This window comes from Selenomonas ruminantium subsp. ruminantium ATCC 12561 (genome assembly GCF_000424065.1).
GTDB lineage: Bacteria > Bacillota > Negativicutes > Selenomonadales > Selenomonadaceae > Selenomonas_A > Selenomonas_A ruminantium.
Genome location: NZ_AUJE01000025.1, coordinates 1 through 57,671, shown reverse-complemented (window position 1 = coordinate 57,671; position 57,671 = coordinate 1). Strand labels below are relative to the sequence as shown.

The 57,671-nt window shown below is 50.8% G+C and carries 52 protein-coding genes and 1 tRNA gene (1 of these 53 running past the window's edge); 49 read left to right on the top strand and 4 right to left on the bottom strand.

Annotation, left to right across the window (positions count from 1 at the left end):
- From G598_RS0110210 to rsmH, 4 genes are all read left to right on the top strand, one after another.
- Positions 1 to 279, top strand: the final stretch of a protein-coding gene (locus G598_RS0110210) for a multidrug effflux MFS transporter (protein ID WP_026766887.1). It extends 909 nt beyond the left edge of the window; only the last 279 of its 1,188 coding nucleotides appear in the window; the start codon falls outside the window, past its left edge; it ends in the stop codon at positions 277 to 279.
- 88 nt (positions 280 to 367) lie between these two features.
- Positions 368 to 1,180: a Cof-type HAD-IIB family hydrolase gene (locus G598_RS0110205; RefSeq protein ID WP_026766886.1), complete on the top strand. Its 813-nt coding sequence runs from the start codon at positions 368 to 370 to the stop codon at positions 1,178 to 1,180.
- A gap of 124 nt (positions 1,181 to 1,304) precedes the next feature.
- A complete protein-coding gene (locus G598_RS0110200; RefSeq protein WP_211221554.1) occupies positions 1,305 to 3,266 on the top strand; it encodes an alkyl/aryl-sulfatase in 1,962 nt (653 codons plus the stop codon).
- 302 nt (positions 3,267 to 3,568) lie between these two features.
- Positions 3,569 to 4,651 carry a 16S rRNA (cytosine(1402)-N(4))-methyltransferase RsmH gene (rsmH, locus tag G598_RS0110195; protein ID WP_211221552.1) on the top strand — a complete coding sequence of 361 codons (1,083 nt, stop codon included), beginning with the start codon at positions 3,569 to 3,571 and terminating at the stop codon, positions 4,649 to 4,651.
- Here the strand turns inward: rsmH and G598_RS0110190 are convergent.
- Positions 4,648 to 5,487: a menaquinone biosynthetic enzyme MqnA/MqnD family protein gene (locus G598_RS0110190; protein ID WP_026766883.1), complete on the bottom strand. Its 840-nt coding sequence runs from the start codon at positions 5,485 to 5,487 to the stop codon at positions 4,648 to 4,650. The two genes, rsmH and G598_RS0110190, sit on opposite strands and share 4 nt — an antisense overlap.
- Before the next feature lie 251 nt (positions 5,488 to 5,738).
- Here G598_RS0110190 and G598_RS0110185 point away from each other — a divergent pair, with 251 nt between their 5' ends.
- The 3 genes from G598_RS0110185 to G598_RS0110175 are packed head-to-tail and all read left to right on the top strand — an operon-like array spanning position 5,739 to position 10,322.
- Positions 5,739 to 6,221 (top strand): MarR family winged helix-turn-helix transcriptional regulator, encoded by a 483-nt coding sequence (locus tag G598_RS0110185; RefSeq protein WP_026766882.1) that lies wholly within the window; start codon positions 5,739 to 5,741, stop codon positions 6,219 to 6,221.
- Positions 6,208 to 7,278 (top strand): efflux RND transporter periplasmic adaptor subunit, encoded by a 1,071-nt coding sequence (locus G598_RS0110180; protein ID WP_026766881.1) that lies wholly within the window; start codon positions 6,208 to 6,210, stop codon positions 7,276 to 7,278. The genes G598_RS0110185 and G598_RS0110180 overlap by 14 nt, the downstream gene beginning before the upstream one ends.
- On the top strand, positions 7,278 to 10,322 hold the full coding sequence (locus G598_RS0110175; protein WP_026766880.1) for an efflux RND transporter permease subunit: 3,045 nt from the start codon (positions 7,278 to 7,280) through the stop codon (positions 10,320 to 10,322). The genes G598_RS0110180 and G598_RS0110175 overlap by 1 nt, the downstream gene beginning before the upstream one ends.
- A gap of 140 nt (positions 10,323 to 10,462) precedes the next feature.
- Here G598_RS0110175 and G598_RS17670 read toward each other — a convergent pair whose 3' ends face one another.
- Positions 10,463 to 11,527, bottom strand: a complete 1,065-nt coding sequence (locus G598_RS17670; RefSeq protein ID WP_051180184.1) for a DHH family phosphoesterase — start codon at positions 11,525 to 11,527, stop codon at positions 10,463 to 10,465.
- Positions 11,528 to 11,905: 378 nt separating this feature from the next.
- Here G598_RS17670 and G598_RS0110165 point away from each other — a divergent pair, with 378 nt between their 5' ends.
- The 5 genes from G598_RS0110165 to G598_RS18670 all read left to right on the top strand — a co-directional run bounded on the left by G598_RS0110165 (position 11,906) and on the right by G598_RS18670 (position 15,776).
- Positions 11,906 to 12,115: a hypothetical protein gene (locus tag G598_RS0110165; RefSeq protein ID WP_014423389.1), complete on the top strand. Its 210-nt coding sequence runs from the start codon at positions 11,906 to 11,908 to the stop codon at positions 12,113 to 12,115.
- Positions 12,116 to 12,198: 83 nt separating this feature from the next.
- Positions 12,199 to 12,498, top strand: a complete 300-nt coding sequence (locus tag G598_RS0110160; protein ID WP_026759543.1) for an HMA2 domain-containing protein — start codon at positions 12,199 to 12,201, stop codon at positions 12,496 to 12,498.
- A gap of 3 nt (positions 12,499 to 12,501) precedes the next feature.
- Complete coding sequence (locus G598_RS0110155; protein WP_026766879.1) at positions 12,502 to 13,161, top strand: HMA2 domain-containing protein; 660 nt, start codon at positions 12,502 to 12,504, stop codon at positions 13,159 to 13,161.
- On the top strand, positions 13,158 to 15,272 hold the full coding sequence (locus G598_RS0110150) for a heavy metal translocating P-type ATPase (protein ID WP_026766878.1): 2,115 nt from the start codon (positions 13,158 to 13,160) through the stop codon (positions 15,270 to 15,272). Before G598_RS0110155 ends, G598_RS0110150 begins: the two co-directional genes overlap by 4 nt.
- A 21-nt stretch (positions 15,273 to 15,293) precedes the next feature.
- Positions 15,294 to 15,776 carry an HMA2 domain-containing protein gene (locus G598_RS18670; protein ID WP_051180182.1) on the top strand — a complete coding sequence of 161 codons (483 nt, stop codon included), beginning with the start codon at positions 15,294 to 15,296 and terminating at the stop codon, positions 15,774 to 15,776.
- A gap of 85 nt (positions 15,777 to 15,861) precedes the next feature.
- On the opposite strand, the gene G598_RS17660 is transcribed toward G598_RS18670, so the two are convergent.
- Positions 15,862 to 17,139 carry a dicarboxylate/amino acid:cation symporter gene (locus tag G598_RS17660; protein ID WP_037363894.1) on the bottom strand — a complete coding sequence of 426 codons (1,278 nt, stop codon included), beginning with the start codon at positions 17,137 to 17,139 and terminating at the stop codon, positions 15,862 to 15,864.
- A gap of 391 nt (positions 17,140 to 17,530) precedes the next feature.
- Between G598_RS17660 and G598_RS0110135 the strand changes: the two genes are divergently transcribed.
- The 36 genes from G598_RS0110135 (at position 17,531) to G598_RS0109960 (ending at position 56,034) form a co-directional block, all read left to right on the top strand.
- Complete coding sequence (locus tag G598_RS0110135; RefSeq protein WP_026766877.1) at positions 17,531 to 18,295, top strand: MlaE family ABC transporter permease; 765 nt, start codon at positions 17,531 to 17,533, stop codon at positions 18,293 to 18,295.
- A 24-nt stretch (positions 18,296 to 18,319) separates the two neighbouring features.
- On the top strand, positions 18,320 to 19,078 hold the full coding sequence (locus G598_RS0110130) for an ABC transporter ATP-binding protein (protein WP_026766876.1): 759 nt from the start codon (positions 18,320 to 18,322) through the stop codon (positions 19,076 to 19,078).
- Positions 19,075 to 20,358, top strand: a complete 1,284-nt coding sequence (locus G598_RS0110125) for an MlaD family protein (protein WP_026766875.1) — start codon at positions 19,075 to 19,077, stop codon at positions 20,356 to 20,358. The genes G598_RS0110130 and G598_RS0110125 overlap by 4 nt, the downstream gene beginning before the upstream one ends.
- Positions 20,359 to 20,484: 126 nt before the next feature.
- Positions 20,485 to 22,041 carry a TolC family protein gene (locus G598_RS0110120; protein WP_080657009.1) on the top strand — a complete coding sequence of 519 codons (1,557 nt, stop codon included), beginning with the start codon at positions 20,485 to 20,487 and terminating at the stop codon, positions 22,039 to 22,041.
- Between the two features lie 42 nt (positions 22,042 to 22,083).
- The gene (locus G598_RS0110115) at positions 22,084 to 26,430 is read left to right on the top strand and encodes a translocation/assembly module TamB domain-containing protein (RefSeq protein ID WP_245582793.1); all 4,347 of its coding nucleotides are present in this window, start codon (positions 22,084 to 22,086) and stop codon (positions 26,428 to 26,430) included.
- A gap of 30 nt (positions 26,431 to 26,460) precedes the next feature.
- Positions 26,461 to 27,093 (top strand): sigma-70 family RNA polymerase sigma factor, encoded by a 633-nt coding sequence (locus tag G598_RS0110110; protein ID WP_026766872.1) that lies wholly within the window; start codon positions 26,461 to 26,463, stop codon positions 27,091 to 27,093.
- 165 nt (positions 27,094 to 27,258) lie between these two features.
- Positions 27,259 to 27,789 carry a hypothetical protein gene (locus G598_RS18665; RefSeq protein WP_051180181.1) on the top strand — a complete coding sequence of 177 codons (531 nt, stop codon included), beginning with the start codon at positions 27,259 to 27,261 and terminating at the stop codon, positions 27,787 to 27,789.
- A gap of 25 nt (positions 27,790 to 27,814) precedes the next feature.
- A complete protein-coding gene (locus G598_RS0110100) occupies positions 27,815 to 29,860 on the top strand; it encodes a BamA/OMP85 family outer membrane protein (RefSeq protein WP_026766871.1) in 2,046 nt (681 codons plus the stop codon).
- On the top strand, positions 29,861 to 31,174 hold the full coding sequence (locus G598_RS0110095) for an acylphosphatase (protein WP_071837968.1): 1,314 nt from the start codon (positions 29,861 to 29,863) through the stop codon (positions 31,172 to 31,174).
- A 99-nt stretch (positions 31,175 to 31,273) separates the two neighbouring features.
- Positions 31,274 to 31,738 (top strand): OmpH/Skp family outer membrane protein, encoded by a 465-nt coding sequence (locus G598_RS0110090; RefSeq protein WP_026766869.1) that lies wholly within the window; start codon positions 31,274 to 31,276, stop codon positions 31,736 to 31,738.
- Between the two features lie 23 nt (positions 31,739 to 31,761).
- On the top strand, positions 31,762 to 32,916 hold the full coding sequence (locus G598_RS17650) for a hypothetical protein (RefSeq protein ID WP_211221550.1): 1,155 nt from the start codon (positions 31,762 to 31,764) through the stop codon (positions 32,914 to 32,916).
- A gap of 18 nt (positions 32,917 to 32,934) precedes the next feature.
- Positions 32,935 to 33,384, top strand: a complete 450-nt coding sequence (locus G598_RS0110080; RefSeq protein ID WP_026766868.1) for an OmpH family outer membrane protein — start codon at positions 32,935 to 32,937, stop codon at positions 33,382 to 33,384.
- Positions 33,385 to 33,399: 15 nt separating this feature from the next.
- A complete protein-coding gene (gene lpxD / locus G598_RS0110075; RefSeq protein WP_026766867.1) occupies positions 33,400 to 34,416 on the top strand; it encodes a UDP-3-O-(3-hydroxymyristoyl)glucosamine N-acyltransferase in 1,017 nt (338 codons plus the stop codon).
- Between the two features lie 4 nt (positions 34,417 to 34,420).
- Positions 34,421 to 35,314: a lysophospholipid acyltransferase family protein gene (locus tag G598_RS0110070; protein ID WP_026766866.1), complete on the top strand. Its 894-nt coding sequence runs from the start codon at positions 34,421 to 34,423 to the stop codon at positions 35,312 to 35,314.
- Positions 35,311 to 36,162 (top strand): UDP-3-O-acyl-N-acetylglucosamine deacetylase, encoded by an 852-nt coding sequence (gene lpxC / locus G598_RS0110065; RefSeq protein ID WP_037363891.1) that lies wholly within the window; start codon positions 35,311 to 35,313, stop codon positions 36,160 to 36,162. Before G598_RS0110070 ends, lpxC begins: the two co-directional genes overlap by 4 nt.
- Positions 36,163 to 36,192: 30 nt before the next feature.
- Positions 36,193 to 36,633, top strand: coding sequence for a 3-hydroxyacyl-ACP dehydratase FabZ (fabZ, locus tag G598_RS0110060; RefSeq protein WP_026766864.1), 441 nt, complete (start codon positions 36,193 to 36,195; stop codon positions 36,631 to 36,633).
- A 174-nt stretch (positions 36,634 to 36,807) separates the two neighbouring features.
- Entirely contained in the window at positions 36,808 to 37,626 is an 819-nt protein-coding gene (lpxA, locus tag G598_RS0110055) for an acyl-ACP--UDP-N-acetylglucosamine O-acyltransferase (protein WP_026766863.1), read from the top strand.
- Positions 37,627 to 37,652: 26 nt separating this feature from the next.
- Complete coding sequence (locus tag G598_RS0110050) at positions 37,653 to 38,456, top strand: LpxI family protein (protein WP_026766862.1); 804 nt, start codon at positions 37,653 to 37,655, stop codon at positions 38,454 to 38,456.
- A gap of 108 nt (positions 38,457 to 38,564) precedes the next feature.
- Complete coding sequence (gene lpxB, locus G598_RS0110045; protein WP_026766861.1) at positions 38,565 to 39,707, top strand: lipid-A-disaccharide synthase; 1,143 nt, start codon at positions 38,565 to 38,567, stop codon at positions 39,705 to 39,707.
- Between the two features lie 16 nt (positions 39,708 to 39,723).
- On the top strand, positions 39,724 to 41,466 hold the full coding sequence (gene msbA / locus G598_RS0110040; RefSeq protein ID WP_026766860.1) for a lipid A export permease/ATP-binding protein MsbA: 1,743 nt from the start codon (positions 39,724 to 39,726) through the stop codon (positions 41,464 to 41,466).
- A 5-nt stretch (positions 41,467 to 41,471) separates the two neighbouring features.
- On the top strand, positions 41,472 to 43,958 hold the full coding sequence (gene lpxK, locus G598_RS0110035) for a tetraacyldisaccharide 4'-kinase (protein ID WP_026766859.1): 2,487 nt from the start codon (positions 41,472 to 41,474) through the stop codon (positions 43,956 to 43,958).
- Positions 43,959 to 43,979: 21 nt separating this feature from the next.
- Positions 43,980 to 44,708: a 3-deoxy-manno-octulosonate cytidylyltransferase gene (gene kdsB, locus G598_RS0110030; protein WP_026766858.1), complete on the top strand. Its 729-nt coding sequence runs from the start codon at positions 43,980 to 43,982 to the stop codon at positions 44,706 to 44,708.
- Positions 44,709 to 44,858: 150 nt separating this feature from the next.
- Positions 44,859 to 45,686: a 3-deoxy-8-phosphooctulonate synthase gene (gene kdsA / locus G598_RS0110025; RefSeq protein ID WP_026766857.1), complete on the top strand. Its 828-nt coding sequence runs from the start codon at positions 44,859 to 44,861 to the stop codon at positions 45,684 to 45,686.
- Between the two features lie 40 nt (positions 45,687 to 45,726).
- Positions 45,727 to 46,704 carry a KpsF/GutQ family sugar-phosphate isomerase gene (locus tag G598_RS0110020; RefSeq protein WP_026766856.1) on the top strand — a complete coding sequence of 326 codons (978 nt, stop codon included), beginning with the start codon at positions 45,727 to 45,729 and terminating at the stop codon, positions 46,702 to 46,704.
- Positions 46,704 to 47,273, top strand: coding sequence for a KdsC family phosphatase (locus G598_RS0110015; protein ID WP_026766855.1), 570 nt, complete (start codon positions 46,704 to 46,706; stop codon positions 47,271 to 47,273). Before G598_RS0110020 ends, G598_RS0110015 begins: the two co-directional genes overlap by 1 nt.
- A gap of 21 nt (positions 47,274 to 47,294) precedes the next feature.
- Positions 47,295 to 48,209, top strand: coding sequence for a lysophospholipid acyltransferase family protein (locus G598_RS0110010; RefSeq protein WP_026766854.1), 915 nt, complete (start codon positions 47,295 to 47,297; stop codon positions 48,207 to 48,209).
- Complete coding sequence (gene lptC, locus G598_RS0110005; RefSeq protein WP_026766853.1) at positions 48,206 to 48,760, top strand: LPS export ABC transporter periplasmic protein LptC; 555 nt, start codon at positions 48,206 to 48,208, stop codon at positions 48,758 to 48,760. The genes G598_RS0110010 and lptC overlap by 4 nt, the downstream gene beginning before the upstream one ends.
- Positions 48,757 to 49,440, top strand: a complete 684-nt coding sequence (locus G598_RS0110000; protein ID WP_026766852.1) for an LptA/OstA family protein — start codon at positions 48,757 to 48,759, stop codon at positions 49,438 to 49,440. The genes lptC and G598_RS0110000 overlap by 4 nt, the downstream gene beginning before the upstream one ends.
- Positions 49,441 to 49,466: 26 nt before the next feature.
- Positions 49,467 to 50,186 carry an LPS export ABC transporter ATP-binding protein gene (gene lptB / locus G598_RS0109995; protein WP_026766851.1) on the top strand — a complete coding sequence of 240 codons (720 nt, stop codon included), beginning with the start codon at positions 49,467 to 49,469 and terminating at the stop codon, positions 50,184 to 50,186.
- Between the two features lie 12 nt (positions 50,187 to 50,198).
- A complete protein-coding gene (locus G598_RS0109990) occupies positions 50,199 to 51,299 on the top strand; it encodes an LptF/LptG family permease (protein WP_026766850.1) in 1,101 nt (366 codons plus the stop codon).
- A gap of 25 nt (positions 51,300 to 51,324) precedes the next feature.
- Positions 51,325 to 52,536: a DUF3084 domain-containing protein gene (locus tag G598_RS0109985; protein ID WP_026766849.1), complete on the top strand. Its 1,212-nt coding sequence runs from the start codon at positions 51,325 to 51,327 to the stop codon at positions 52,534 to 52,536.
- Positions 52,533 to 52,961: a RuvC family protein gene (locus tag G598_RS0109980; protein ID WP_026766848.1), complete on the top strand. Its 429-nt coding sequence runs from the start codon at positions 52,533 to 52,535 to the stop codon at positions 52,959 to 52,961. Before G598_RS0109985 ends, G598_RS0109980 begins: the two co-directional genes overlap by 4 nt.
- Complete coding sequence (locus tag G598_RS0109975; protein WP_037363886.1) at positions 52,948 to 53,415, top strand: deoxycytidylate deaminase; 468 nt, start codon at positions 52,948 to 52,950, stop codon at positions 53,413 to 53,415. Before G598_RS0109980 ends, G598_RS0109975 begins: the two co-directional genes overlap by 14 nt.
- A gap of 108 nt (positions 53,416 to 53,523) precedes the next feature.
- Positions 53,524 to 54,576, top strand: coding sequence for an MraY family glycosyltransferase (locus G598_RS0109970; RefSeq protein WP_026766846.1), 1,053 nt, complete (start codon positions 53,524 to 53,526; stop codon positions 54,574 to 54,576).
- A 62-nt stretch (positions 54,577 to 54,638) separates the two neighbouring features.
- The gene (gene wecB, locus G598_RS0109965) at positions 54,639 to 55,802 is read left to right on the top strand and encodes a non-hydrolyzing UDP-N-acetylglucosamine 2-epimerase (RefSeq protein ID WP_026766845.1); all 1,164 of its coding nucleotides are present in this window, start codon (positions 54,639 to 54,641) and stop codon (positions 55,800 to 55,802) included.
- A 1-nt stretch (position 55,803) separates the two neighbouring features.
- Positions 55,804 to 56,034: an AtpZ/AtpI family protein gene (locus G598_RS0109960; RefSeq protein WP_026766844.1), complete on the top strand. Its 231-nt coding sequence runs from the start codon at positions 55,804 to 55,806 to the stop codon at positions 56,032 to 56,034.
- An 81-nt stretch (positions 56,035 to 56,115) separates the two neighbouring features.
- Here G598_RS0109960 and G598_RS0109955 read toward each other — a convergent pair.
- Positions 56,116 to 56,189 (bottom strand) — tRNA-Gly (locus tag G598_RS0109955).
- Positions 56,190 to 56,307: 118 nt separating this feature from the next.
- Between G598_RS0109955 and G598_RS0109950 the strand changes: the two genes are divergently transcribed.
- Complete coding sequence (locus G598_RS0109950) at positions 56,308 to 57,603, top strand: SPFH domain-containing protein (protein ID WP_026766843.1); 1,296 nt, start codon at positions 56,308 to 56,310, stop codon at positions 57,601 to 57,603.
- Positions 57,604 to 57,671 lie beyond the last annotated feature (68 nt).

Here is a 57,671-nt window from a genome sequence, read left to right as displayed (position 1 = left end):
ATGGTGGTTATTCTGCCGGTGCTGTTCTTGACCATTGTGCCGCTGTCGGTGCTGGGGGCAGCCAGCTTTTCACTGGCGCTCTCCCGTCAGGGGAAAAATGCCGGTAGTGCCAGTGCATTGATTGGCTTTTTTTCCATGATATTGGGCGGTTGCATGATGCCTTTGGTAGGGATTGCCGGGGAAAATACCGCGATTCCCATGTGCGTGATTATGTTAAGCGGTTATGGCTTGGGGTATGTGGTCTTTCGTATGATGATAGCGCCGGAACATCGAGACTAAAAATAAAGCCTGTCAGCATATTGAACTGCTGATGGGCTTTATGTTATATTGATGGTGTTGTTTTTGATTGAGGAAAGGATAGTTTCGCATGGAATATAAGATGATTGCTTTGGATTTGGATGGTACGCTCAATAATGATGAAAAAGTCATTACGCCGCGTACGCGTGATGCCTTGATGGCTGTGCAGGAGCAGGGCGTTATTGTGGCACTGGTATCTGGTCGTCAGGCACCGGGATTGCAGCGGGAGGCAGATGCTCTGCATTTGGAAGATTATCATGGTCTGCGGATTTCCTATAATGGCGGCCGGATTCAGGATGCAACTACGGGAAAAATCCTCTTTGACAGTGCCATTGATAATGCAACGGCAGTGGATTTCCTGCGTCATTTGGAGCAATGGCCGGAGCTTTCCCCGATTGTGGATGATGGCGAGTTTATCTACACTACAGATGCCAGCCGTCACAAGGTTATGGACGAGAGCCGCAACAACAATCTGCAAGTCAAAATCGTGGACAATATTGCTGATGCGGTGGATTTTGCGCCGGTCAAGATTCTGACGGCGGCACCGAATGAAATCCTTGTACCGCATCTTGCCGATATTCGCCGCGGCTTTGAGGATAGACTGTCCTTCGTGCAGTCGGCGCCGTGGTTCTATGAGGGTACGGTCAAGGGCGTCAGCAAGAACAGTGCCTTAGACCAGGCATGCAAGCGTCTGGGCATTGCGCCGGCGGAAGTCATGGCCTTTGGCGATGCGCAGAACGATATGAGCATGCTGGATTTTGCTGGTTATGGCGTGGCCATGGGCAATGCCTGCGATGAGCTCAAAGCTATGGCCGATGAGATTACGGCAACGAATAATGAAGACGGCATTGCCGTAACATTGGCCAGACATTTTGATATTTGATGACGAAAAGCCTTCCCGGTGCGGAAGGTTTTTTTTATGTTTATTTGGCAGGATTTTTAGGGGTTAGAGCGAAAGTTGTCGACAGATGTGTTTGATAATCTTTTAGAGAAAAGAGGTTGGAACGATGAAAAAAATGATTAGCAGGAGTTGTGCACGCAGGACAGCGGCTGCTTTAGCTGCGGCGATAGCGGTCAGTCTGGCGCCGGCTGGCTGGTGTGCGGCTGCGCCGGCTTCTTCCTACACGGCCGCGGCGAATCAGCGGGTTTACCACCAGTTGGACTTCTCCGATGAACAGGAACGAAAGTTTGCCGAGAAGGGCCTGATTGAAGCACTGCAAGCGCTGGAAATCAAAGATGCCAATGGCAGAGTAGTATGGAGTCAGGCCGCTTATGATTTTTTGAAAAATAAAGCGCCGGATACGGCCAATCCCAGCTTGTGGCGCAATGCACAGAACAATCATGTCTGCGGGCTCTTTGAAGTTATGGATGGCATCTATCAGGTACGCGGTTATGATATGTCCAATATCACTTTTGTCCGGGGAGATACCGGCTGGATAGTCTTTGATCCGCTGATGACGGTGGAGTGCAGTCAGGCTGCTAAAGCGCTGGTGGAAAAGCACTTTGGCAAGCGTCCGGTGAAAGCGGTCATCTACAGTCATTCGCATGTGGACCACTACGGCGGAGTGCGGGGCGTTGTTTCGGAGGCGGACAAAGTACCCATTATTGCGCCGGAAGGCTTTGAGGAGCATGCCGTCAGTGAAAATGTCTATGCCGGAGCCGCTATGGGCCGCCGGGCTTCTTATCAATATGGGACGCTGCTGGACCCGGGGCCTGAGGGGCGGCTGTCCATTGGCATCGGCATGGGGCAGTCCGTCGGCCAGATTTCCTATCTTTCGCCGACTGTAAACATTAAGCGCACAGGCGAAAAGCTCAAGATTGATGGTGTGGAGATGGAATTTCAGCTGACACCGGGCACTGAGGCTCCTGCCGAAATGAATACCTGGTTCCCGCAAAAGAACGCGCTGTGGATGGCGGAAAACTGTACGGGCACACTGCACAATCTCTATACCCTGAGGGGCGCAGAGGTGCGCGATGGCAACAAGTGGTCGCATTATTTGATGGAATCCCTAAGCCGCTATGGCGACAAGGCACAGGTGGTCTTTCAGGCGCATAACTGGCCTCATTGGGGAAATGCGTATATTAAGGAGTACATCACGAATACGGCGCTGATTTATCAGTTTATCCATGACCAGTCCCTGCTCTATCTGAATCGGGGTATGACGGAAAATGAAATTGCCCATGCTATCCATTTGCCGCCAGCGCTGGAAAAGGTCTGGTATACCCGTCAGTATTATGGTACGGTTCCCCATAATGCCAAGGCCGTGTATGAAAAGTACATGGGCTGGTATGATGCCAATCCGGTGAATCTGAATGCCTTGCCGCCTGCGGTAAGTGCGAAGAAATATGCAGAGTATCTGGGTGATCCGCAGGCTGTGCTGGAAAAAGCACGGCAGGATTTTGCCAAAGGAGAGTATCAGTGGGTGGCAGAAATTACCAATCAGCTGGTCTTTGCTGACCCCAAGAATCAGGAGGCGCGCAATCTCTGCGCGGATGCATTGGAACAGCTGGCCTATCAGGCGGAATCCGGCACCTGGCGCAATGTGTATTTGTCAGGCGCCAAGGAATTGCGGGAGGGCAGTAAGTTCGACCCCAACCGCACGCCGCCGCCAAGCCCGGATATCCGCCGCAAAATGGATTCGTCCATGATGCTGGACGATTTGGGGATTATGCTGGATACGGATAAGGCGCATGATTTGAATTTTGATGTAAATCTTCATCTGACGGATACAGGGGAAAAATATCTGCTGAAGATTCGTTCAGGGGTTCTGCTCTATCAGAAAGGTGAGGAAACAAAGAATCCGGATGCAGTCTGGCGGATGCCGAAGGATGGATTGTTTACCCTGCTCAGTAAGGATAAGGAAAAACAGGCGAAATTGATTCGGCAGGAAGGGGATAAGAGTCTGCTCAATCGGTTCTCGGATGCGATTACGGTGACGAAGGCATTCTTTAATATCATTGAACCTTAGTGCGTGCGATGTGGCGAGCGGGACTTTATTTGCTGGCCTGCGCTAAATGGCGCCTTCGTCTATGCCGTTAACTTAGCGGGATGCTCCGGTTACCACGTCGCGGCTTGCAGCGTGGTGTCCGGGGCTTTTCGTTTTGGCGCCAGCCTGCGGCAATCGCTCCGGGCAGCAAATAAAGCCCCGCTCGCCCTTGGGAGGGCATTGCGGCTCGACTGTAGGCAAAGTGAAAAAAGATTGTTCTGTATGCGTGGCTGTGATATATTAGTTACACAAATAATTGAATGGATTTAGATAGAGGAACGATAATGGAAGAACAGAAACATAAGCGCCGTATACATTACAGCGGCAAGTATCCCCGGCACTTTGCGGAGAAGTATAAGGAACTTAACCCGGAAAAGTATGGGGCGGAAGTGGCGCATGTTATCGCTAAGGGCAACACACCGGCGGGCATGCATATTCCCATTATGGTGGAGGAGATTCTGGATGTGCTGGCCATTCAGCCCGGTGAGCAGGGCTTTGATGGCACATTGGGCTATGGCGGGCATACGCTGGCCATGCTGGAAAAACTTGCCGGGCAGGGGCGGCTTTACAGCGGGGATATTGACCCGATTGAGTCGAAGAAAACGGAAGCCCGCATCCGCGAGAAAGGATTTGGTGAGGAAATCTGGCAGCTGCGGAATATGAATTTCTGTCAGATTGATGAACTGGCGCAGGAAGTCGGCGGTTTTGATTTCGTGCTGGCGGATTTGGGCGTGTCCTCCATGCAGATTGATAACCCCGAGCGGGGGTTTACCTTCAAGAGTGATGGGCCGCTCGATTTGCGGCTGAATCCTGAAGCGGGGATTACGGCTGCAGAAAGGCTGGCGGATATTTCCAAGGAAGAACTTATGGGCATGTTGCAGGAAAATGCAGATGAACCTTATGCGGCCGAGATTGCCCGGCAGATTACCCGCCGCCGCTGGCCAATCAAGACCACGCGGGAGCTTTATGACGAGGTGGCCAAGGCTTTGGCGAAGGTGGAACTGCCCTCTGAGATGAAGGAGCGGGCAGGCTACAGCACGAAGAAACAGGCACTTGCGCGGGAAGAACTTATCAAAAAAAGCAGCGCCCGGGTGTTCCAGGCACTGCGCATCGATATCAATCACGAGTATGAAGTTCTCTATGAATTTATGGAAAAACTGCCGCAGGCGTTAAAGTCTGGCGGCAGGGCGGCTATTCTGACCTTCCATTCCGGCGAGGACAGGATTGTGAAGAAAGCCTTTAAGAATTTCTTCCAGCAGGGCATCTACCGCGAGATTTCGCAGGAAGTTATCCGTCCGTCCAAGGAGGAATGCTACCGCAACAGCCGGGCACATTCCACGAAAATCAGGTGGGCAATAAAGGCTTAATTTTTACGGACCTTGGCGAAATGCAGTTCAGGGATATGTTCAATTAAATTCATATTATGGGCTAGAGCATAGAATGTCTCCAGCCCTTTTTTGTATTCCTCGGTTAAATCCCATTTGATGGTGTTGTAAAGGTAGCTGTCCAATTGTTCATAGGTGAAGGGCTTGTCATCCAGCACCGAGCTGATGATTTTGTCCTTTTGTTCGGGATATCTGCGGAAGGCCTTGGTTACACGGTCGTAGATAAGTTGCAGCATTTCCGGATTATTTTCGGCAAAGTCCCGGTTTACGACCCAAAGAGCATAGACCATCTTCTGGCCGGTGAGTTCCTGCCATTCCTGGCCTAAATCGTAGTAGTAAAGGCCTTCTTCGCGGTGATGATAGCACCAAAGGGCATCATCGCCGATTAAAAGGGAGGCTGTGGCATCGTCGGGTATGGGCTTATCCGGGCCGACATGGCGCACATAGTAGTTGGGAATGGCACCGTAACTGCGTAGGATGATTTTTAAGAGGCAATGCGAGGTCGCACTCTTGGCTGTGAGGATGATTTTATCATCCTTAAGGCTTTCGATGGGCTTTTTGGAAATCAGCAGGATGCTCTGCACAGGACCATCGGTGCTGATGCAGACATCGGGAAGAATCACTAATTTTTCGCTGTGGCGGGCGAAGATGATGGACGAGGTGTTGCTCATGTCCAGGCGCCCGTTGATGATGTCATTGTTCAGCACGGCAGGTACGCCGCGCGTTATGGAAAGCCCCTGGGCGGCGCCATGATTATAGCTGTAGGAAAGGGGCAGAACGTTCAAAAAATCAATATGCCCAACGCGGGGACAGGTCATAGATGTTCCTCCTAAATGCAAAGACTTCCTTTTCATTATAACGCCGTTGTTCTAGTTTTGCTATAGGCAAAACTTCCTCTTGGCGTTTCCCTAAAGGACTAGCTTCGCTTCGCAACGAGGCGGGAAATATGTTTGCTGTCTGTTTTGATATTCTTGCCTCGTTATAACGCCGTTTGCGATTGACTTCTAGCATTTTTGGGGGTAAAATTAATTGATAGAATCAACTTAGTATTTTAAGGGGGATTTATAAAATGGATGAATACGTAAACTGGGGGCGTTGGTTCTCCATTCTGCACCGCCGTTCACAGCTCTTTGTTGTAGAGGCCTGCCAGCAGTTTGGCCTGACCTTTTCGGAGTATAGTATGCTGATTCGCCTTTACGATAAGGAAGGCGCCAAGCAGGATGATTTGGCAGCCATGCTCTATCTCGATAAAGCAGTGGTGACCCGTACCATCAATCTGTTGGTCAAGAAAGGCTTTATCTATCGTGAGGCGGATACGGTAGACCGGCGTATCCGTCATATCTATCTCACCGAGTATGGCCGTCAGCAGCATGATTATCTGCGCAATGTCATTCAGGGTTGGATTGATTATTTGGTGGAAGATATGGATAAGGATGAGGCCAAGGAACTGTTCAATGGTTTCCATAAGCTGGTGGACAGGGCTTGTGATGCAGATTTGGTAGAGTTGGCCAAAAAATTACCGACAGGGGGCGCTGTGCGTGAAAAACTTTAAGTTTTTAGCGGCGCTTCTGCTGTCCGGTGTGGTTTTGGTAAGTGGCTGCGGCCATAAGGAGGCGATTACGGATAAACCGGTGCTGGTGAAAACACAGCAGGCCGGCATCGGGAGCAGTGAGCAAAGCGGCAACTATTCCGGTATCGTCAAGGGCCGTTATGAAACCAATATGGCCTTTCAGGTAGGCGGACAGATTATCTCCCGCAATGTGCAGGCGGGCAGCCGCGTGCGGGCTGGCGATGTGCTGATGGTCATTGATGCCCGTGATGTCCTGCAGCAATCCAATCAGGGCGATGCGCAGGTGGCATCGGCTAGAGCGCAGCTGGAACTGGCTGAAAAGAATCTCGAACGCTATACCCAGCTGTTTGAGGAAAATGCGGTATCCCGAGCAACCCTTGACCAGTATCAGACCAACTACGATGCGGCCTTCGCGGCTTATCGCAGCGCTTATGCCCAGCAAAAGCAGGGGCATAATGCCTTGGGCTACACCAACCTTGTGGCAGGGGCTAATGGCGTGGTTTCGGCGATTTCGGCGGAAGAAGGTCAAGTGGTCGCTGCCGGACAAACGGTGTTGACCCTGGTGCAGAATGGCGAAATGGAAGTGGAAATCGCTGTGCCGGAAAATAAGGTCAGCGAGCTGTCCCTGGGCATGCCTGTATCGGTGAATTTCTGGGCGTTGAAGGGACGGGCAGACGGCACCATTCGGGAGATTTCGCCGATGGCAGACAGTACAACCCGTACCTATAAGGTGCGCGTTTCTCTGCCGGAACCGCCGGCAGGTATGCAGCTGGGCATGACCGCCAGTGTGGACATCAAGGGAGATGGTAATGAAGCGGGCGGCGCTGTGCTGCCATTGTCGGCCATTTTCCAGGATGGCGATACGCCACAGGTCTGGGTCGTAGGCGATGATAACACGTTGACCGCTAAAGCCGTTGCCGTGGAAAATCTTGGCGATGACAAGGTGCAGGTAACAGGACTTAATGTGGGCGACTTGGTGGTTACGGCCGGCGTTCATAAGCTCCATGAGGGGCAGACGGTACGGACGGAGGCGGACTGATGCGGAATCTTACAGAAGTCAGTCTCAAGAACCGGACGCTGGTCTGGTATTTTATCATCATAACGGCCATTGGCGGTATCTTGTCTTATTTCCAGCTGGGGCGCATGGAAGACCCGCAGTTCACCATCCGGCAGATGGTCGTGACGGCGGCCTGGCCGGGCGCTACGGCGGAGGAAATGCAGGAGCAGGTCACGGACAAGCTGGAAAAACGCCTGCAGGATACGCCGCATCTGAAAGCAATCAAAAGCGAAAATCGTCCGGGGCAGACGGTAATCTATGTGGAACTGGACGATACCATTGCCAAGGCAGATATTCGTCCGACCTGGCGTGATGTGCGCAATTTCTGCGAGGATATCAAACGCAATCTGCCGGAGGGTGTATACGGCCCTTATTACAATGACCGCTTTGATGATGTATACGGCACGATTTATGCCGTGACCGGCGATGGCTATAACTACGAGGAATTGCGGCAGTATGCGGAAAAGACCCGCCGCTTGCTCTTGAGTGTTCCCAGTGTGCAAAAAGTAGAGCTTATCGGGGAGCAGAAGGAAAAAATCTATGTGGAACTCGATACCATGAAACTTTCGGAGCTGGGTATCAGTCCACAGGTGATTTCTAATGCCTTAAAGACGCAGAATGAAATGACGGCAGCGGCGATGGTGGATACGGATTCTTCCAATGTCTACCTGCGCCTCACTGGTCAGTTTGCTGATGTAAAAGCCGTGGAGGAAATGCCCATCAGCGTGAATGGCCGCAACTTCCGTCTGGGCGATATTGCCAAAGTCAGCCGTAAGTTCAGCGACCCGGCCGATAATAAGATGTTCTTTGATGGCGAACCGGCTGTGGGCATTGCCGTATCCATGGAAGATGGGGGCAATATCCTTGACCTCGGCGAAAACTTAAAAAAACAGGTTGCAGCTGTACAGGCCGAAGTTCCCGCAGGTGTAGAAATCCGTCAGGTGGCCAATCAGTCGGAAGTGGTCAAATCCTCCATCAACGAGTTTATCAAGACGCTGATGGAAGCGATTGTGATTGTGTTGGCGGTTAGCTTCTTGTCCTTGGGCGTTCGCACCGGTATGGTGGTGGCCTGCTGTATCCCGTTGGTGCTCTGTGGTGTGTTTATCTCCATGTATTTGTTGGGGATTGATTTGCACAAGGTATCCTTGGGTGCGCTGATTATTGCTTTGGGCCTGCTCGTTGATGATGCCATTATCGCCGTGGAGATGATGAGTGTAAAACTTGAGGCGGGGCTCTCACGCTTTGAGGCGGCGTGCTTTGCCTTTAAGGCTACCGCCAAGCCCATGCTGACGGGGACGCTTATCACCTGCGCGGGCTTTATTCCCGTGGCGTTTTCCAAGGGCATGGCCAGTGAGTTCTGTAATGCCTTGTTCCCCGTTATTGGCATTGCGCTGGTGCTCTCGTGGGTGGTGTCGGTCATGGTTGCCCCGCTTTTGGGCACCTATATGATTCGCGTAAAGCCGAAAACCGATGCCCAAGGGGAAATCAATCCCTATCAGAGCCGCTTTTATGTGGAGTTCCGCAAGGTTTTGCGTTGGTTTTTGAGCCATCGGCAGGCCGTGCTGTTGGGGACCGTCGCGCTCTTTGTGGTGTCGCTGCTGATGATGCCGCATATCCGTCAGGAATTTTTCCCCACGTCCACCAGACCGGAAGTGCTGATGGAACTCAAACTGCCGGAAGGTTCGTCCAAGGCGGCTTCGCAGGAAGTGGCTGCCCGTATGTCCGCATTTTTGCAGGAACGGCAGGATTTACTCGAAAACTATGCCTATTATGTAGGCCGTTATACACCTCGCTTTGTGCTGACCGTTGACCCGAAGGCCGAGACGGATAATGTCACCCATTTTGTACTGGTGGCCAAGGATGTGCAGGCACGCGAAAAGCTGGCCGCCGAACTGCAAACGGCCTTTAACGAGGAATTTTCCGATGTGCGGGCAAAAATCCAGTATATCCAGACCGGCCCGCCGGCGGATTATCCGGTGATGCTCCGTGTGACGGGCTACAGCACCGAGCAGACTAAGGAATTGGCGCACAGAGTAGCTGACATTGTGGCGGCTGACAGCAACAACTACAATGTGAATCTGGATTGGAATGAAAAGAGCAAGGTCGTCAAGCTGGAACTTGACCAGGACAAGCTGCGAGCCATGGGGCTTAGTGCACAGGCGGTAAAGCAGATGATTTACACGGAGGTCACCGGCGCAACGGCGGCGCAGTTCTACACCGGCGACCGGACGCTCGATATCACCCTGCGTCTGGCGGTAGCCGACCGAGAGGATTTAGGCAAGCTCGGCAGCCTGCCCATTTATCTGGGCAATGCCGGTTATGTGCCCTTGGAGCAGATTGCCAAAATTTCCTATGGTGCTGAAGATGGTTTGATCAAGCGGCGCAATTTGATGCCCACCATTACGGTGCAGGCCGATATCCATAGCGGTACGGCCAATGATGCAACGCAGAAGGCGTATGAGGCAACGAAGCAACTGCGGGAAGATTTGCCCTTGGGTTGTAATATCGAACCGGCAGGGGCACTGGAGAACAGCAATAATTCGCTGGGGTATCTGTTGATTCCGATTCCTGCGATGCTTTTTGTCATCATGACCCTGCTGATGTTCCAGCTCGACAGCGGCAAGCAGATGTTATTGACCCTGCTCACGGCGCCGCTAGGCCTTATCGGCGTGGTCTGGGGCATGCTGATTACCGATTCGGCCATGGGCTTTGTGGCGGAACTGGGGATACTGGCGCTCTTTGGCATGATTATCCGCAACTCGGTTATCCTTATCGACCAGATAAAGAAGCATATCGCAGACGGCGAAAGCCCCTATGATGCCGTGGTGGATTCGGCTGTTTTGCGCTTCCGTCCCATTATGCTGACCGCGGCAGCGGCCATCCTCGGCATGATTCCGCTGATGGCAAGCTCCTTCTGGGGGCCGATGGCGGTGGCGATTTCCAGCGGACTGCTGGTAGCTACTGTGTTGACACTCTTGGTGCTGCCTACCATGTATGCGGTGGCTTATAAGGTTGAGAATAAATAATTACATAGTTGTAAAGAAGTACTAAGACGCCCGGCGGCTGATAATACTTTTCCTTCGCCATAGACAGGCTTGTCAAAAGCTATGGAAAAGCATCATCAGCCGCCGGGCTTAGTGTTTGCATTGTAAGTCTTGATTGGTGGTTATGCGGCTTTGTTTTTAGCTTTGTTGGCTGCCCAATTGGCTACTTGTGGTTGAAGGAGACGGACTACCTTTTTCCGGGACATATTCTTATCAAGGGAAATTCGGTTTGCTTCTGCTTTGCCGAATGCGTGGGTGGCACATTCTAAAGCGCCGTCACCATAGCAGGATAGCGTTGCGGCGTAGGTTTCCAGGTCGTGAATTTTTAAGAAAAGCATATCCATTTTTTGCGATGCATAATTTTTCGCTATCCATTCGCTAAGCCGTTTCTCTAAGGCAATCCTTTTTTCAGGGGTCAGGGCAACGACCGTAGCACAGCCGTAGGAGATGCCGTTTATGGTGAATTCCTTGTAGTCGGAATAGAAAATTTCCTGGTCCGACATATCCTTATAGGCGGCCAATTCTTCTTCCATTGCGAGGAAATAGGCATTTCTGTTCTTAATGCCCGCTTTTTTTTCTAAATCGGCAACAGCCTGTCTGTCCAAATCCGTGGTCGTGGAGCTTTGCAGATTATCGGTATCGGATAGTATCGCGGAGAGCATCATGCCGGCAATCTCTCTGGTTATGGGAACATTGGCTTCCTGATATTCAAGCCAAATAATGGTGGAGGTGCAGCCGACAGGCATATTGCGGTAATAAACGGGGGCCGAAGTTTTTACATCACCAATCAGATTGTGATGGTCGATGATTTCCAGTACATTGGCTTTCTCCATGCCTTTGACCGCCTGGGCAAAACTATTATGGTCTACCAGGATAATGTTTTTGCCGGAGGCATCGTCAAGCAGCAACGGTTCCCTGATGCCGAAATAATTTAGGGCGTAGGTCGTTTCTGCATTGGGCAAACTAGCAATCCGTGCCTCTGCGTTTACTCCTAACTGTCGTTTTAGGCTGGCATAAGCAATGGCTGTGCATACGCTGTCGGAGTCAGGAGGATTATGCCCCACTACATAGGTTACGCCTTTGCCATAGTCAATGCCCTGCATAAAAGAAGGATAGTTGATGTTAGACTGGCGATTGTTAGCTCCTGCAACCGGAGCAGAGCAAAGAAGCAAGCCGATAAAAAACATAGCGCAACCCCATAAAACGGAATAATTTTTCTTTCGCATAGAGATGTTCCTTTCTTTTGTGTTAGACAGGTGAAATGATTTATTTTACATTTCGCGGGACCGCCAGGATTCACCTGCTTTTGTGAGTAATAATTATTCTTGATTTTGCTAAATATATTGACAATTTAACAATTGATTGCCTATAATATTAATTGGTAAAGGGTATTTTCATTGACAAAAGTCCTTGATTTTGCTAAGATTAGGAATGAAATTGATAATATTTCTACATTATCGATTTTGTTCTCCAATGGCAGAATGGGGAAACAGGATGCCCAAGAAAGAAATAGGCGGGGATAGCCCCTGTTTATATGTTGTTTTATGTTAAGGAGGATGGATTCGATGTTCCAGAAAACTGATTTTTGGATTGGTCTGGCTGTAGGTGCCGTTGCTGGTATCTTTGGTTATCGTTTCATGCAGGAGCGTGAAGCTCAGCTGGCTGCTATGCAGCAGGCTGCTCCCGCTGCTGAACTTCCGGTTGCTGAACTGCAGCGCCAGAAGGAAGAGCTCGAAGATTTAATCGCAGCTCAGGAAGCTAAAAAGGCTAAATAATATAATTCGTTTTTGACGAGAAAGGAGACTGCCGCTCTTGACTTTAGCGGCAGTCTTTTCTTGTCAGCAGGGAGGAAATTGTTTTGAGTTTGCTGGGAAACATCCAAATCCCCACCAATAAGCTGGATTTATTTATCCGTTCTGTGGATATCTCGTCCTATCTGCCCGGACGGGTGCGCCTGTATAGCAATAATCTCATTGGCAATGCCGGTCTGGCTGCGGAAGTCGAAAGCCAGCTGCTGGCTTTTGGTGAGATTGACAGCGTGCAGACCAACACCACATCGGGTTCCATATTAATCCTTTATGAGCCGGAAAGACTCCGCCGCAACGCAGAATTGCGCAAGGTGGAAGAGTATATTATGACGCATGCAAGGAGGAAATAACGAATGTCTTATGTATCTGGATTTATGATGGGGGCGGCTATCGGCAAGAGCATTCGCCAGATGGTAGCAGGTGGCGGTGCACCAAAGATGGGCGGCACGGCTGCTATGCCTTTACGCAAAGTACAGCGCACAGTGGCCGCAGCAGTCTGCCTGGCGCCGTCCTTTAAGCTGGTGTCGAGCCTGCCCGGACGCCGCCGTTATCGCGTGAGCAAGCTTTCGCCGGAACTATCTAAGCTGCTCGAAGAACAGCTCATTAAGCTCAGCTATGTGCAGAGCGTGCAGGCAAATCCCGTCAGCGGCAGCATTTTGCTGGTGTTCGATGAAGCCTATGAGGCGGATGTGGAGCAGCTGGCGCAGTGGCTGGAACGCAAGTTCTTTGGTGGCGTGGCAGACAAAATCAGCCGCGGCTTTGGCAAGATGGCGGCTATGGCCAGCAGTGAAGCCCATGCCGGCAGCATCACGCGCAGCATTCGCAATACGGCACGGGCGTTCAGCCAGTGGATTAAGGACCATACCTGTGGCTGGTTCGATATGAGCTCTTTGGCTTCGCTGTTGTTCCTGCTTCGTGGTCTTAGAAAGATGATGCTTACCAAGCAGTACCCGTCAGGCTCGCAGATGCTCTGGTGGGCCGTGACCTTAATGAGAGGGTGGCGTACCGTATGATGTACGGAAATTGTTATTTTCACCTGCAGGCGGCACTGAACCGTGAAGAACGGGCCAAGCTTGCCGCCAAAATCCGCCGCAACCGCAATATCATCGCGGTGACGGTGGATGAACGCAAGGTGCATATCTGGTATAAACGACAGATGACGGCTTATCAGCTGCAGGAAATCCAAAAAATGCTGATTGAAACCGTAAAGCGTCTGCAGGAAGCGGCCATTACGCCATCTGAACGGCTGGCCGAATACCGCCGGGATGCCGTGATTTCCCTGGCGGGCTTTGCGGCGATGGAAGTCTTAAAGCGCACTTCGCCGCAGCTCTTTGTTGGCAGCAAGATTTTGCGCAGCCTGCTGGTGCTGGGTATTGCCCGGAAGTTTATCCAAAACGGCGTGAGCGGCGTGGTCAAAGACCATCAGCCCAATGCCGATACCCTGACGGCTACGGCCGTTATCGCCTCGGTGCTGGCGGGCAAGCCCGAATCCAGTCTGACGCTGTTGGCGCTGTCCAATGGTGCAGAAATGCTCACAAGCTATGCCGCCGAAAAGGCCCGCACCCATATCTCAGGGCTTTTATCTCTTGACCAGCGTTATGTATGGCTGGTCGAAGGCGAGGTCGAGCGCAAAGTACCCGTGGAACAGGTCAAGGTCGGCGATACCATTGCGGCTCATACCGGTGAAAAAATCGTCGTGGACGGCCGGGTAATCAGTGGTGATGCCGCGGTTAATCAGGCCTCCATTACCGGTGAATCCAATCCGGCCATGAAGCATACGGATTCGCCTGTTTATGCCGGCAGTGTGGTTGAGGCCGGTGAACTGATTATCAAGGTCGAAAAGGTTGGTAAGGACACGAGCCTTGCCCATATCGTCCATTTGGTGGAAGAAGCCCAAAACCGCAAGGCACCGGTGCAGAACTTTGCCGACAAGATGGCTAATTTCCTCGTGCCGGTTTCCTTTATCGGTGCAGGTATCGTCTATGGTGCTACCCGCGATTGGCAGCGCGTACTGAACCTCCTGTTTATCGACTTCTCCTGCGGGCTCAAGCTGTCCACGGCTACGGCGATGTCGGCGGCCATCGGTGCGGCGGCCAAGCGCGGTATTCTCGTCAAGGGCGGCAACTATATCGAAGCCCTGGCCGAAACCGATACGGTCGTGCTCGATAAGACCGGCACGCTCACGGTAGGCATTCCACAGATTGCCTTTGTCAAAACCGCTAAGGGCGTAGAGGAAAAGGAAATGATTCTCTTGGCATCTTCCGCCGAGCAGCATTCCGTTCATCCGCTGGCGGTAGCCATTCAGAAATATGTGGAGGCGCAGGAATGGACGTCTCCTCAGCATACATCTTCCAAGACCATTGTGGCGCGTGGCATGCAGGCCAAGGTGCCTGACTTTGAAGGGTATAAGGGCGGCCTGATTCGTGTCGGCAGCCTGAAATTCCTGCGGGAAAACGGTATTGAGGATACCCAGGGGCTGGCTGACGGTCTGGCCTTCAAGAATCTGCTCTATGTAGCCCGCGATAAGGAACTCGTTGGTGTCATCGGCATCGAAGACCCCATCCGTCCGAAGATGAAAAAGACGCTGAATCAGATGCGCCGTCATGGTGTAGATGAAATTGTCATGCTCACGGGTGACAGCAAGGAAGTAGCTGCCGAAGTGGCCCATAACATGGATATCGACTCCTATCATGCAGAAATCCTGCCGGAGGACAAGAGCCATTATGTCAACAAGCTCAAGCAGCGTGGTACGGTCATGATGGTCGGCGATGGCATCAACGATGCGCCGGCACTGGCCTTCTCCGATGTGGGCGTGTCCTTAGGCGGGCGGCAGACGGATATCGCCGCCGAATCCTCGGCTGTGACCATTCACTCCGAAGACCCGGAACGTCTGATTGAAACCCTGCAGCTCGGACGCCGTACGATGGAATTGGTGCATCAGAACTTCATGGCCACCATTCTGGTCAATTCCTCGGCCATGCTTTTAGGCGCTTTGGGCAAAATCAGCCCGCTTTGGGCGGCCGTGATTCATAATACGGCTACACTGGCTGTTGTGCTTAACAGCTGCCGGATATTGAACAGCAGCAAGCAAGGTTTCTTTGCTCGCAATCGCCGGGCAGCATAACGCTGGAAAAGAGGGATTAATATGCAGTGTGATTTGAAGAATTTACCTTTAGGTCTGCCACTTACCGTGGCATCTGTGGGAACCATTGCGACCTTGTGGGCGGGGAAAAATCTTCATGCCGGCTTCGGCATTGCCTGGGCGGCATTGACGTTCTTCCACGGCTGGCAGCATCATAAGAAGATGAAAGCCGATGCGTGCAGACTCTTTGGCTGTAAGTCCAATGCCGAGAAAAAAGCTGCTGAGCCATTGCAGGAACTGGTGGACAGCTTTCAGGTAGACGCCTATGTGCCCGGCAGGGTGCGCCTGCGCAGCAGTCTGCTGGCGGCCAATCCGCAGTGGCAGCAGCCATTGGAGGAATACATCAAGTCTTTTTCAGGCGTAAAATCTGCCTGTATAAATGTTGTGACTGGTTCATTGCTTATCCTTTATGATGGGGATAAGCTGAAACCAAAACTTGCAGCGATTGAACAGCAGCTGGCTGAACAGGCGGCAAAACGAATTTAACTGCATAACGAAAAAATCCCCTTGACAGTTGAATGGCAGGATTGCCGCTTAGCTGTGAGGGGATTTTTGTTTATGGGGTAATGAATTAATGCTCGGCTGTAGGAGCTAAGGATTCATCTTTTGCAGAGGGGGCGCTAGGTTCACGGAATCTGTCCACGATAGTGGCACAGGCGGCATCACCGGTGATATTGACTGCGGTGCGCAGCATATCAAAGATGCGGTCTACGCCAAAGAGGATAGGCAGAGCCTCGATGGGGATGCCGGCAGAAACCAGTACGGCAACGACGAGCAGGGTTGGACCAGGAACGCCTGCCTGGCCAACAGCACCCAAAGTGCTCGTGATGATGATGGCAATGTACTGGGGCAGGGAAAGTTCCATGCCATACATCTGCGCGATAAAGGTTGCGGCCATCGCATAATAGGCGGCATTGCCGTTCATGTTGATGGTGGCGCCCAGCGGCAGAGCAAAGGAAGTGGTTTCCTTGGATACCCCTAGTTCTGTGGTGGCCGTGTTCATATTCAGCGGCAGGGTAGCAATGGAGGAGGCTGTAGAGAAGGCAAAAATCTGGACTTTCCACATGCTCTTAAAGAACTGCTTATAAGTGGTGCAGCGAGAGAACAGTGCTACGGAACCGCCAATCATGCCATAGGTAACGATGGCCAGTACTATTGCGTAGAGGAGAATCAGATAGAGAATCTTGGTGAGCATTGCATAACCAAAGGTGCCGGTGGCATCGGCCATCAGACAGAATACGCCGATGGGGGCTGCATACATGATACCCATCATGACCTTGATGAATAATTCCGTCAGGTAGTTAAAGAAGTTCAGCACATAGGTTTTCTTGTGTTCTTCCAGATAAGTGGCGGCAAAGCCCATAAACAGGGCGAAGGTGATAATCTGCAGGATATTGCCTTCTACGAGTGCCTGGAAGGGATTGGCAGGTACAAATCCCGTTACCGTTTCCCAAAAACCGGGAATCTGTGTGCTTTCCTCGATATGGTCTACCTGAATGGCGGCATCCGACAGAGCGGCCATTTCAATGCCGCGGCCCGGCTGGAAGAATTCACTGGCAGCAAGGCCGAGTGCCACAGCCACGGCCGTAGTGATTCCATAGTAGCCAAATGTCAAGAGTCCGATTTTTCCCGCACTGCCGGATCTGCCCAGAGAGGCAGCACCGCCAATCAGCGAAAAGAAAACTAAGGGAACAACAATCATCTTGATTAGCTGCATAAAAAGATTGCCCAAAGGTGCGAACATCTGCGCGTCTTTCCCCAGAATCAGGCCGGTGACAGCACCCAGAACGGTGGCGCCGAGAATCCATAGACCCAGCCTGTCGAGGCTGCTGTGTTTGTTTTCTGACATAAATAATCCTCCCATATCATTTGTTCAAACCGTTTACTGACACAGAAAGCCGCATGCATAACCTCAGGGGATATGACATGCGGCTTCGTTGCGCGATTTATGATGTTTACATTGTAACATTCTTTGGTGTACATGTCTACTACTGGTGGAGAAAAAATGTCAAAAATGGCTGGGAGCGTTGAAACACTAAAAGGAAAAAGGTATTTCTCATCGGGATATATGTTGATTATTGTGGAGATCTGAGCGGTGCTGAGACAGTCAGTAACTGTTTCAAAATGGGTTGAAATTTTGAAAAAAAAATAGTACACTTATATTTACTAATTGTCTTTTGCCTGTTACAATCAAAGAGTGGCGAAATGGCGATAAATGCAGGTGAAGGGGGGCATATGGAATGCGATTTTTGGAATGGCTGGGCGCTTGGGTAATTGCACGCCTATCTGAATTTGGCACCATTGTGCTTCTTTACCGTGAAACCATATTGGAGTTGTTCACTAAACCCAGAGTAAAGCATATATTGGCGCAGATGTCCCATTTAGGCGTGGACTCCTTGTTGATTGTGAGTCTGACCCTGCTCTTTACGGGGGCGGTGTTTGCCTTGCAGACGGCTGATATATTGATTCGTTTTGGAGCCCAGAGCACTGTTGGCGGGATCATTTCCATTGCCATTGGACGCGAACTGGGGCCGGTACTGGTGGGGGTGGTCTGTGCCGGACGAGTGGGGGCTGCGATTACCGCAGAGATTTCCACGATGAAGGTTACAGAGCAGATTGATGCCCTGCGGGTCATGGCGGTAAGTCCGGTCAATTACCTGATTGTGCCACGGATGCTGGCCTGTATGATGGTCGTGCCGATATTAACCGTGTTTGGGGATGTAATCGGCGTGTTGGGCGGATATCTGGTGGCGGTGTATTATTCCGGCATCAGTTCCTATAGTTATATCAATTCCATTCATACCTTTGCTGAGGTTTTTGACCTTACAGGAGGCATGATTAAGGCCATCTTCTTTGGCAATGTCATTGCCGTGCTGGGCTGTTATTATGGCCTGCATTGTCCTGCCGGAGCCGAGGGGGTTGGTAAAGCCACCACGCGTACAGTGGTGACTTCGATTATTGTAATTTTTATCTTGAATGCCGTGCTGACCTTTATTTTGTATTAAAATAAAGACTGGCAGGAGGATAATATGATACGATTGGCGAATGTATGTAAGGTCTACGATGGCAAATATGCCCTGCATGATGTGAGTCTCACCATAAAAAAAGGGGAAACGCTTGCGGTGATCGGCGGTTCTGGTTCCGGCAAGAGCACGCTTTTGCAGCTGCTGGTGGGGCTTATCCGTCCTGATAGCGGAGAAATTTATATTGGTGGGCAGGAAACCACGCATCTTTCGGAGAAAGAATTAGACCGGGTGCGCCTCAATATGGGCATGGTGTTTCAGTATTCAGCCCTTTTTGATTCCATGACTGTGGGGGAGAATGTGGCCTTTGGCCTGCGTGAGCACAAGAATTTGTCGGAAGATGAGGTGCAGCGGATTATTCGGGAAAAGCTGGCTTTGGTGGGACTTCCTGGTGTTGAGAACAAGATGCCCGGGGAGCTTTCCGGTGGCATGAAGAAACGCGTGGGATTGGCCAGAGCCATTGCCATAGAGCCGGAAATCATTTTTTATGATGAACCCAGCTCTGGTCTTGACCCGATTACTACGGCCAAGATTGACGAGCTTATCGTGGATATGCAAAAAAAGCTGGGGGTTACCTCGGTGGTCGTAACGCATGATATGGCCAGTGCCTGCCGCATTGCCGACAGGATTGCCATGGTTTACGAAGGGGAACTTATCGCTGTAGATACGGTGACAAGATTTCAACGGATAGAGGACGAACGGGTGCAGGCATTTTTCAGGACATTGCGCCCGGAGACAGCGGAAAGGGATGATCAGCAGGTATGAGTGTAGAAGCAAAGGTGGGAGCTTTTACTTTAGCGGGATTGGCACTTTTAGCTGCCGTCGTCATCATGTTGAGTGGTTTTAAGTTAGGCGGGGATAAAGGCTACACCCTTTATGCCGGCTTTCATCAGGTTGTGGGAATTGAACCACAATCTTTGGTCAGATTGTCCGGCGTGCCTGTAGGCAAGGTGACTTCCATTGATAATGATGGCCGGGGAGTTACCGTAGGGATGCTGATAAACGATGGTGTACAGATTCCAAAGGGCTCCAGGGTGAGTATCGGAGCCAGCGGGGTTATGGGCGATAAATTTATCAATATCACACCGGGCGCTGGCGAGAACGGTTATTTGGCAGAAGGTGATTATCTGCTGGGAACTGATGAAGAAGGCATGGACGAGATGTTCCGCAACATCAGCAAAGTGGTGCTGCAAGCACAGGACTTGCTGGCCAGTATGAATAATATCGTGGGCAATGAGGCATTTCAGACGTCCATTGTGCAGATGGTGGTGAACCTGCGGGACACCACAGCACATATCAATGGTATGCTCGGAGCTATGGAAAATATGGTCAATGCCAATCAGGGCAATATCAATCAGACTTTGGCCAATGTAAATCTGATGACGGCCAGTTTGAACCGCACGATGAATTCTGTGGAGGCGATGATGGCCAATCTGGCTACCGTAGGAGCAGACCCGCAGACGGCAGAAAATCTGCGGATTACGCTGGATAATATCACGCAGACCAGTGAAAAAATCCGCGTTATATCCGAAGGGATTGCCAAGGTGGCCGGTGATGAGAAGACCATCGAAGATGTGAAGGCGACGATACATAATGCCCGGGAGCTTACGGAGAAAGCCAAGAATGTCAAGAAACAGCTCGATTCCATTGAAACCCATGCGGAGGTGTCAGCTTTGTACAGCGGGCAAAAACGCGACTGGGATGCCAATATGGGCTTTACAGTAGGCATGGAACAGGGGCCGTTTCTCAACCTGGGCGTTGAGGATATAGGCGATACCAACAAGGTGGACTTTCAGCTGGGTAAGCGGCAGGGCAACTTCGGTGTCCGGGTCGGGGCAATTCGCGGCGAAGCCGGGTTAGGTCTTGATGCTTATGCGGGCAAGAATTTTAAGTTTTCAGCAGATGCGTATAATGTCAATGATTTTTCCCTGCGCTTAGGTGCGGAACTGAAGCTTGTGGATGATACCTGGCTTATGGGCCAGTGGCAAAATGTCAACAAGCATGATAAGCGGGCAGCTTATGTTGGTCTTAAACAATATTTCTGATGAGGATAATCTCGGCCGCGGGGCGGCTTTTTCATATAGTTATAGTACAATCCATTTAAGGGGGTAATTATCTTGAGTAAAAAATATTTTTATAAAAAACTGACGGCTTTGGTTTTGGGGGGCTTGATGACTTTGTCAGCAGGTTCTGTTTCGGCGGCCAATACCGTACAGCTGAATCTTGAAGATGCCGTACAGATGGCACTAGAGAATAATCGCAGCATTAAGAGCGCTTTGGCTGACGTGGATGCGGCCAAGTGGAATCTGTCGAAGTACCGCCGCCAGACAGGGGTGACGCTTTCACTGTCTTCTTCGGCTAACCGTGGTAATGAAATGGGGTTTGCGCAACAGTATGTAAATAAGGTTACTGGTCGTCCGGACAGAACGAATTATAGCAATAGCGCTACAGCCTCGATTCCCCTATATAATTTCTCTTTGCGCAGTGGCATTGAAGCGGCTGGTTATGGCCTGAATTCAGCTGATGTTACGCTGGAAAATACCAAGCAGGCTGTCCGTTATCAGGCAACAGCGGATTACTATAATATCCTGAACTACAAGAACCTGATTAAAGTGCAGGAAGATACCGTGCGGGCTTATCAGGAACATTTGGACAATGTTAACGCCCAGTATCGTGTGGGCACGGTTGCTAAGTCCGATGTACTGTCCTCGCAGGTAAACTTAGCCAATGCTCAGCAGGCCTTGACTACGGCACAGAACAATTACGATATCGCCGTGGCAACGATGAACAATGTCATTGGTCTGCCTACGGATACGGTACTGGAAATTGATGATGAATTAAAACATCCGGCCTATAACCTCAATCTGGAAGATTGCACGGCTTATGCACTGAACAACCGCGCCGATGGAGCTGCTGCCTATTATGCGGTAAAACAGGCTGAAGCTGGCATCAACACGGCTAAAGCTGGCCGGTATCCGACGGTTACGGCTTCTGCGACCAAGGCAATTAACGGTAAAAACGAGTTTAAGACAGATCACTCCAATTCGTGGTATTTTGGTGCTGCGGCTAATTGGAATATCTTTGATAACGGCGTAACGGCTGCCAGCATTCATAATGCGGAGGCTTCCCTGGTAAAGGCGCAGGAAAATTTGAAGGCTCAGGATGAAACCATTCAGCTCGATGTGCGTACGGCACTCCTGAATTTGCAGGCCGCCGAGAAAAATATCGGCACAATGGAAACGGCGGTAAAGCAGGCTGAGGAAGATTTGAAAATCGCCAATGTCCGCTATTCTGCCGGTGTAGGTACCAACCTTGACGTAATGGACGCTACGGAAAAAATGACGGCAGCACGTACGAATTACAATACTGCGCTTTACAATTATAACGTCAACAAGGCGGCACTCGACAAGGCTATGGGTATTCCCGTAGACATTGATGTGGCTAAATATAAGGCCTCGCAGATGGAAGGCAACCGTTTGAAAAAAGTTCGGGAAGATGCTTTGGTAACAGAAAATGCGGTGTTGGAACTGACGCCGGAAGCCAAGAAGACATCTAAAGACGAGTCTAAAGCAATGCGTAAGGCTGAACGTGAAGCACGCAAGGCGGCAAAAGAACAGAAAAAAACTGCTAAACAGGCAGAAAAGCAGGTGGCGGCCAATGAACCGGCAGCTGCTGATGAAGCTGTTTCCAGTACAGAAAACGTGGCCAATGAAATGGCCAATAACTAACGGATTGTAAATTACTGCCTATGAAGGGCCTTTGGGGAGAACATGATGAAGGGGAAAAACTGGATAATAGGCATACTGCTGGCCGTATGCATGGTGGCTGTTGGTATGTGGTACTATATACAGAGCAATAACTTCATGCAGCGGGCCGGGGAAGAAATATCTTCGCTGGCTTCCCAGACCCTGAGCACGGAAGTACAGATTGGTGCCATAGAAGTAAATTCTCTGCATGATATACAATTACATGATTTGACTGTTTATGACAAGCAGGCGGAACTTATTGCCCGTGCCGATTCGGCACGGGTGAGTTTCCGTCTGCTTGCGGCGGTTTCAGACCCTGCTGATGCGGTTCAGGAAATTACGGTTCGCGGAGCATCTGCTGTACTGGCACAGCGGCCGGATGGAACCTGGAATGTTGAGGATTTGGTCAGTCAGGAGAAATCCTCACAGCAATTTCATGGTAAAATCAAGGTCGAAGATGCACAAGTGCTCCTGCGCAGTCAGGGGCAGGAAGTACAGTTTGCTGACCTGAATGCTGAGGTGGATTGTGCGGATTATCCTGTGTATAAAGCCAAATTTGCGGGCACGCAACAGGGAACGGAAGTATCTGGTACAGCGACCCTTTCCGATACACGTCAGATTGTGAATGCTCGTGTAAACGGTTTAGACCTTAAAGAATATCTGCATTTTATACCATCCGGAATGTTGCCGGAGAATGTAGCGATACAAGATGGACTTATTGAGTCCGCAGATATTCATCTATACAGGCGTGATGGCGATTTATCGTTTAGCGGTGAGGCTGATTTTAGTGAGGGCAGGGTAACCGTAGAGGGAACGGATATTGAGCAAATTTCCGGTCATGCGGCGTTTACCAATGAAGAAGCACTGATAAATATGAATGCCGTTGCTGCTGATCAGCAAGTCAATGTCCATGGCAAAATCAAGCATTTGCTGGCAACACCTTATTTGGACTTGCAGGCCAGCTCAGAATCCTTTGATCCTTCGTTGATTTTGAAGAATATTCCCTATCAGGGAGCCGCTAAGTTTTCGGTCAAAGTTACCGGCGCCATCAATAATCCCAGTGTGGACGGCAAAGTCCAGGTGGCAGAAGGCAAGGCTTTGGATGTACCCTTTGCCGGAGTTCAGGCTGACGTGCGCTATCAGGATAAAAATCTTTTTGTGCGGGATTTTTCGGCACAGGTTTTCGGTGGGCAGGTCCGCGGTGAAGCCGTGCTGTCTACGGAAAATTTAGGTTATACACTTCATGTGAAAGCGGATAATATCGATGCGGCTCAAGGCGCTGCCTATCTGCCGGAGCTTAATGGTCTGACGGGGAGAATCTCTGTTGATGCAGGCGGAAATGGCATCGGTGCAGATTTAAGTACCTTACAGCTGTATGGAAGTGCAAAAGCACAAGAAATCAGTTATCAAGGTATAGTGGTGGAGCGTGCCAGCACTTCCTTTTATCTGGCCGATGATGATTTGCTTCTGGATTATTTAAGCGTGAATATGCCCAATCATAGCAGCCTGGGGCTGGAAGGTTCTATCCGGGATATGCGGGGCGCAGCGCAGCTGGATTTGGCGTTCTATGGCGGTCATTTTGACCTTTCCCTGTTGCAGCGCATCGACCCAAATATCGATATGGCCGGTCTGGCTGATTTCAAAGGAACGGTTCATGGTAACAAGGATAATCCTCAGGTCGAGATTAAATTTTCCGGCTTGCGGGGGCGGATTTTCAAACAGCCTTTTGACAGTTTGAAATTTGCCGCCAGCGGCAGTCTCGATGGTATTGGCATAGATGATTTTCTGATGGAAAAAGACGGCAAGGAAGTATGGCAGGCCAAAGGCTCTGTTGGTTTTTCCGGAGAACGGCGGGTAAATCTTCGCCTGGATACCATGGGGGCACGTATGGAAGATATTGCGGCCTTAATCGCTCCGGATCAGCCCATTACCGGTAATGTAGACAATGTCATCAGGATAACGGGAACGTTGGATAATCCCAAAGCTGTTGGTTATATTCATTTTTATCGGGGAAGTTATCATGGGGTGCTCTTGTCGGGAATGGACGGAGATTATTTCCTGGAGCAGGGCAAATTGCGCCTGCAGGATTTCCATGCGTATTCGCCGATGATTGACATGGTGCTCAACGGTACGATTACCACGGCAGATATGACCATGGATATGGAAGTGGCAGCCAAAGATATTGACCTCAAGCGGATAGAGCATAAACTGCCCTATGAGGTTAGTGGTCATGGTTCATTCCAAGGCCGGATTGGCGGGACCATCAACAATCCGACATTTCACGGGATTCTGGAAGCTCCTGAAATTGTCATGAATGGAGAGACCATCAACAATTTGCGAGGCATGGTGAAATTCCAGGGGAACAGCTTTGATATCGATCATTTTGGCTTTGAGCAGAATGGCGGTACCTATGATATGGAGTTGTTCTATAATACGGATACCGATGGCTTAAAGGGCGATGTGGTGGTACAAAATGCGGATATTGCGGCTGTGGCGGCACTGGTTAACCAAAAAACGGAGGTTATTGACGGCAAGGCCAATCTCACGGCACATATCAGCGGCACTGCGCAAAATCCGGCGGTTAAACTGGATGGTGAAGTGCTGCAGGGCTCGGCCGGCGGGTATGATATTCATCATGTAGCGCTGGATTTGCGCTTGCTGGATCACATTATCTATATCAACAAACTCAGCGGCAGTCAGGGAAAAAATGGTTTGTTCTCGGCAGCGGGAACGGCGGCCATTGGCGGCCCGATGAATGTTAAATTTTCAGCCAGTCAGCTGGATTTTGGCATGTTTACGGGGCTGGCTGGCATGAACGCCCGCAACGTCACGGGAACTGCCGATATTGAGGCTGTTATTGGCGGTTATACATATAACCCCTCGGCTGATCTGCTGGTAAAGGCTGTAAATGGGGGCATGCAGGGGGCGTCCTTTGATACGCTTACTGGAGAGGCACATTTGAAAAATGGTCTTATTGACCTGACGGAAGTGAAGGTTACCAAGCAGGTAGGCGAGCGCAGCTGTTCAGCTGCTGCTAAAGGCATAGTTCCATTGCGTGCCCTGACGGCAGGCCGGGACGAATGGCTGGAAGATTATGAGCAGATTCAGCTGCAGCTGAGTTTGCAAGATGCAGATTTATCCCTGCTGCCGACCATTTCCAAACAAATCGACTGGGCCTTAGGCGACACCGATGGCAGTATAAAAATTCATGGAACGCTGGCACACCCCCTGCTGGAAGGCACAATTGCGATTCCCAACGGTGCAGTGAAGATAAAGGGCATCGAAGAGCCTGTTACAGATATGGCTGCGAAAGTGAACTTCAACGGGAACAAAGTGACAGTCGAAGAGTTTTCCGGCAAAATGGGCGGAGGTTCGTATAATCTGAAGGGTAGTTTAAGTTTCAATGGTTTGGAACCGGAGCATTACGATTTCAGCTTTATTTGTGACAATCTGGGGATTAAGAGCAATTTCTTTAACGGCCCGTTAAATGGAGAGCTGCATTTGGCCGATACGGATTTTTATGGCAATCACTGGCCAAAAATTTCCGGTAATATAGATTTCCATAATTGTCTGGTGTCTGTACCGGCTATTCCCGATAGTGAAGGGGATCTGCCTGAAATGGTCTTTGATGTACAGGTCAATGTAGGAGACAAGGTGCACTTTTACAGTCCGTATCTTTATGATTTATATCTTACGGGCGGTTTCCATGTCGGCGGGATTATGAGTCACCCAAAGATGAGCGGCGGCTTGCAGGTAAAGCGTGGCGGAACCATTAATTATCTTAAGACGGAATTCAATATTCGGGAAGGACGGGCAACGTTTAATCAGGTGGCATCGTTTATGCCCAGTATTGATTTCTTTGCTGATACCAAGCTGACGCAGGCGAAAGTGTACCTGTCGGTTAAGGGGCCGTTAGGGGCTGCGGAAATGAAGCTTAAATCCAGTCCGGAAATGAGTCAGACGCAGATTATTCAGCTTTTGACTTTGCGCGATGCCTATAAGAATGGCAATAGCGCAGTGAATGCCGGTGATTTGCTGGCCGTAGGCCTGCAAATGACGTTCCTGTCGGAGATAGAGGGAGCAATGCGGGAATTCCTGTATTTGGATAGGCTGTCGATTTCCCGTGGCTCCGGCTCGTTCTTTGATCATTACAAAACAAGCAAAGAAAATGAAGAAAACAAATACGATTTTAATGTTTCTATGGGAAAATATATATCGGACAAGGTTATGCTGCGTTATACCCATGGTTTTAGTGGCGATGGGGTCGACCGATATGGTGTTCAGTATGATGTCAACGACCACTGGGGCATAACCTTGGAACGGGAAGCAAACAGCACCATTTTCGGTGTGGAAGCCCGCATGACATTTTAATTGCAGCAGGAATGAAGGGAGGTGAGCAGGCTGCGCTTTGCACAATATGTTGAAGAATTACAACGGATAAAACCGCTGGAACGCGGTCAGGAAGAAAAATTGTGGCGTGCTTATAAGGAACAGGGCGACAAGGCGGCTCGCGGGCAGATTATCGAGGCTTATCAGCCGCTGGTTTTTAAGCAGGCATTGCCTTACCGTAATCTGCAAAACGTCATGGATGTAGTCCAGGAAGGCACGGTAGGGCTTATCGAGGCCGTGGAGCGTTATGACCCTGCACGGGGAATCGCTTTTAGCTTATTTGCAATTCACCGCATAAGGGGGCGGATGCTGGATTTCCTGCAAAAGGAAGGAGCTTCTGACAGTCCATGTATGGAGGCTGTGGTAGATGAAGGGGGCGCAACCTATAAGGAAAATCTGATGGATACTTCCCCAACTGTGGCTGAACAGGCGGAAAGCCATGAACTGGCAGGCAGGCTCCACCGGGCAATGGAGCGGCTGCCCGCCAAGGAAAAAGCTGTGCTGGAGAATGTTTATCTGGCCAGCCGCGACGTAGCGTCGGTGGCTGAGGATATGGAAATCAGTCCCGGGCATGTATACCGCCTGCAAAAAATGGGGATTCGCCGCATAAGAGGAATGTTGTCCCGGTTTATGCAAAATTGGTGAATAACATCAAAATGAGCAGAAATGGACAGAAAAACTTCAATAATCATGACGGATAGACTTCTGTGCCCTGTCATGGTATTATATGCTATGTGGAGATCTCTGTGTGTTTGCCGATTGTATTACCAAGAAGATTATGGGAAGTTTAGGTAATACGGAGGGACGCAGATGGACAGGCGTTCACAACAAAAACATATCCGGGCTGCCCGGGAGTGGCTGGGGAGAGCAGAGGACTCTCTGGCACAGGAAAATGACGTACAGGGTGATTTGAAACTGATGTTGGCCAAGGCTGAATTGGCGCATGTGGGGCAGTGTCCCCGCAGCTTGAAGCTGGCAATTTTGCTGCGGAGAATCTTAGCTTTGTTGGTGGCAATTGGTTTGGCGGCCGTTATTGTGTGGGAACCAACAGCCTCAGAACCGGAGGTCGAATTACCGATCAATCCGGCGCCAGAGGCCAATAGTCCGATGACGGCTGTTCAGGATATTCCTGTCAGTGAAAGTCAGCCGGAGCCACCGCAGAATAATGCAGTGACAGAGACGCCCGTGGAGAGCCCACCGCAGGCATTCGAGGCAGCGCCCGCTGCACAGGAAGATCATGTGGTGGAGAAGCCGGATTCCCCCATCATGGAGAAAAAAACGCTGCCCGATGCAGCGACGCAACAACTCATGGAGTCTGCAGGAAAAATCCTGCGGCAGTAAAGAAACAATTTGGGAGGTTTGACCTTTGAAGAAGACAAACAGACGATTTTTGGCTTATGCTGTAGCCATTGCTGCCAGCTTTGGCACTGTGCCGGGGATTACACAGGCAGCACCAGCTGAGGAAACTGCGGCTGTGTCTGCTGCAGAAAGTGTACAGCAGGAACAGGCTGTACCGACAGCGGCAGAAGCAGGCCAGCCGGAAAAGACTACAGCTGAAGCAGCACAGCCTGTTGCGGAAGTGAAGACGGAAGCGGCAGCAACGGCGGAAACCGCCGCTGCTCCTGCTGGCGAAGCCAAGAGCGAGGAGAACACTGCGAAGGAAGAGACAACGGCGGTGGACCCGCGTACGGCTGAATGGGCTAAAACTCGTCCGCAGGAAGATGTAATCGAAAAGTTCAGCAAAGAGTATGAAGGTCAGACCATTGTGGATATCGTCTTTGAGGGCGCTACCCCACTGACGGAAAATACATCTAAGGCTGCACTGGCCATGAAGACGGGGGATATGTTCACGGTCAAGGGCCTGAATGCCGACAGGGAAGCGGTGTACAATACAGGTTATTTCTATGATTTGTTCCCCACCTTCCAAAAGGTGCCGGAAGGTGTGGTAATCACCTATCATGTATTGGAAAATCCAGTACTTAAAAGCATCAGTATTACGGGCAATGAGATGATTAAGACCGATGTGCTGATGTCGGCGCTGACGGTTAAGCCTGGCGAAATCCTTAACAGCCGCAACCTGCAGCAGAATGTGACGGCCATCAAGGAAATGTACCGCAAAGACGGGTATATTTTGGCTAAAGTCACGGATATGAATATTGACAAAGAGGGCAATCTTACCCTGAAAATAAATGAAGGTAAGCTGGAAGGCTACAAGGTCAAGGGCAATACCAAGACGAAAGAGAAGGTCATCTTGCGGGAAATGCGCCAAAAAATCGGCGAACCCTTCAACTCCAAGCTGGCCCGTCGTTCCATGCAGCGCGTATACAATTTGGGCTTCTTTGAAGATGTGAATATCAAAATGAATCCCGGCGTGGAACCCAATGCGGTAATCATGGAACTGGATGTCAAAGAAAAACGTACAGGCTCCTTCGGCATTGGTGCCGGCTACAGTACCGCAGATGGTATTTTGGGGATGGTGAGCATTGGCGACAGCAATATCGGTGGTACCGGTGATGCCGTAAGCATTACCTATGAAAAGAGTGGTGATGCCCGTGATGCTCAGGGCTATACCTTCTCCTGGCGGCATCCGTATCTGGACCACAAGGAAACGGCCAGCACCATTCGTCTGTATAATCGTACTTATGAATACGATGACTACGATCCCGATGGCAACCTCAAGGAAAGCTATATGCGCAAATATGCCGGAGGGGAACTTACGTTGAGCCGTCCGATTAGTGAGTATTCCACGAACTATATTACCTTTAAAAATCGTCGTGACACCTATAAGAGGCATACGGAGGATGGGAATACAGGTACTAAAGGTACAGGGCGCGGAGGAAATGAACCTGTATGGGTAAATTGGCGAAATAATAACTTCGGTACTACGCGCAGTGTGACGTTGGAACATGTTACCGATACCCGTGACAATATCTACAATCCGACCGAGGGCGGCCGCGTGGGCATGTCCTTGGAATTGGCTGGTTTAGGCGGTGACTTCAACTTCCAAAAAGGTTCTATTGAAGATCAGCGCTTCTGGAAAGTGGGCCATGCACAGGTAATTGCAGTGCGCGGCCAGCTGGGGGCTGCTCGTGGACATCTGTCCGAATACAATCAGTTCAAAGTCGGTGGGCAGAGCAGCCTGCGCGGCTATCGGGAAGACCAGTTCCGTGGTACGCGTATGGCTCTGGCTTCGGTAGAATACCGCTTCCCAATCGTCAGCAAGGTGCAGGGCGCAATCTTTGCCGATGGTGGTTCGGCTTGGTCTAAAGACTGGGCACCTAAGGGCGGCGATATCCATGGCAGCGTGGGTGTAGGTCTTTCCTTCAACACGCCGCTTGGTCCGCTGCGCTTTGATTATGGCCGTGGTGACAAAGGCGGCCGTGTACACTTCTCAGTAGGTGGCTCTTTCTAAATGCTGAAAGGTCGTGGCATAATGCTAAAGGCCACGCTGGTTGTTCTTTGGGCGGTGCTGATGTTATTGCCCCTGCCGATTCAGGCTGCAGAGCGGGTGGAGAGCGTGACGGCGGCGGTGGTGGCACAGCGCAATCTGCCTCCTTTGGTGGCAGAGCGTATGAACCGCAGTATCGCTGCTATCGCAGGGCAATTGATGGAGGGAAAGTCCATTGCGGCTGTGCAGGCAGAACAAAGAACTTATGAAGATTTGATTCATGAGGTATTTGATAAAGTTTTGGTGGGCTATACGGTCAGTTCGGTGACTTTGAAACCAGCAGTGGCTGCCCAGGTACAGGTCGAACTTCTGCCTTGGTCGGATACTATCCAGCAGGTACAGGTGGAGACAGCCGTCGAAGGTATGCCGCCGCGAATTGAAAAATTAGTCCGTCAGGATTTGAGCGGTGTCGAAACGGTATTTCAGTCGGCTTTGACTGGACTACCTACGGCTGCTGCTGATTGGACCAATGGGGTACTGAAACAGCACTTAAATGCCTATTTGCAGGAACATCTGCCGGAATTCCGTGCTGACTTTGATTTGAATCCGGAGCAGAATGCACAGGTAAAGCTGGTGGTCTATCCGCGGCTGCCGGTGGTGCGGACGGTGGATTTAGCCATGCGCTCAGATACTATACCCAACAGTGCTCTGCTGACCCGCCGGGAAATCATGCAGGCGCAGGTTGAGGATATTGTGGGAGTGCCGGTCGGTTTTGTCCGCCGTCATAAAGATGAGCTGGAGAAGCAATTTGCGCAAGGCTTGGATAATCGCAGGGATTTTCGGGCGTTGCAGCTGCAAACCAAGGTTGAGATTGACCCCGCAGAACGGGCCAGTGTGATGAGCCGTTCGGATTCTTCTCGCTATCGGTTCCGGCTGAATGGTTGGCTGGATATAGGCCGGGGGAAAACGAACAGGCATGCAGAAAAGGATAGAAACCTGTTGTTCCGGCTACACTTAGGGCAAATGTTGGGCAGTCATGATGAGTTGTTTGTCCTCACAGAGCTCATGCCGGAGGATATGGCCTGGGGGTATCAGCTGGGCTGGCAGCATAATCTGCAGGGAGGCCGTTCGTTGGCCTTGCGTTACGATTTGCGGAATCACGGCTTTATTTATGAAGCCCGGCAAAAGCTTGCTGCCCGCTGGCTTTTGCGCTATGAATTCCGTGCGCCGGACAGCCTGGGAGAGGCGGCTTTGCGCTATCGGCTGCATGACTTCTTAAGCTTGGAATATGTTTTGGATAATGAGCAGAAATGGCTGCGGCTGATTGGTAATTTTTAAGTTAATCGCTTGAATAAAACGTGGATTCGCTGTATAATGTCTATCGTATATGGCTTATAAAAACAAAGAAATTCCTCGATAGGAAAAGGAGATTTTGAAATGGTTAAATTGCAGAAAAAACAGGTTAAAATTGTCAGCGTTCTCATCGCTTTGGCGTTCGTAGGCTCTGTCGTTGCTATGGCACTTACCCAGTTTGGCCCGAATATGGCCAGTGCTGCCAGCTCCAATGTGGGCGTGGTGGATTACAGCCAGATTATGAGCCAGCATCCGAAGGTTCAGGCTGCTTCCAATGAAATGCAGACCGCTGTACAGGAAGCACAGAAGGAATTTGAAGAAAAGTCCGCAAACATGAACGACAATGAGAAGCGTGACTATTATACCCAGACCCAGCAGCGTCTCCAGCAGAAAAATCAGGAACTCATGGAACCCATCACCAAGAGTGTGGAAGATTCTGTAAAGAAAGTTGCTGAACAGAAGGGGCTGTCTGTAGTTCTCGATAAGGGCGCAGTGGTTTATGGCGGCGTTGATATCACGCAGGATGTTTTGAAGCAGGTTAGCAAATAATTGTCAGCTAAAAAGCCTCCCCCATGGGGGGAGGCTTTTTTCTAAGCTTCAAGAGAGAATGCGGGGTGTCAGCTGTGGCCGATAATGGCAAAGATGAGGGACAGTCAAAAAAGCAACGGAGCCGCAATATTGTTGCCGGAGCAGCCGTGTCTTTGCTCTTCGTTTTGTCGGGGGCCTGGCTGGCCCGCGAATTTATTGTTCCCAAAGCAGTGCCGCCGCCTGTGCAGGAGATGGCCGATACCGGGCTTATTGACTGGCAGCAGGTACTGCAGGCCCACCCGGATTATGATAAGCTGCTCGCGCTGCAGGCTGAATGTGATTTGCTGGAATTGGAAATCAATGATGTAGGCGATCTTTTGACTTTGCAGCCACCACAGCTTTTGGAAGAAACATTTAAGGAATCCGTTTGGCAGAAAAATGCTGCTGATGTTATCGGCGGTCGGGCAGAGCTGGAACGCAAGATGAAAAAGCTGCGGGACGAGTATAAGAAAAAGACCGAAGCTGATTATAAAGCACGGCGGCAGGAACTGGATGAGGAGTATCTTAATGCGATTTTGAATCTCAACATTAAGCTGGATAATCAGGCCGCTATGCATAATGCCATGGATTCCAAAGATGGCATTGCTGAAGAACGGGAAGCCTGGCTGCAGGAACGCAGCCGTTTGCAGGCTGAGCGGGGGCGTCGTCAGTATGAACTTTGGCAGGCGTACAAGGCTGAAATAGAGGCCTACGTCCAAAAAGAAATCGGGCCTGAACTGGCTGCATGGCGGGCGCGTCTGCCACAGTTGAAAGAGCAGGAAATGGCCGAGGCCTTAAAGACGAAAACCGAGGCCGACAAGCGCAATACAGAGGCGTTGGCCAAACAGCAGGAATTGGCTCTGCAGGTGCAGGAGCGTTTGGCTAAACGCCAGCTGCTGGCAGAAAAAAAGTCGGATTTAGCGGCCTTGCAGGCGCATATTTTCAATGATGTGGCAGGGAAAGCTGCTAAGATTGCGATTATGCATCATTTTACGCTGATATTGGTACATCACCCCCAGACGTTAGCATCGTTTATGCCGGAGGCAGATAAGGCAGATCCGCTTTTACCTAAGGACAGTGTGGCTATCGGGGTAACAACACAGGATGTTACCGGGGAGATTGTCCAGGAAATGCAAAATTTGGAAGTAAACAATGATTAAAGAAAGAAGCGAGATAGAATGAAATTACGTAAGAAAACAGCAGCTGCCATGATGATGGCACTTCTTTGTGCGACATTAGCCAGCGGCTGCGGGCAGACCAGAATTGGTTATATAGATGGAGAACGGGTTTCCAAAGAAGCCCCGCAGATTAACAGCCTGATTGAAGAGGGCAATAAGAAGATTGAAGAAGCGCAGACTCAGGCTGGGGAAGAATTGCAGAAAAAATTGCAGGAGAATCCCGATATGAGTCAGGAAGATTTGCAGAAAGCCCAATTGGACAGCCAGCGTAAATTGCAGGGACTTAATCAGTCCTATGCACTGCAGCTTCGTCAGAAGATGGACGTAGCCCTGGCCGCAGTTACCAAGGAAAAGAAATTGGATGCTGTAGTGAATAACAGCACGGATCAGCCGACCGCGATTACCGGTGCTGTGGATGTGACAGATGATGTCATTGCCCAGTTGCAGTAAGATGGGAGTGGCGGAATGAAAAAGACATTGCAAGAAATTGCCAATATTATTGATGGCCGTATTGTCGGTGATGGAACGGTAGAAATTACTGGTTTGGATAATATTGGGGGAGCCGGAGAGCATGATTTGACTTTCGCGGTAGAGCCGCATATTGAGGAAGCCAAAGCTTGCAAGGCTGCTGCGGTAATGCTGCCGGAGGGAATAGAAGATTTCCCCAAGACCGCAATCTATGTAGAAGATCCCAGAGCTGCATTTGCCAAATTGCTCACGATTTTTACGCCGAAACTGGAAAGAGCGGTAGCGGTCAGCGATAAGGCGCATGTGGGCAAGGATGTAACGTTGGGACAAAATGTTACCATCATGCCCTTTGCTGTTGTAGACGACCATGCAGTAATTGGGGATAATGTGGTACTTTATCCGCATACCTATATCGGGCAGTATGCAGAAATCGGTGATGACAGCGTGGTGTATTCCAATGCAACTGTGCGAGAGCATTGCCGGGTAGGCAAGCGTTGTGTGATTCACAGTTCTGCAGTAATTGGTTCCGATGGCTTTGGCTTTACGACCAAGGACGGTGTACATACCAAGGTACCGCAGGTTGGGATTGTGGTTCTGGAAGATGATGTGGAAATCGGTGCTCATGATGGCATTGACCGTGCGGCGATGGGCGCAACCGTTATTGGCAAGGGGACGAAAATCGACAACCTTGTACATATCGGGCATAATTGCAAAATCGGCGCCAACTGCCTGATTGTAGCGCAGACGGGGATTTCCGGCTCGACTACCGTTGGCCATAATGTTACCTTTGGTGGTCAGGTGGGCACGGTAGGTCATATCAATATTGGTGCCAATTCGGTCTATGCGGCCCGCTCCGGCATTATCGGCGATATGCCGGAAGGCGTATTCTGTGCTGGTTTCCCCGTGCAGAGCCACACGGAATGGCTGCGTATGCAGGCGGCGATGAAGAGGCTGCCGGAAATGATGAAGAAAATGAAGCAGCTGGAAAAGAAATTGGCAAAGTACGAGGGCTAAGAAGTTGTTGTACTATGTTTTGCGAGTGATAAGCGCACTGGCTTGTGCTATGCCGCGCTGTTTATGTGACTTACTGGGGAACGGCCTAGGGAATTTGGCTTGGTTGATGGTACCTGGCAAGCGCAAAAAAATGGCCATAGGGCAGGTGAAAATGTGTCTTGGCGTTGATGAGGCTGAAGCTGTCCGGATTGCCAAGGCGAGTACTGTACGCTTTGGTCCGATGCTTTTTGAAGTTTTGCGCTTCCCAGTCATAAAAAAATACCCTGAAGATTATGTCCGTATTGAAGGCCTGGAAAAATTCCAACGAGCGCTGGCTGAGGGGAAAGGTGCAATTCTCGCTACGGCACATACTGACAATTGGGAATTGTTTGGCGGCGCACTGGCCATGGCAGGCATTCCACTGGTAGGGGTGGCCATGAAGCAGAAAAATTCAGCGGCGGACAGGTTTATTAATGAATACCGTACGAGGATAGGCATGCATATTACGTATAAGACCGGGGTAAGAGAAATGTTTGCCATGCTCAAAAAAGGGTGGGTTATCGGATTGATTATGGATCAGGATACCAACCGGCATGACGGTGTTATACTGAATTTTTTTGGCCGTCCCACCAATTGTACTCCGGGGGCAGCATCTATGGCGCGGTTTCAGAATGTGCCGATAATCCCGGCTTTTATGCATCAAGATGAGCGGGGGGGGCATACCCTGGTCGTACATGATCCCATATATGTGGACAATACCGGCGACAAGCGGGAGGATATCCGGCGCACGACGCAGGTGCTTAACGATGTGATTGAAGCGCATGTGCGAAAATATCCGGAAGAATGGTTTTGGCTCCATGATCGTTGGAAGTCTGTTCGGGAGGATTTTTCCGAGGCGGATTACAGGCATTATGAATGAGTATTTCAGGAGGAATTGATTTGCAACAGACTACATTGGCGGCAGAGGCTGTTTATAATGGCATTGGCTTACATTCTGGCCGCGAAGTACATTTGCTGATGAAACCTGCCCCAGCTGATACCGGGCTGGTATTTATCCGGACAGACATAGAAGGCAGGCCGCAGATTCATGCCACGGCGGCGAATGTCACATCTACCATGCGGGCTACCACTGTGGAAGAACATGACTGCAAGGTCTTTACTATTGAGCATTTGATGAGTGCCTTTCACGCATTGCACATTGATAACTGTTACATCGAAATTGATGCGGAAGAACCGCCAGTAGCAGATGGTTCTTCGCTGGCTTTTTTTCAGGCGCTCAAAGCAGCAGGTGTGAGACAGCTTCCTGCTGAACGCAAGGAAATTGTCATCGATAAGGTTTACCGCATTGATGATGAGGAACATAAGCGTTTCGTGATGGTTTTGCCCTATGATGGATTCCGGGTAAGTTTTACGTCTTTGAATCCGCATAAGCTTATTGGTGTACAATACGAAAATTTTGAAGTCACGCCGGAAGTTTATGAACGGGAGATAGCTCCGGCCCGCACTATTGCCTACGAAAAGGAAATCGAGGCTTTGCGCAGCATGGGCCTTGGTCTTGGTGGCACATTAGAAAGTGTCATTGTTTACAATGACGAGGGGTGGTTAAATCCACTGCATTTTGAGGACGAACTGGTAAGGCATAAAATTTTGGATGTTATTGGTGACCTGCGGCTGGCAGGCCCAATCCGCGGGCACGTTATTGCCGTTGCCTCCGGCCATGCACTGAATACGAGCCTGGCCAAAAAAATACTGGAAAATCTAGGTTGATAGAGAAAATTACAGGAAGAGGGAATTACAATGGTATTAGAAATTACGGATATTATGAAGATTCTGCCCCATCGCCCGCCAATGCTTTTGGTAGATCGCATTATTGAAATCGACCCGTTCAAATCTGCTACGGGTATCAAGAATGTGACTATGAACGAGCCGTTTTTTGTAGGGCATTTCCCGGATCATCCCATCATGCCTGGTGTGCTGATTTTGGAAGCCATGGCACAGGTTGGCGGCGTAGCCATGCTGTATCCTGAGGAAAACCGGGGCAAGATTGCGATGTTCGGCGGCATGGAAAACATTAAGTTCAAGCGGCCTGTGGTGCCTGGTGATCAGCTGGTGACCAAGGCGCATATCGTGAAGGTACGGGGCGAGTTTGGTGTGCTGCACTGCGATGGCTATGTGGATGACCAGCTGGCAGCATCGGCGGACTTTAAGTTTGCTATGAGAAAAGAAGAAAATATGTGATGTTTTACTGAAAATAAAAGATAATCTTTGTTCAACTCAGATAACGCCTAAATTTGCTGTCAGATGATATGAGAGAATTAGAGGTCGGTTTGGGAGTGTATAAGAAAGACAGAGCAAAGAGTAGGAATAGACCATCAGTTGCTGTTCTGATGGTGTTATAAGGAGTTGTAGAAGATGAGTGCGGAAAATATTAGTGCAGAAGCACAGATACATCCCACAGCAATTGTTGAGGATGGCGCAAGAGTGGCCGCTGGTGTTAAGATTGGCCCGTATAGTGTCATTGGCAGCAATGTGGAGATAGGTGAAGATACCATTATTGGTCCCCATGTGGTGATAACGGGCTGGACGAAAATTGGCCGTGAATGCCATATCTTTCAGGGGGCTTCCATTGGTGAAGAACCACAGGATTTGAAGTTCAAAGGCGAAAAAAGTTACACTAGCATTGGCGACCGGACGGTTATCCGTGAAGGGACGACTGTTCATCGGGCTACTGGTGAAGGTGAAGAAACCCGTATTGGCAATGACTGTCTGTTGATGGCGCTTACGCATGTCGCACATAACTGCGTGATTGGCAACCGGGTCATCATGTCCAACGTGGCCAGTCTCGCTGGTCATGCTGTGGTAGAGGATCGGGCGGTTATCGGCGGCATGACGGGGGTTCATCAGTTCGTCAAGATTGGCCGCAATGCGATGATTGGCGGTATGAGCCGTCTCACGCAGGACGTTGTTCCCTTTACCATTGTGGCAGGTCAGCCGGCTAAAGTAGCTGGGCTTAACGCTGTAGGCATGTCCCGTGCAGGGATTGAACCGGCAGCCCGCCGCAGCATCAAACAAGCCTATAAGATTCTCTATCGTTCCGGCTTGACCTTGCAGCAGGCGGTTAGCGTTATTGAGCAGGAGGTGCCGTCCTGTGAGGAAGTTGACCATATGCTGCGTTTCCTGCGTAATGCTGACAGAGGTATCTGCCGTGAGCGCCGGGACGACCGAGACTAATTGATATTGAAGTACGGAGGATGTTCATGGAGCGCATAGGACTTTTGGCAGGTATTGGTACCCTGCCGGTGGAAATTGCCCGGGCGGCCAAGGAGCTGGGGTATGAGGTCTACGCCGTAGCACTCCTGCCGGACACGGATTCCCGCCTCAAAGAGTATGCTGATGACTATCAGGAAATCAATGTCCTGAAGGTGGGCAAAATCTTAAAACACCTGAAAAAAAGCGATATCCATAAGGTCACGATGATTGGCAAGGTGACGAAGGAAGTGCTTTTTGCCAAGAAGACCCTGCCGGACTTGAAAGCCATGCAGATACTTATGCGGGTGCCGGACAGAAAAGACGACACCATTATGCTGGCCATCATCGATGAATTGAAGAAAATCGATGTGGAGGTCTTTGACCAGACGGAACTTATTCGCAAGCTGATGCCGGGGAAAGGTGTTTTGACTAAACGCCAGCCCACGGCAGAAGAATTGAAGGATATGGAGTTTGGTTTCCAAATGGCCAAGGAAATTGGCCGCATGGATGTCGGACAGACTGTAGTGGTTAAAGATATGGCGGTCATGGCACTGGAGGCTATCGAGGGGACCGATGCCTGTATCCTGCGGGGCGGAAAACTTGCTGGTGGTGGCGCTGTGGTAGCCAAGGTGGCAAAACCTGCGCAGGACAGCCGCTTTGATGTGCCGACTGTGGGACTGAAAACCTTGCAGATGATGGTGGAGGTCAAGGCAAAGGCTTTGGCCATTGAAGCCGATGCGACACTTTTGGCAGAACGGGCTGATGTTATCGCCTTAGCCGAAGCGCATGGTATTACCATTGTCGCGATGTGATGAATAAGACGCCGGGGAGGAAAAATTCCCGGCGTCTTTCGCTTTATATAAGCGGCATTTAATGGTATAATGTAATTTGGTTTAATGTTGTTAAAAGGAGGGGCGTCCATGAAAATCATGCTTTCCGCTGGCGAAGCGTCTGGTGATGTGCATGGCGAAAATATCGCCCGGGCAATACTTTCCATGGCACCGGAAACAGAGCTTATCGGTTTCGGCGGCACCCGTATGGAAAATGCCGGTGTCCGGTTGCGGCAAAACTTTGCTGATTACAGCGTCATGGGCGTTTGGGAGGTTCTCGTCAATATTCGTCGCTTGTTTAAGCTTTTGCATGATTTGACGGAATTTATGCGGGAAGAAAAGCCGGATATGCTCGTGCTGATCGATTATCCGGATTTTAACTGGCGCTTGGCGAAAAAAGCCAAGGCTCTGGGCATACCTGTTTTTTCCTATATCCCGCCATCGGCATGGGCGTGGCGAAAAGGACGGGCGAAGGACTGTGCAAAAATTGCCGATGAATTTATCGCGATTTTTCCGCATGAACTGCCAGTTTACGAGGCGGCAGGGGCAAATATCTCCTTTGTAGGAAATCCCTTAGTGGATGCGGTGCGGGCAGAATTGCCTCGCGAAAAAGCACGTCGCTTTTTTAGGATGCCTGCAGATAAGACCGTTATCTTGCTGCTGCCTGGCAGCCGTAAGCAGGAGATTGAGTTGTTGCTGCCATCTATGCTCGACGGGGCAAAAAAATTGTTGGAAGATAAGCCGGATACGGTATTTTATCTGCCTGTGGCCGATACGGTCAGTCAGGACCGTGTGGAAGAACTGATTGCGGCTGCAGGCGTAAAGGTCACGTTGACCCATGAGAAACGCTACAGCTTGATGGCGGCTGCTGATGCGGCAATGGCAACCTCTGGCACGGTGGTGATGGAAGCGGCTCTTTTGGGGCTGCCCTGCGTAGTGCTCTATCGACTGTCGCCGGTATCTTATGCCATTGGCAAACTCTTTGTGCATGTGGATAATTTCAGCCTGCCCAATATTTTGCTGAACGAGAGTTTTCAGCGAGAACTGTTGCAGGATGAGGTTACGCCGGAAAATATTGCCAGCGAATTGAAAAAAATATATCCGGGAGAGGCGCATCGTCTGGCCGTGCTGGCAAAATTAAAATCTGCCTGCCAGAAGCTTGGTCCGCCGGGCGCTTCCGGCCGGGTGGCCGAGCGGATACTCAATGCCGCCCGGAAATTTGCGGCGAAATAAATAGTGGGGGAAATACATGAAGAATTATAAGCGGCTTCTGCAATACATCAGACCATATTTGAAACAGCTGGGTCTGGCGATTGTCTGCATTGTGGTTGCAGCAGCCTGTAATCTTTACCTGCCTTGGATTATCAAGGACATGGTGGACAAGGTATTGGCGGATAAGGATATGGTTATGCTGTACGTCATCTGCGTCAGCATTGTCGTGGTATTCCTGATTCGCGGGATATTTTACTATGGACAGTCCTATCTGGTGTCCTATATCGGGCAAAAAGTGGTCATTGATGTGCGGGAAGTGATGTTCCGCAAGTTCCAGCGTATGCCGATGGCCTATTTTGACAAACATCAGACCGGTGAGACCATGAGCTATATCACCAATGATGTATCGGCTATCCAGTCGGCGTTGGTGGATCAGCTGATTGAGATGGTCACGGAAAGTTCCATTCTCATTGGTTCCATTGCCATGATGCTTTATCTGGATTGGAAACTTTCCCTGTTGACGTTGGTGGTTATCCCTTTGGTGGGGCAGGCCATGAAAATCTTTGGCCGCAAGCTGAAGCGCAATGGTACGGTGATTCAGGAGCGGGCTGCAGATATCACATCTCTTTTGCAGGAGAGCATTTCTTCCATCCGGGTGGTCAAATCCTTTGTTCGGGAGGACTATGAGACAAAACGGTTCATTAACCAGAACATCCTAAACTTCCAAGCGGCCATGAAAAATGTGCAGTTGACCAGCCTGCTTACGCCGACTGTGGAATTCCTGGCGGCGGTTTCCGTTACGTTTATCGTTGGCTTTGGCGGCTATGAAGTCGTAAACGGTCAGATGACGGCAGGTGCTTTGGTGGCCTTCCTGACCTATGCGGTAAACCTGGCCAATCCGGTCAAGCGTCTGGCCAGAGTATATGGCAATCTGCAGCGGGCTATGGCCGCTGTTGACCGTGTTTTTGCAGTTATCGATTTACCGGAACCCATCCGTGATAAGGAAGGAGCCAAAGAACTGCCGAAGATTGAGGGCCATGTGAAGGTGGAGCATGTTACCTTTGGGTATAAGGAAGGCATCAATGCACTGGAGGATGTTTCGCTGGAAGTAAAGCCGGGGCAGATGATTGCCTTTGTGGGACCCAGCGGTGCCGGCAAGTCCACCATCGCCAACCTTATCCCGCGTTTCTATGAGATAAACAGCGGTGCAATATCCATTGATGGACAGGATATCCGGGAGGTGACGGTGGCATCCCTGCGGGAGCAGATTGGCATCGTACCGCAGGAAACTATGCTGTTTTCCACGACCGTGATGGAAAATATCCGTTATGGACGTTTGGACGCCACGGATGAAGAGGTTATTGAGGCAGCGAAAGCAGCTAATGCCGATGTATTCATCCGCGAATTGCCGCAGGGCTATGATACGCCGATTGGCGAACGGGGGCTGAACCTGTCCGGCGGGCAGCGGCAGCGCATGTCCATTGCCCGGGCCATTCTCAAAAATCCCCGGATTTTGATTCTCGATGAAGCAACTTCAGCCTTGGATACGGAAAGTGAAAAAATTGTGCAGTCGGCACTTGATTCCCTGATGGTGGGACGTACATCCTTTGTTATCGCACACCGTCTTTCCACGATATTCAATGCCGATCAGATTTATGTGATTGATGGCGGCAGGATAAAAGAACATGGCACGCATGAGGAACTCTTGGCAAAGAACGGCTTATACAGCCATCTTTACAATATTCAGTTTAACAAGAACGCTGTGCCAGAAGGGGCATAAGACAAATGCAAATCCTTTACAACTTAGCGGCGATTTTGGTCGTCATATTGATTATCCCGGTGTTTATGATCCGCTCGGTCCGGGAAAAAGGCTTTGTGGAGCGTATCCGTCAAAGCCTGGGCTTTTATCCGGAACATACCCTGGAAAAAGTGGCAAAGAAGCACTGTATATGGGTGCATGCAGCATCGGTCGGGGAGATTGTGGCCACAAGTCCGCTGATCAAGGAATTCCATAAGGAATTCCCGCAGACGCCGATTTTGGTATCGGTGGTGACCACCAGTGGCTACGAAATGGCCAACCGCATCATCAAGGATGCGGATGCCATTATCTATTTCCCGCTGGATCTGCCGTTATTGGCGGGCAGTGTGCTGCGGCGCATTCACCCAAGGGTATTTTTGCCGGTGGAGACGGAATTGTGGCCGAACTTCTTAAAGACGGCCCGCAAGATGCATATTCCCGTCATGATGGTCAATGGCCGTATCAGCGACCGCAGTGTGAAGCAGTATAAATATTTGAACAGCCTGCTTTCCGATATGATTGGCACGGTGACGAAGTTTGCCATGCAGTCGGACATCGATGCTGACTACATCATGCGCCTGGGCGCACCGCCGGAACTCGTGACGGTGACGGGTAATACGAAATTTGACCAGACGTATACCGATGTAAGCGCTGCTGAAAAAGCAGAAATCATTCAATCAATGGGGCTTTCTAAGGCGGAGGGCATCCTGTTGGCTGGCTCGACCCATCGCGGGGAAGAATCCTTTGTCTTGAAGGCGTTTACTGCGGTGCGGGAAAAACATCCCCAGGCCAAGCTCGTTATTGCGCCGCGGGAACTTCTGCGCACGCAGGAAGTTATTCATCTCTGCAAGCGGGCAGGCTTTACGGTGAGTACGCGTACGGAGCAGCAGAAGAACGGCCCGCAGGACGCAGATATCGTGATTCTGGATACCATTGGCGAACTGGGCAAGGTCTATAGCGTAGGCGACGTCGTCTATGTGGGCGGCAGCTTGATTCCCCATGGCGGCCACAATATTTTGGAGCCGGCTGCCCATGGCAAGGCTATTATCGTTGGCCATTATATGTTCAACTTCAAGGATACCCATGCCTTGTTCAAGAAGCGCGATGCCTGCATTACGGTTAATAATGAGCAGGAACTGGCGGTAGAGACGGCACGCCTCTTTGATGATGCCGGGCACCGCCACCGTCTGGAAGCGGAAACGCTGGCAATCGTCGGTGAAAATAAAGGCGCTTCGCGCAAGTCTGCCTTGATTTTGCGGGAAACGCTGGAAACTTACGAAAGCCGTCCGGAAAATCGGCAGCGGGCGCGTTCCACGCAGAAGATAAATAACTTCCAGACTTACTTTATTGATTTGGTGCATCTTAAAGAAGTAGATGGCGTGATGGAACACATCCTCACCGCGATACTCTATATTTTTTCCAAGATTTACGCACTGTTGGTGGATATCAAACTCTGGGGCTATCGGAATGGCGTATTCAGCCGCAAGAAGCTGGATTGTTTCGTAATCAGCCTGGGCAATGTCACCGTAGGCGGTACCGGCAAGACGCCTACCGCGCAGCGGCTGGCCAGCGATATTCGGGATATGGGCTACAAGGTCGTTATCCTCAATCGTGGCTATCGGGCCAAATGGCATGGCAATGTCGGTATTGTGTCCGATGGACAGCGGCTGCATATGACGGCGGCCGATGCCGGGGACGAGGCATTCATGCTGGCTAAGCATCTGCCGGAAGTCCCCGTGCTGATTGGTGCTGACCGCTCCGTTACGGGGCAGTATGCCATCGAAAATTTTGGTGCGGAAGTGGCCATTTTGGACGATGGTTTCCAGCATTGGCAGTTGGAGCGGGATATGGATATCCTGCTGGTCGATGCGGTAAATGTGTTTGGTAATGGCTATATGCTTCCGCGTGGAACCCTGCGCGAGCCCATTTCCCATATCAGCCGGGCTGATGTATGCCTACTGACCAAGGTGGACCAGGCGGCAGCTGGTTCCCGCGAATTTATCCGGGAAACGGTGCACCGCTATAACAAAGAGGCACAGGTGGTGGAGAGCATCCATCAGCCGCGCCGCTTCATTCCCCTGGCAGATTGGTATGTGGATATTGCCGGCGATGGCATTGATGTCAATACGATGCGCGGCCGGAAAATCATGGCGGTTTCGGCTATCGGCAACCCCGCTTCCTTTGAGCAGACCTTGTCGGATTTAGGGGTAACGATTATCGAAAGCCTGCGCTATCCTGACCATCACGATTACAGCATGCAGGAAATGGTCGATATCCTTCATCAGGCACAGCGCATGGGGGCAGAGGCCATTGTGATTACGGAAAAAGATGCAGTGAAAATCCCGATGGAAGTCATTCATGCCGGGATTTCCGTACCCGTATATGTCATCTGCGTGGAAGTCAACTTCCAGCAAGGAAAAGACGAGTTCAAGACACTGCTGGCGCAGCGCTTAGCGGTGAAATTAGGCAAGTGATAGAAAGATAAGAGGCAGATTATGAAGGTATTATGTGTTATTCCCGCGCGTTATGCATCCACCCGCCTGCCGGGCAAACCACTTAAAGATATTGCCGGCAAGCCGATGGTCTGCCGGGTCTATGACCGGGCAGCACAGGCAAAGAAGGTATCCGAGACGATTGTGGCTACCGATGATGAACGCATCCTGACGGCGGTAGAAGCAAATGGCGGCAAGTCCATGATGACCAAAGCTTCCCACCCTACCGGTACAGACCGGCTGGCCGAAGTAGCGGCAGCCTTCCCGGATGTGGATTTAATCATCAATGTGCAGGGCGATGAACCCTTGATTGAACCGGGGCTTATCGATGAACTGGCCGCTGTATTTGAAACGGACAGTGAGCTGCAGATGGCCACGGTTAAGACCTTGATGACGGACAAGGCGGAGATTGAAAATCCCAACAACGTCAAGGTGGTTACGGACAAGGCAGGTTATGCCCTGTACTTCTCTCGTTCGGTGATGCCTTATCCGCGCAATGCAGGCTGCCCGGTGTATAAGCATATCGGTATTTACGCCTATAGACGGGATTTCTTGCTGGCCTATGCGAAGATGGAATCTACGCCGCTGGAGCAGTCGGAATCTCTTGAGCAGCTCAGGGCGCTGGAGAATGGCTATCGCATTAAAGTTGTGGAGACAAAGGCTAAGTTTGTGGGGGTAGATACCGCTGAAGATTTGGCTAAAGTTAATGAGATATATAAAAACATGAAGTAACGATTTCTGTACTTTTCTTTAGCGTAAAGAAAAGTACCAAAAGAAAGCGCGGACTGAAATCACATCACGTGATTTACGTCCGCCTGCGCCCGTCCTTGGGCGCTGGGCAACGATATAGTGATATTGGTTCGAGGTGAAAGGAGCTTGAATATGAATCAGGTTAAAGTAGGCAATTACACTATTGGTGGTGGAGAAAAACTGACTTTGTTGGCTGGGCCTTGCGTATTGGAAGGGCTTGACCGCTGCTTGCTGATTGGCCGCACAATCAAGGAAATCTGCCAGCGTTTGGATATCAACTATGTATTCAAGGCCTCCTTTGACAAGGCCAATCGTTCTTCCTACCATAGCTTCCGCGGCCCGGGCCTGAAAAAAGGTCTGGAAATGTTAAAGACCATCAAGGCGGAATTGGGCGTACCCGTGGTAACGGATATCCATGAAACAAATCAGGCAAAACCGGTGGCAGAAGTTGCCGATATTTTGCAGATTCCGGCGTTCCTCTGCCGTCAGACGGACCTTCTTCATGCCGCTGCGCAGACGGGCAAGGTGGTTAATGTGAAGAAGGGGCAGTTTTTAGCTCCGGAAGATATGCGCAATGTGGTGGACAAGCTCCATGAAAGTGGCTGTGACCAGATTATGCTCACGGAGCGCGGTGCGTCCTTTGGCTATCACAACCTCGTGGTGGATATGCGCTCCCTGCCCATCATGCGTTCCTTTGGTTACCCGGTGGTGATGGACGGCACGCATTCGGTGCAGCTGCCGGGCGGCAACGGGACGACGTCTGCCGGCAACCGCGAATATGTGGAATATCTGGTGCGGGCGGCTGTGGCTGTTGGTGTAGATGCACTCTTTTTGGAAGTCCATGACAACCCGGAAGAAGCCCTCTCCGATGGAGCAAACATGGTCTACTTGGATAAGCTGGAAGACCTGCTGAAAGATGCTTTAGCAATTCATGAAATCGTACGTCATAAGCAGAAATAAGCAATGCCGATAAAGCTTTTTGCAAATTGAGGGGATAAGATTGGTAGATAAGATAAAAGAAGCGGCCCTGGAAACGCTCGCGATAGAAGCGGATGCCGTGGAAAAACTCAAAGGCCGCATTGACGATGAATTTGTGGCCGCTGTGCAGTGCATACTCGACTGTAAGGCGCGCGTGGTCGTGACCGGCATGGGAAAATCCGGTCATATTGGGCGCAAGATGGCGGCAACCTTTGCCAGCACAGGGACACCGGCATTCTTTATGCATCCCGGTGAAGCCTTTCATGGCGATTTGGGCATGGTGACGGAAAATGACGTGGTCATTGCCATTTCCAACAGCGGTGAGTCCACGGAAGTGGTCAATATCCTGCCCATTATCCGCCGTATTGGGGCGACCATTATCGCCATGTGTGGCCGTCGTGATTCGCAGCTGGGCAAAGCGGCTGACCACTTCGTAGATATCGGCGTGGAACGGGAAGCCTGCCCGCTGGGACTGGCGCCGACGGCCAGCACCACGGCTACGCTGGCCATGGGCGATGCGATTGCGATTGCGTTGATGCGTGTACGCGATTTTACCAGTCAGGACTTTGCCCTGTTCCATCCGGGTGGCGCGTTGGGCAGAAAGCTTTTGCTCACCGTCAAAAACGTCATGCATACCGGAGATGAAAACCCTATTGTGCATAAGGATAAGACCGCCAAAGATGCGCTCTTTATCATGACGGATAAGGGACTTGGTGCGGCTTCGGTTGTCGACGACAGCGGCAAGCTGGTGGGCATAATCACCGATGGCATCATCCGCCGGGCCTTGGCCAAGGATTACAAGTTTCTGGATGAAGCGGTAGGCAATATCATGTTTGAGACGCCGCTGACCATCAAGCAGGAAGCGATGGCCTCCGCTGCCCTTTCCGTGATGGAAAAGCACAAGCCGCGTCCGGTCACGGTGCTGCCAGTTATTGATGAAAATAAAATTCCTGTGGGTATTATTCATTTGACTGACCTTTTGCGTCAAGGAGTGGTATAATGGAGATTCACAGCAATGCCTTAAAGGCAGCAAAAAAGATTAAATTGGTTATTTTTGATGTAGATGGCGTTTTGACCGATGGTGGTATCTATATCGGCGCGCAGGGCGAGCTCTATAAGCCCTTTTACTGCAGGGACGGGCTTGGTATCAGCCTGGCACATAAATACGGCTTGCAGACCGCCATCATTACCGGCCGCAAGTCGGAGCAGGTGGCTTTCCGGGCCAAAGAACTGGGCATAAGTCACGTCTTTCAAGGCAATCCTGATAAGCGCAATGCTTATGATGAATTGAAGGAACTGACAGGTCTGAAAGACGCGCAGATTGCCTATATCGGCGATGACCTCATTGACCTGCCCATCATGTTGCAGGTCGGCCTGCCAATGGCTGTGGCGGACGCAGAAGAGCCTGTCCGTGCGCAGTCACTGGTCGTTTCCTGTAAAAACGGTGGTCACGGTGCAGTACGGGAACTTTTGGAGTTTATTTTCAAAGTACAGGGCAAGTGGGAGGATATTATGGCAGACTTCCTTTTGCCGGACAGCTCCAGCGGGAATAAAAACTGGAAGCAATAACGATTTGGGGGAAGACAATTAATGCAGTATAAATTTGTGATGTTTATGAGCTGGGTGGTGTGTCACACCCCCTATAAACTCGTAATGGCTGCCGGCTGGATTTTGGGACAGCTCTATTATCTCCTGATCAAAAAACAACGGGAACTGGCTGTGAGACAGATGATGCCGGCTTTGGGACTGAATGAAGCCGAGGCACGTAAAATGGTGCGGGCTTCTTTCGTCAATCTGGCCCGCAATGTGCTGGAAATCCTCTATATGCCGCACATCACAACGGAGAATTTTCAGGAGTACATTGAAATTGACCACTTGGAGCGCATGACGGAGGCGTTGGCAGAAGGCCATGGCGTAGTGGTGCTCACCGGACATATCGGTACATGGGAGTGGTTGTCTGCGGCTTTTACCATGAACGGTTTGCCGGTTACCGCCATTGCCAAACCGCAGCCGAATATGCAGTATACCAATGCCCTGAACGATTTGCGCAAGACCATTAATGTGGAGATTTTTTCACGCGGAACCAGTGAGCTTTTGGCGGCAGCCAAGGCATTGAAAAAAGGCAAGATCCTGGGCTTCTTGGCAGATCAGGACGGTGGCCCCGGTGGGGCGTTCATTCCTTTCCTGGGCAAGATGGCGGCAACGCCGTTAGGGCCGGCAGTTTTTTCCTGTAAGTTCAATGCTCCGGTACTGCCCGCCTTTATTCTGCGTCAGAAGAATGGCAAGCATAAGGTCGTTATTGGCGAGGTTATGCGTTTTAAGGACACCGGGGATACGGATAAGGACTTATTTGATTTTACGGTAAAGATGACGAAGATCATTGAGGATATTATCCGTGAAAATCCTACCCAGTGGCTTTGGTTCCAAAAAAGATGGAATACGCCGCTGGAGCAACAGAAGTTGGGCAAACACCATACGGTTAAATCACAGGAGGAAGCCAAATGAGCAAGATGCACAAGGGGCTTATCGCTGTTGCTGTTGCGGCGTTTGCAGCTTTGGTGGTGTGGGCAGTGGCAACGGTTCCGGAGCCTCCTGCAAAGCCGGAGGCCCCTGTTGAAGAGAACAAAGTAATGCGCTATGACGGCAATGAAATCAGTGAGGAAAAGAATGGCCGGAAAATCTGGGACTTGACCGCTGAGCATATTGACGTTAATATTGAAACCCGTGATGCAGTGCTGGAAAATCTGCAAGGCCATTTTTATGCCGAAGACGGCAGAGTGGTGGAAGTAAAAGCAAGTAAAGGAACTTATACGGAAGGAACGAAAGATATTGTCCTTTCGGGAAACGTAGAGATAAAAAACAGCGATGGTGCCCAGCTGAATAGTGATGAACTGCGATGGGATGCGCAAAAGGAAATTTTGGCAGCAATTGGCAATGCCAAAGCAGTCAAAGAGGATATGCTGGCCACTGGTGACCGCATTGAGAGCAGTGATGGTTTCAACAAGATAAAAATCAGCGGCAAGGCGTATTTGCGCAGGGGAGGAGAAACGAAATGACGAGTCGAATGAAAAAAATGGTTATGGCAATGACCCTTGCGCTGGCGATGCCCTTAGGGCATATCTCTGCAGCCGGGGAGCCGGCAGAACTCAATGCGGATACCGTGGAATACGATATGAGCACAGGGCTGGCTGTGGCCACTGGTGATGTATTGTTGAAACAGGGAACCACTAAGGTTACGGGCGCGAAAGCAATGTACAATTCGAAGACGCAGGAAGGCTCCGTCGAGGGCAATGTCATTGCCGTGCGGGATACCATGCGTCTTACCTGCAGCCGGATTGTTACCGATGGTCAGGGGCAGATTCGGGCCGCTGGCAGTGTTCGGGGAACTGATGGTGATAAATCTTTTGCCGGGGAGCAGGTAGATTATTATCCTAACCAGAATAAATACATCAAGATTCCTACTGGTGGTACACTCAGCAATGCAGACGGAACCTTTTCTGCTGACTATATGGAAGGCTGGCTGGATGATGAACATTATGTTGGCAGGGGCAATGTCCATATTGAAAGCCCTGCCCGGCAGATGGAAGCCGGTGGTGACCATGCCGATTATGTCGGCAAGGAACAAGGCCGGGTAGTGCTGACAGGCAATGCCTGGGCGGTTAAGGAAAACAATACGATGAAGAGCAATAAGCTGACCCTTTATCTTGACCCCGAAGGACGGGCTAACGTCAAGTAAGGCAGTGGAATACGGAGGGCAGGACCTTGCATATTGAGGCGAAAAATCTGGTAAAAAAATTCAAGGAGCACACAGCAGTGGACAGGGTGTCTTTGCGGGTGGAAAAAGGCGAAATCGTTGGCCTTTTAGGCCCTAATGGCGCCGGTAAGACCACATCATTTTATATGATTGTCGGCCTTGAACAGCCTTCTTCTGGCGAGGTGTTCTTGTCCGATGTGAACATCACCAAAATGCCCATGTACAAACGGGCAGAGTTGGGGATAAGCTATCTGACACAGGAATCCTCTATCTTCCGCAAGCTCACGGTGGAAGAAAATATCATGGCTATTTTGGAGACGACAGCGCTGTCCCGGGCCGAACAGCGGTCACGCTTTGAGGAACTGCTCGCAGAATTCCATATCACCCATGTACGCAACCGCAAGGGCACAGAACTGTCTGGTGGTGAACGGCGCCGGGTGGAAATAGCCCGCTGCCTGGCTTTGGAACCGCAGTTTATCCTGCTTGATGAACCGTTTGCTGGTGTAGATCCACTGGCGGTAGCGGATATTCAGGAAATTATCCAGTATCTGCGTCAGCGGGGCATGGGGATTCTTATCACTGACCATAATGTGCGTGAAACACTGCAGATTGTGGATCGCGCGTACATTTTGAGCGAAGGCAAAATTCTGCTGGAAGGAAGCAGTCAGACCATTGCAGAAAGTCCGATAGCGAAAAAGTTTTATCTGGGTGAAAATTTCACCTTGTAAGGAGAACGAAAAATGCGATTGCGAATTTTAGACAAGTATATATTCAAAGAGGTTACCATGACCTTTGTCTTCAGCATTTGCGCGTTCTCTGCGGTGTTTATCGGTTCGGGAACGCTGTTCAAGATTGCTAAATACATAACGGATTATGGAGCCTCACTGCAGGCAGTAGTCAAAATCTTTATCTTTGGCTTGCCGGGGGTGGTCATTTGGACTTTCCCCATGTCGATGCTGCTGGCAACACTTTTGACCTTTGGCCGCTTGTCCAGCAATAGTGAAATCACGGCGATGAAGTCCTGCGGGATCAGCTTTTCCCGTATAGCCATGCCGGCTATTGTCATGGGCATCATGGTGAGCTTGGCTGCCATGGCGTTTAATGAATATGTGGTGCCGTGGGCCAATACCGCTTATCGTAACGTCCTGTATTATGAAATTGAAGGCAATACAGGAATGAAGTCGCAGGACCATATCATTCTCAAGGAAATAAATGGTGACAAAATTCAGCGCCTGGCCTATGCCCGCCGTTATGAGGCGGATATTCAGCAGCTGCAGGGGATTACCTTGCAGGAATTCGGCACTGATGGCAAGGTAAAGACCGTAGAGAATGCGGATTATGCTGAGTGGAACGGCAATATTTGGACAATGCACAGCGGTGTCATTTATGACATCAGCGAAGAGGAAGGCAAAAGCGAACATATGGTTCGGTTTAAGACACAGGTGCTGCCGATAAGTGCAAATCCGACGCAGATTGTCCGGGAACAAAAAGAACTTGAAGAAATGACGATGAAGGAATTGCGGGAACAGATCAACGTCCTGAAAACCCAGTATGTGGATACCAATAAGCTGGAAGCTGAGCTTTATCAGCGTGTGACGGTTCCCATGGCCAGCTTGGTCTTTGCGCTGGTGGGCGTTCCTTTGGGCTTGCAGCCTACCCGTAACAGCTCTTCGGCAGGCTTCGCTATAAGCGTTATCATCATTTTTGTTTATTATGCATTGATGACTATGGGCAATGCTTTGGCACGCAGCGGCGTTGTGGCGCCCATGCTGGCTGTATGGCTGCCCAATCTTATCGGGCTGGCAGCCGGTGCGTATTTGGTGCGGCGGGCATCACGCTGATTCGTAGGAAAGGTGGAAAGAATAGATGTCAGGAATTCTCTTGATTGCTGTGCTGGTCATTACAGGCGGTGCGATTGCATTTATTGGGGACAGACTAGGCACGAAAATCGGCAAGAAACGCTTGTCGATTTTTGGGCTGCGTCCCCGGCATACGTCAATCGTCATTACAATCTTTACCGGTATAGTAATCACCACCTTGACTTTTGGTGTGATGGCGGCGGCTTCGGAAAATGTGCGGACAGCACTGTTTGGTCTGGAAGAGCTCAACCGTACTATGCAGGAGACAAAAGACAACCTTTTGCATACGCAGGCGGATTTAGCGGCTGCTAAATCCGAACAGGAAAGCACAGATGCAGCGTTGCAGCAATCCAAGGCCGATGTAGTCAGATTAAATGAACAACAAAAAACACTGACTGAGGAAGCTGCTCGCTTGCAGGCGGGAATTGCGGAACTCGAAGGAGCCAAGGCAGAGCTTATGGCCAAAAATGAAGAGCTGTCCGGCAGCAACCAAAAACTTTTGGCAGACAACGAGCATTTGACTGCAGATAATGAAAATCTGACGGCTGACAACAAAAAGCTGGAAGAACGCACGCAACAGCTGCGGGCAGGTCTCATTACCGTCCGCGAAGGCGATATTGCCTTTCGGGCAGGGGAGATTATTGCCAGTGGTGTAATCCGTGGCGGACGCAGCAATGAAGAGGTGGCAGCGGATATGGAAACACTGGCAGCGTTGGCGAATCGCAATGTTTCGGCACGTTTTGGCAGTGACCGCTCCGATGAGGATATCTGGATTTACCGTCCGGAATATGAAGCGGCGGTGGATATGATTGCGAAAAGCAAACAGGACATGGTTGTGCGCATTGTGGCAGTCAGCAATCTGGTGCGCGGCGAGGAAGTCCGCACCACGTTGGAGCTTTATCCCAACAGCATAATCTATCAGGATAAGGAATTCATCATTGCTCGCCCTTACGATTTGGGCCTGGCGGATGACAGCGAAGCTGAACAGACGGTGATGAATTTTCTCAAGGACGTCAATTTTGCCGCGACCTCGAAGGGAATTTTGCCTGACCCCCTTCGAGGAACCGTAGGCGTGATGGAAGGTGCCCAGTTCTATGATGTGGTGGCAAAGCTCAAGGGACAGCGCGGGCCTGTGATTCTGTTGGCCTATGCTAACGGTGATACCGATGCTTCCGGCCCGTTGCGCCTCAAAATTGAAGTGGAGAAAAATAGCCAATGACAATAGCAGCATTAGACCCCGGCAGGGATAAATGCGGTTTTGCCGTATTGAATGACGACGGCAAAATTCTCTGCCAGCGGGTTATTGTTACGGAAAACTTAATGACGGAAGTAAATGCGGCTAAAGCTGACTACGGCTTTAGCCGTCTCCTTATCGGCAATGGTACCACAAGTAAAGAAGCGCAGGGGAAACTGGCGCAGATTGCCGCATTGGAGGTCATTGTCCGTGACGAATACCGCACCACGGAACTGGCGAAAAAGGAATACTGGAAGGCCAATCCGCCGCAGGGCTGGCGGCGACTTATCCCCGTGACCATGCAGGTGCCGCCGGTGCCCGTGGATGATTTTGTGGCGGTAATCCTCGCCCGCAGATATTTACAGGAAATCAAGAAGACAAAAGGAGAGCAAGAAAATGGAGCAGAATAAGATTCAAAAGCGCCCCGAATGGACGGAGTATTTTCTCGATATTGCCCGCGCTGTAGGGCGCCGGGCAACCTGCCTGCGCCGCCGCTATGGAGCGATTATCGTCAAGGACCATATCATCATCAGTACCGGCTATAACGGTGCCCCGCGCGGCGAAGCCAACTGCATTGACACGGGCATCTGTGAGCGTGAGCGGCTCCATGTGCCCAAAGGGCAGAATTATGAACTCTGCGTGGCTGTGCATGCCGAGCAGAACGCCATCATCAACGCCGACCCTGCGGACATGGAGGGCGCGACAATCTATATTGTAGGCATCAATGCCGATGGCACACTGGCCTCCGGCAAGCCCTGCCTGCTCTGCCGCAGAATGCTGCGCAATGCCAAACTGGCACAGGTCGTTTATTACGAAACAGACGGCAGCATTGTCACCTGCCGTCCGGATGAAATACACGACTGAGCAAATAAACTCGTTCTTTCAGCTTATTTTCATTGACACTCTGTATGCACTGCGCTAAAATAGGCTTGTTATGAATTTTCGATTTTGAGAAAAAGAGGTGCTACTTGTATGCCAGAATATGTGTTGGCGTTTGTCATTGCCGCAGGCGTGGCCTTGGCACTTACGCCCGGTGTGATTTTCCTGGCGGCCAAGACGGGGGCAATGGATGCTCCTGATGCGAGAAAAGTACATAAAAAACCCATTCCCCGTATTGGCGGTTTGGGCATTTATGCGGCCTTTATGGTGGCGATTTTAGGGATTATGCAGTTCATCGAGGTGGAACCGGAAGTACTCTTTGAAGTCACCGGTTTGCTCGTGGGCGGCTCACTGATTGTGCTGGTAGGTGTCATTGACGACTATAAGAACCTGCCGGCCAAGGTGAAACTGGTGGGGCAGATTATTGCAGCGGCCGTGCTCGTCATTGCTTTTGACGTGCGCATTGACTTCATCACGGACCCCTTCGGCGACTTCTTCTATACGGAGTGGCTGGCAATTCCTCTGACCATCTTTTGGATTGTTGGTCTGACCAATACGGTGAACCTGATTGACGGCCTTGACGGGCTGGCAGCCGGCGTATCGACCATTGCGGCCATTACCATCTTTTTGGTGGCATTGCAGCAGAATATCCTGCTGGTGGCCGTGCTCACTGCAGCACTGGCCGGGGCAGCCTTTGGCTTCCTTTATTACAACTTTAATCCGGCGCGGATTTTCATGGGGGATTCCGGCAGTATGTTCTTAGGTTATATGCTGGCTGGCATCTCTGTTATCGGTGCGGTAAAATGCGCCGCAACCATTGCGCTCATTGTGCCGATTTTGGCACTGGGGCTGCCGATTCTGGATACGACCTTTGCTATCGTGCGCCGTTATCGTGGCGGGGTGCCCATCTTTAAGCCGGATAAGGGCCATCTGCACCATCGTCTGATGGATTTGGGCTTCAGCCAGCGTCAGGCTGTGCTGCTGATGTATGTCATCAGCGCCTTGCTGGGGCTCAGTGCGGTAGCATTAACGGAAGTCAGCTATCAATTTGCTATTGCCATCGTGTGCCTGGTGGTGGTGCTGGTGCTTTATGGCGCTAAAAAAATCGGTATTTTCCGCATGAATGATTCGGCACATCAGCATTAATAATTTGTGAACCCAAAAGGCAGGTGCAACTCCTGCCTTTAATCATAGAGAGGGGACTAGGAATGGAAAATAAGAAAATCAAGGTTATGACGGTCTTTGGCACCCGTCCGGAGGCGATTAAAATGGCGCCTATCGTGCTGGAACTGGCCAAACACCCGGACAAGATTACGCCGGTGGTGGCAGTGACGGCGCAGCACAGAGAGATGCTCGACCAGGTGCTGGGGCTCTTTAACATCACGCCCGACTATGACCTTGATATTATGGCACAGGGACAGACCCTCTTTGATATCACCTCCAAGGCCATGATGGGCCTGGACAAGGTGCTGGAACAGGAAACGCCGGATATCGTATTGGTGCATGGCGATACCACGACCACCTTTGCTGGCGCGCTGGCAGCCTACTATCATCAGACAACGGTTGGCCATGTCGAAGCTGGTTTGAGAACCCACGACAAGTACAGCCCATTCCCGGAAGAAATGAACCGCAAGCTCACCGGCTGCATTGCTGACCTCAACTTTGCTCCGACGGAAACCTCTGAAGGCAATCTGCTGGCGGAAAATGTAAAGCCGGAAAGCATTTTTGTAACCGGCAATACGGTTATTGATGCCCTGCACCATACTGTCCGCGACGATTTCCAGTTTGAAGACGAACTGCTGCAGAATATTGATTTTGAAAACAAGCGTATCATCCTTGTCACCACCCATCGCCGGGAAAACTTAGGCGAGCCTATGCGCCATGTCTATAAGGCCCTGCGTCAGCTCACCGAAGAATTTGACGATGTAGAAGTGGTCTTCCCCGTACACAAGAACCCGAAAGTGCGCGAAGTCGTGCGCGAAGAATTAGGCGGCCTTTCCCGGGTTCATCTGATTGACCCGCTGGATTACGAGCCGTTTGCCAACCTGATGCATAAGGCCCACTTAATCCTCACGGATTCCGGTGGAGTGCAGGAAGAAGCTCCGGCTCTGGGCAAACCCGTCCTCGTTCTGCGCGATACCACGGAACGTCCGGAAGCCGTAGCCGCTGGTACAGTAAAACTTATCGGTACCGACCGCGATGTGGTCTACAACGAAGCCAAGACCCTGCTGACGGACGAAGCAGCATATCACCGCATGGCAGAATCTGTCAACCCCTATGGCGATGGCAAGGCGTCTGAGCGAATCATTCAGGCTATCCTGTACCACTATGGTATGGCCGACAGCCGTCCGGATGTGTTCATAGGCAAATAAGATGCCGGAAAAAGAACCAAGCGGGCTGAAACAGGCACTAAAGGCATTCTCCATTCTCGGTGGGGTGGGAATATACCTCGTGGTCTTTGTGGGCATTTGCGGCTATATTGGCAGCCTTGTAGGCGATTACCTGCAGCTGGGGAAAGCCGGCATAATCGGTGGTATTATTTTCGGCTTTCCAGCGGCGTTTTATACACTTTACCGACAATTGAAAAATAACGAGCTTATTTGATTGTGAGTACCTCCGTGAACGGGGGTACTTTTTGTTTGCGCACAAAAAAACTCTGCTGACCGCAGAGTTGAAACTTTCATATGGAGCGGGCAATGGGAGTCGAACCCACCTCTAAAGCTTGGGAAGCTTTCATTCTACCGATGAACTATGCCCGCAAGAACTCCTTTAGTATAGCATTATTGTTATTTATTTGCAAGGGGGAATTTACACAAGCTATGGCGAAATTATCATGTTTATAGAGGAAGTGTTGTATTTTCCAAAGGAGGTAAGATTATGGGACTTATAAAAGCAGGTATGGGCGCTGTTGGCGGTGTGCTGGGTGATCAGTGGAAGGAATATATTTACTGTGACAGCCTGCCCCCAAATGTGCTGATGGCGAAAGGGCACCGCAAGACCGGCAGCGGCAGCTCCAACAAAGGGGATGACAACATCATTTCCCAGGGGTCACGGGTAGCGGTCAACAACGGCCAGTGCCTGATCATTGTGGAAAATGGTGAGGTCGTGGATATCTGTGCCGAACCAGGCGAGTATACCTATGATAGGGGAACAGAACCTTCGCTGTTTACCGGCGATTTATCCAATACCATTCCAAAAGTGTTTGCGGAAATTGGCCGCCGCTTCTCCTTTGGTGGTGACACGGGCCGTGACCAGCGGGTGTACTACATCAACACCAAGGAAATCTACGGCAACAAGTTTGGCACGCCGTCACCGATTGCCTTCAAAGTACGGGACGATACGCTGAACTATGAGCAGACCATTCAGATTCGCTGCTTTGGCGAGTACAGTTACCGCATTACGAATCCGATTCTGTTCTATACAAATATTGCCAGCAATGTCAGCGATACGTTCAGCCGCGAGGAAATCGACAGTCAGCTGAAATCCGAACTCATGATGGCACTCAAACCGGCTATGGCCAAAATCTCGGCTATGCGCGTGGGCTATGATGAGCTGGAGGCGCATTCTGCCGATATTGCCGATGCCCTCAATGAAAGCCTGAGTCAGAAATGGGGCAATCTGCGCGGTATTGAGGTCGTATCTGTGGCGGTGGCCAGCGTCAGCCTTACCGATGAAAGTCAGGCTGTGCTCGAAAAATTGCAGAAGATGCAGGAAGCTGCCGTGCTGGGCCGTGACCCGTCCCTTATGGCAGGCTTTTACGGTGCGGCGCAGGCCGACGCCCTGCGTGATGCGGCAAAGAATGAGGGCGGAGCTGCTATCGGCTTTATGGGCATGAATATGGCTGGTCAGGCAAATGGCGTCAACGTCGGCGATTTGATGGCCCAGGGGCAGGCCCGGAGGGCTGCTCAGGCGCAGCAGGCTGCAGCGCGACAGGTCCCTCCTGCGGGCGGCTGGACTTGTGCCTGCGGCCATAGCGGCAATACGGGCAAGTTCTGTTCGGATTGCGGTAAACCCAAGCCGGATGATGGCTGGACCTGCGAATGCGGCGCCAAGAATACGGGCAAATTCTGCTCGGAATGTGGCAAGCCCCGCCCGGCAGGCGACTGGGTTTGTAAATGCGGTGCGAAAAACAGCGGCAAGTTCTGCGCAGAATGCGGGAGCCCGCGTCCGTAATTTGGATAGTAATGGTTAGATGAGGAGGCTTTTAACAGTCAAGCATAACTTATAAAAAGTTGATAAAA

Excerpts from the sequence above, each read along its gene's own strand:
- G598_RS0110190 (WP_026766883.1), bottom strand. The coding sequence starts at position 5,487 with ATGACCTGTCCCCGCGTTGGGCATATTGATTTTTTGAACGTTCTGCCC.
- G598_RS0110120 (WP_080657009.1), top strand. The coding sequence starts at position 20,485 with ATGACTTTGTCAGCAGGTTCTGTTTCGGCGGCCAATACCGTACAGCTG.
- rsmH (WP_211221552.1), top strand. The coding sequence starts at position 3,569 with ATGGAAGAACAGAAACATAAGCGCCGTATACATTACAGCGGCAAGTAT.
- lpxA (WP_026766863.1), top strand. The coding sequence starts at position 36,808 with ATGAGTGCGGAAAATATTAGTGCAGAAGCACAGATACATCCCACAGCA.
- G598_RS0110130 (WP_026766876.1), top strand. The coding sequence starts at position 18,320 with ATGATACGATTGGCGAATGTATGTAAGGTCTACGATGGCAAATATGCC.
- G598_RS0110090 (WP_026766869.1), top strand. The coding sequence starts at position 31,274 with ATGGTTAAATTGCAGAAAAAACAGGTTAAAATTGTCAGCGTTCTCATC.
- G598_RS0110010 (WP_026766854.1), top strand. The coding sequence starts at position 47,295 with ATGCAGTATAAATTTGTGATGTTTATGAGCTGGGTGGTGTGTCACACC.
- G598_RS0109960 (WP_026766844.1), top strand. The coding sequence starts at position 55,804 with ATGCCGGAAAAAGAACCAAGCGGGCTGAAACAGGCACTAAAGGCATTC.
- wecB (WP_026766845.1), top strand. The coding sequence starts at position 54,639 with ATGGAAAATAAGAAAATCAAGGTTATGACGGTCTTTGGCACCCGTCCG.
- G598_RS0110000 (WP_026766852.1), top strand. The coding sequence starts at position 48,757 with ATGACGAGTCGAATGAAAAAAATGGTTATGGCAATGACCCTTGCGCTG.
- G598_RS17660 (WP_037363894.1), bottom strand. The coding sequence starts at position 17,139 with ATGTCAGAAAACAAACACAGCAGCCTCGACAGGCTGGGTCTATGGATT.
- lpxK (WP_026766859.1), top strand. The coding sequence starts at position 41,472 with ATGCAAATCCTTTACAACTTAGCGGCGATTTTGGTCGTCATATTGATT.
- G598_RS0110095 (WP_071837968.1), top strand. The coding sequence starts at position 29,861 with ATGCTGAAAGGTCGTGGCATAATGCTAAAGGCCACGCTGGTTGTTCTT.
- G598_RS18670 (WP_051180182.1), top strand. The coding sequence starts at position 15,294 with ATGCAGTGTGATTTGAAGAATTTACCTTTAGGTCTGCCACTTACCGTG.
- G598_RS0109970 (WP_026766846.1), top strand. The coding sequence starts at position 53,524 with ATGCCAGAATATGTGTTGGCGTTTGTCATTGCCGCAGGCGTGGCCTTG.
- G598_RS0109990 (WP_026766850.1), top strand. The coding sequence starts at position 50,199 with ATGCGATTGCGAATTTTAGACAAGTATATATTCAAAGAGGTTACCATG.
- G598_RS0110150 (WP_026766878.1), top strand. The coding sequence starts at position 13,158 with ATGATGTACGGAAATTGTTATTTTCACCTGCAGGCGGCACTGAACCGT.
- lptC (WP_026766853.1), top strand. The coding sequence starts at position 48,206 with ATGAGCAAGATGCACAAGGGGCTTATCGCTGTTGCTGTTGCGGCGTTT.
- fabZ (WP_026766864.1), top strand. The coding sequence starts at position 36,193 with ATGGTATTAGAAATTACGGATATTATGAAGATTCTGCCCCATCGCCCG.
- G598_RS0110200 (WP_211221554.1), top strand. The coding sequence starts at position 1,305 with ATGAAAAAAATGATTAGCAGGAGTTGTGCACGCAGGACAGCGGCTGCT.
- G598_RS0110165 (WP_014423389.1), top strand. The coding sequence starts at position 11,906 with ATGTTCCAGAAAACTGATTTTTGGATTGGTCTGGCTGTAGGTGCCGTT.
- G598_RS0109975 (WP_037363886.1), top strand. The coding sequence starts at position 52,948 with ATGGAGCAGAATAAGATTCAAAAGCGCCCCGAATGGACGGAGTATTTT.
- G598_RS18665 (WP_051180181.1), top strand. The coding sequence starts at position 27,259 with ATGGACAGGCGTTCACAACAAAAACATATCCGGGCTGCCCGGGAGTGG.
- lpxC (WP_037363891.1), top strand. The coding sequence starts at position 35,311 with ATGAGTATTTCAGGAGGAATTGATTTGCAACAGACTACATTGGCGGCA.
- lpxD (WP_026766867.1), top strand. The coding sequence starts at position 33,400 with ATGAAAAAGACATTGCAAGAAATTGCCAATATTATTGATGGCCGTATT.
- G598_RS0109980 (WP_026766848.1), top strand. The coding sequence starts at position 52,533 with ATGACAATAGCAGCATTAGACCCCGGCAGGGATAAATGCGGTTTTGCC.
- G598_RS0110080 (WP_026766868.1), top strand. The coding sequence starts at position 32,935 with ATGAAATTACGTAAGAAAACAGCAGCTGCCATGATGATGGCACTTCTT.
- G598_RS0110015 (WP_026766855.1), top strand. The coding sequence starts at position 46,704 with ATGGAGATTCACAGCAATGCCTTAAAGGCAGCAAAAAAGATTAAATTG.
- G598_RS17670 (WP_051180184.1), bottom strand. The coding sequence starts at position 11,527 with ATGTTTTTTATCGGCTTGCTTCTTTGCTCTGCTCCGGTTGCAGGAGCT.
- kdsB (WP_026766858.1), top strand. The coding sequence starts at position 43,980 with ATGAAGGTATTATGTGTTATTCCCGCGCGTTATGCATCCACCCGCCTG.
- G598_RS0109950 (WP_026766843.1), top strand. The coding sequence starts at position 56,308 with ATGGGACTTATAAAAGCAGGTATGGGCGCTGTTGGCGGTGTGCTGGGT.
- G598_RS0110135 (WP_026766877.1), top strand. The coding sequence starts at position 17,531 with ATGCGATTTTTGGAATGGCTGGGCGCTTGGGTAATTGCACGCCTATCT.
- G598_RS0110155 (WP_026766879.1), top strand. The coding sequence starts at position 12,502 with ATGTCTTATGTATCTGGATTTATGATGGGGGCGGCTATCGGCAAGAGC.
- kdsA (WP_026766857.1), top strand. The coding sequence starts at position 44,859 with ATGAATCAGGTTAAAGTAGGCAATTACACTATTGGTGGTGGAGAAAAA.
- G598_RS0109985 (WP_026766849.1), top strand. The coding sequence starts at position 51,325 with ATGTCAGGAATTCTCTTGATTGCTGTGCTGGTCATTACAGGCGGTGCG.
- G598_RS0110115 (WP_245582793.1), top strand. The coding sequence starts at position 22,084 with ATGATGAAGGGGAAAAACTGGATAATAGGCATACTGCTGGCCGTATGC.
- G598_RS17650 (WP_211221550.1), top strand. The coding sequence starts at position 31,762 with ATGGGGGGAGGCTTTTTTCTAAGCTTCAAGAGAGAATGCGGGGTGTCA.
- lpxB (WP_026766861.1), top strand. The coding sequence starts at position 38,565 with ATGAAAATCATGCTTTCCGCTGGCGAAGCGTCTGGTGATGTGCATGGC.
- msbA (WP_026766860.1), top strand. The coding sequence starts at position 39,724 with ATGAAGAATTATAAGCGGCTTCTGCAATACATCAGACCATATTTGAAA.
- G598_RS0110185 (WP_026766882.1), top strand. The coding sequence starts at position 5,739 with ATGGATGAATACGTAAACTGGGGGCGTTGGTTCTCCATTCTGCACCGC.
- G598_RS0110050 (WP_026766862.1), top strand. The coding sequence starts at position 37,653 with ATGGAGCGCATAGGACTTTTGGCAGGTATTGGTACCCTGCCGGTGGAA.
- G598_RS0110205 (WP_026766886.1), top strand. The coding sequence starts at position 368 with ATGGAATATAAGATGATTGCTTTGGATTTGGATGGTACGCTCAATAAT.
- G598_RS0110175 (WP_026766880.1), top strand. The coding sequence starts at position 7,278 with ATGCGGAATCTTACAGAAGTCAGTCTCAAGAACCGGACGCTGGTCTGG.
- G598_RS0110125 (WP_026766875.1), top strand. The coding sequence starts at position 19,075 with ATGAGTGTAGAAGCAAAGGTGGGAGCTTTTACTTTAGCGGGATTGGCA.